This window comes from Rhizobium leucaenae USDA 9039 (genome assembly GCF_000426285.1).
In the GTDB taxonomy this organism is placed as follows: Bacteria; Pseudomonadota; Alphaproteobacteria; order Rhizobiales; family Rhizobiaceae; genus Rhizobium; species Rhizobium leucaenae.
This window is the reverse complement of sequence record NZ_AUFB01000026.1, coordinates 1-53,665: the sequence shown is the minus strand read 5'-3', so window position 1 is coordinate 53,665 and position 53,665 is coordinate 1. Positions and strand designations below refer to the sequence as shown.

At 57.2% G+C, this 53,665-nt stretch carries 47 protein-coding genes and 5 pseudogenes; 36 read left to right on the top strand and 16 right to left on the bottom strand.

Annotated elements, in window-relative coordinates; genetic code table 11:
* From K290_RS0127240 to K290_RS0127215, 7 genes and pseudogenes are all read right to left on the bottom strand, one after another.
* A partial coding sequence (locus K290_RS0127240; protein ID WP_028750436.1) for a transposase occupies positions 1-243 on the bottom strand: 243 nt, incomplete at its 3' end.
* Positions 244-860: 617 nt separating this feature from the next.
* A pseudogene (locus K290_RS38495) lies at positions 861-1,229 on the bottom strand (ISL3 family transposase); the annotation flags it as partial.
* A 192-nt stretch (positions 1,230-1,421) separates the two neighbouring features.
* The gene (locus tag K290_RS0127235; protein ID WP_028754785.1) at positions 1,422-2,147 is read right to left on the bottom strand and encodes an amino acid ABC transporter ATP-binding protein; all 726 of its coding nucleotides are present in this window, start codon (positions 2,145-2,147) and stop codon (positions 1,422-1,424) included.
* A complete protein-coding gene (locus K290_RS0127230) occupies positions 2,125-2,784 on the bottom strand; it encodes an amino acid ABC transporter permease (protein WP_028754784.1) in 660 nt (219 codons plus the stop codon). Before K290_RS0127230 ends, K290_RS0127235 begins: the two co-directional genes overlap by 23 nt.
* Positions 2,781-3,452 (bottom strand): amino acid ABC transporter permease, encoded by a 672-nt coding sequence (locus K290_RS0127225; RefSeq protein WP_028754783.1) that lies wholly within the window; start codon positions 3,450-3,452, stop codon positions 2,781-2,783. The genes K290_RS0127230 and K290_RS0127225 overlap by 4 nt, the downstream gene beginning before the upstream one ends.
* A gap of 76 nt (positions 3,453-3,528) precedes the next feature.
* Positions 3,529-4,314 (bottom strand): transporter substrate-binding domain-containing protein, encoded by a 786-nt coding sequence (locus K290_RS0127220; RefSeq protein ID WP_028754782.1) that lies wholly within the window; start codon positions 4,312-4,314, stop codon positions 3,529-3,531.
* 6 nt (positions 4,315-4,320) lie between these two features.
* Entirely contained in the window at positions 4,321-5,031 is a 711-nt protein-coding gene (locus K290_RS0127215; protein WP_028754781.1) for a GntR family transcriptional regulator, read from the bottom strand.
* Positions 5,032-5,208: 177 nt separating this feature from the next.
* Here K290_RS0127215 and K290_RS0127210 point away from each other — a divergent pair.
* The 4 genes and pseudogenes from K290_RS0127210 to K290_RS0127190 form a co-directional block, all read left to right on the top strand.
* Positions 5,209-5,544: pseudogene (locus tag K290_RS0127210) on the top strand (4Fe-4S dicluster domain-containing protein); the annotation flags it as partial.
* Between the two features lie 526 nt (positions 5,545-6,070).
* A complete protein-coding gene (locus K290_RS0127200; RefSeq protein WP_028754779.1) occupies positions 6,071-6,739 on the top strand; it encodes a hypothetical protein in 669 nt (222 codons plus the stop codon).
* Positions 6,740-6,753: 14 nt separating this feature from the next.
* The gene (locus K290_RS0127195) at positions 6,754-7,359 is read left to right on the top strand and encodes an RES family NAD+ phosphorylase (protein ID WP_037136388.1); all 606 of its coding nucleotides are present in this window, start codon (positions 6,754-6,756) and stop codon (positions 7,357-7,359) included.
* Between the two features lie 189 nt (positions 7,360-7,548).
* Positions 7,549-8,253: an IS6 family transposase gene (locus K290_RS0127190; RefSeq protein ID WP_028754777.1), complete on the top strand. Its 705-nt coding sequence runs from the start codon at positions 7,549-7,551 to the stop codon at positions 8,251-8,253.
* Positions 8,254-8,457: 204 nt separating this feature from the next.
* Here the strand turns inward: K290_RS0127190 and K290_RS0127185 are convergent, their stop codons facing one another.
* Entirely contained in the window at positions 8,458-8,850 is a 393-nt protein-coding gene (locus tag K290_RS0127185) for an ester cyclase (protein ID WP_028754776.1), read from the bottom strand.
* Positions 8,851-10,162: 1,312 nt separating this feature from the next.
* Here K290_RS0127185 and K290_RS0127175 point away from each other — a divergent pair.
* From K290_RS0127175 to K290_RS35110, 8 genes are all read left to right on the top strand, one after another.
* Complete coding sequence (locus tag K290_RS0127175) at positions 10,163-10,582, top strand: NUDIX hydrolase (RefSeq protein ID WP_425337612.1); 420 nt, start codon at positions 10,163-10,165, stop codon at positions 10,580-10,582.
* 555 nt (positions 10,583-11,137) lie between these two features.
* Positions 11,138-12,556: a sensor histidine kinase gene (locus K290_RS0127165; RefSeq protein ID WP_028754773.1), complete on the top strand. Its 1,419-nt coding sequence runs from the start codon at positions 11,138-11,140 to the stop codon at positions 12,554-12,556.
* Positions 12,553-13,002 (top strand): response regulator, encoded by a 450-nt coding sequence (locus tag K290_RS35115; RefSeq protein ID WP_037136383.1) that lies wholly within the window; start codon positions 12,553-12,555, stop codon positions 13,000-13,002. Before K290_RS0127165 ends, K290_RS35115 begins: the two co-directional genes overlap by 4 nt.
* Before the next feature lie 160 nt (positions 13,003-13,162).
* Entirely contained in the window at positions 13,163-13,363 is a 201-nt protein-coding gene (locus tag K290_RS0127155) for a hypothetical protein (protein ID WP_028754772.1), read from the top strand.
* A 36-nt stretch (positions 13,364-13,399) separates the two neighbouring features.
* A complete protein-coding gene (locus K290_RS0127150) occupies positions 13,400-13,804 on the top strand; it encodes a hypothetical protein (RefSeq protein ID WP_245276688.1) in 405 nt (134 codons plus the stop codon).
* 117 nt (positions 13,805-13,921) lie between these two features.
* Positions 13,922-14,431 (top strand): DEAD/DEAH box helicase family protein, encoded by a 510-nt coding sequence (locus K290_RS0127145; RefSeq protein ID WP_028754770.1) that lies wholly within the window; start codon positions 13,922-13,924, stop codon positions 14,429-14,431.
* 305 nt (positions 14,432-14,736) lie between these two features.
* Positions 14,737-15,132, top strand: coding sequence for a DUF1016 N-terminal domain-containing protein (locus tag K290_RS38490; RefSeq protein ID WP_245276687.1), 396 nt, complete (start codon positions 14,737-14,739; stop codon positions 15,130-15,132).
* 33 nt (positions 15,133-15,165) lie between these two features.
* Positions 15,166-16,041 (top strand): PDDEXK nuclease domain-containing protein, encoded by an 876-nt coding sequence (locus tag K290_RS35110; protein ID WP_245276686.1) that lies wholly within the window; start codon positions 15,166-15,168, stop codon positions 16,039-16,041.
* A 378-nt stretch (positions 16,042-16,419) separates the two neighbouring features.
* On the opposite strand, the gene K290_RS0127135 is transcribed toward K290_RS35110, so the two are convergent.
* On the bottom strand, positions 16,420-17,376 hold the full coding sequence (locus tag K290_RS0127135; protein ID WP_028754769.1) for an HD-GYP domain-containing protein: 957 nt from the start codon (positions 17,374-17,376) through the stop codon (positions 16,420-16,422).
* 249 nt (positions 17,377-17,625) lie between these two features.
* On the bottom strand, positions 17,626-18,519 hold the full coding sequence (locus K290_RS0127130; RefSeq protein WP_028754768.1) for an NAD(P)/FAD-dependent oxidoreductase: 894 nt from the start codon (positions 18,517-18,519) through the stop codon (positions 17,626-17,628).
* 219 nt (positions 18,520-18,738) lie between these two features.
* Here K290_RS0127130 and K290_RS0127125 point away from each other — a divergent pair, with 219 nt between their 5' ends.
* A complete protein-coding gene (locus K290_RS0127125; protein WP_028754767.1) occupies positions 18,739-19,386 on the top strand; it encodes a TetR/AcrR family transcriptional regulator in 648 nt (215 codons plus the stop codon).
* A 96-nt stretch (positions 19,387-19,482) separates the two neighbouring features.
* Here K290_RS0127125 and tnpC read toward each other — a convergent pair.
* Positions 19,483-20,624, bottom strand: a pseudogene (gene tnpC / locus K290_RS35105) (IS66 family transposase); the annotation flags it as partial.
* Here tnpC and K290_RS35100 point away from each other — a divergent pair.
* The 7 genes from K290_RS35100 to K290_RS0127085 all read left to right on the top strand — a co-directional run bounded on the left by K290_RS35100 (position 20,517) and on the right by K290_RS0127085 (position 26,317).
* Positions 20,517-21,737: an MFS transporter gene (locus K290_RS35100; protein ID WP_425337611.1), complete on the top strand. Its 1,221-nt coding sequence runs from the start codon at positions 20,517-20,519 to the stop codon at positions 21,735-21,737. The pseudogene tnpC and the gene K290_RS35100 overlap by 108 nt on opposite strands.
* 436 nt (positions 21,738-22,173) lie before the next feature.
* Positions 22,174-22,431, top strand: coding sequence for a type II toxin-antitoxin system VapB family antitoxin (locus tag K290_RS0127110; RefSeq protein WP_028754766.1), 258 nt, complete (start codon positions 22,174-22,176; stop codon positions 22,429-22,431).
* On the top strand, positions 22,428-22,829 hold the full coding sequence (locus tag K290_RS0127105) for a type II toxin-antitoxin system VapC family toxin (protein WP_028754765.1): 402 nt from the start codon (positions 22,428-22,430) through the stop codon (positions 22,827-22,829). The genes K290_RS0127110 and K290_RS0127105 overlap by 4 nt, the downstream gene beginning before the upstream one ends.
* A gap of 31 nt (positions 22,830-22,860) precedes the next feature.
* Positions 22,861-23,148: a DUF7673 family protein gene (locus K290_RS0127100; protein ID WP_028754764.1), complete on the top strand. Its 288-nt coding sequence runs from the start codon at positions 22,861-22,863 to the stop codon at positions 23,146-23,148.
* Positions 23,148-24,299 (top strand): site-specific integrase, encoded by a 1,152-nt coding sequence (locus tag K290_RS0127095; protein WP_028754763.1) that lies wholly within the window; start codon positions 23,148-23,150, stop codon positions 24,297-24,299. The genes K290_RS0127100 and K290_RS0127095 overlap by 1 nt, the downstream gene beginning before the upstream one ends.
* 76 nt (positions 24,300-24,375) lie before the next feature.
* Complete coding sequence (locus K290_RS0127090) at positions 24,376-25,542, top strand: ATP-binding protein (protein ID WP_037136379.1); 1,167 nt, start codon at positions 24,376-24,378, stop codon at positions 25,540-25,542.
* A 571-nt stretch (positions 25,543-26,113) separates the two neighbouring features.
* A complete protein-coding gene (locus K290_RS0127085; RefSeq protein WP_028754761.1) occupies positions 26,114-26,317 on the top strand; it encodes a cold-shock protein in 204 nt (67 codons plus the stop codon).
* Positions 26,318-26,513: 196 nt separating this feature from the next.
* Here the strand turns inward: K290_RS0127085 and K290_RS0127080 are convergent, their stop codons facing one another.
* Positions 26,514-28,847: a PBP1A family penicillin-binding protein gene (locus K290_RS0127080; protein WP_037136375.1), complete on the bottom strand. Its 2,334-nt coding sequence runs from the start codon at positions 28,845-28,847 to the stop codon at positions 26,514-26,516.
* 860 nt (positions 28,848-29,707) lie between these two features.
* On the opposite strand from K290_RS0127080, the pseudogene K290_RS0127075 reads away from it, so the two are divergent.
* From K290_RS0127075 to K290_RS35095, 9 genes and pseudogenes are all read left to right on the top strand, one after another.
* A pseudogene (locus tag K290_RS0127075) lies at positions 29,708-30,064 on the top strand (plasmid partitioning protein RepA); the annotation flags it as partial.
* A gap of 308 nt (positions 30,065-30,372) precedes the next feature.
* Positions 30,373-30,642 (top strand): type 2 periplasmic-binding domain-containing protein, encoded by a 270-nt coding sequence (locus K290_RS38780; RefSeq protein ID WP_028754758.1) that lies wholly within the window; start codon positions 30,373-30,375, stop codon positions 30,640-30,642.
* A 215-nt stretch (positions 30,643-30,857) separates the two neighbouring features.
* Positions 30,858-31,781: an ArsR/SmtB family transcription factor gene (locus K290_RS0127065; protein WP_028754757.1), complete on the top strand. Its 924-nt coding sequence runs from the start codon at positions 30,858-30,860 to the stop codon at positions 31,779-31,781.
* 207 nt (positions 31,782-31,988) lie between these two features.
* Complete coding sequence (gene arfA / locus K290_RS0127060) at positions 31,989-33,497, top strand: arabinosylfuranosidase ArfA (RefSeq protein WP_028754756.1); 1,509 nt, start codon at positions 31,989-31,991, stop codon at positions 33,495-33,497.
* Between the two features lie 197 nt (positions 33,498-33,694).
* On the top strand, positions 33,695-35,596 hold the full coding sequence (locus tag K290_RS0127055; protein ID WP_028754755.1) for an ABC transporter substrate-binding protein: 1,902 nt from the start codon (positions 33,695-33,697) through the stop codon (positions 35,594-35,596).
* A gap of 110 nt (positions 35,597-35,706) precedes the next feature.
* The gene (locus tag K290_RS0127050) at positions 35,707-36,711 is read left to right on the top strand and encodes an ABC transporter permease (RefSeq protein ID WP_028754754.1); all 1,005 of its coding nucleotides are present in this window, start codon (positions 35,707-35,709) and stop codon (positions 36,709-36,711) included.
* Between the two features lie 3 nt (positions 36,712-36,714).
* Entirely contained in the window at positions 36,715-37,572 is an 858-nt protein-coding gene (locus tag K290_RS0127045; protein WP_028754753.1) for an ABC transporter permease, read from the top strand.
* Positions 37,573-37,574: 2 nt separating this feature from the next.
* Positions 37,575-38,564 (top strand): ABC transporter ATP-binding protein, encoded by a 990-nt coding sequence (locus K290_RS0127040; protein ID WP_028754752.1) that lies wholly within the window; start codon positions 37,575-37,577, stop codon positions 38,562-38,564.
* Positions 38,561-39,427 (top strand): ABC transporter ATP-binding protein, encoded by an 867-nt coding sequence (locus K290_RS35095; RefSeq protein ID WP_051264231.1) that lies wholly within the window; start codon positions 38,561-38,563, stop codon positions 39,425-39,427. The genes K290_RS0127040 and K290_RS35095 overlap by 4 nt, the downstream gene beginning before the upstream one ends.
* Before the next feature lie 60 nt (positions 39,428-39,487).
* On the opposite strand, the gene K290_RS37480 is transcribed toward K290_RS35095, so the two are convergent.
* Positions 39,488-39,688, bottom strand: a complete 201-nt coding sequence (locus tag K290_RS37480) for a hypothetical protein (protein ID WP_154668677.1) — start codon at positions 39,686-39,688, stop codon at positions 39,488-39,490.
* A 237-nt stretch (positions 39,689-39,925) separates the two neighbouring features.
* On the opposite strand from K290_RS37480, the gene K290_RS0127025 reads away from it, so the two are divergent.
* The gene (locus K290_RS0127025) at positions 39,926-40,963 is read left to right on the top strand and encodes an IS110 family RNA-guided transposase (protein WP_037136373.1); all 1,038 of its coding nucleotides are present in this window, start codon (positions 39,926-39,928) and stop codon (positions 40,961-40,963) included.
* Between the two features lie 569 nt (positions 40,964-41,532).
* Positions 41,533-41,781 carry a hypothetical protein gene (locus K290_RS38995; RefSeq protein ID WP_154668676.1) on the top strand — a complete coding sequence of 83 codons (249 nt, stop codon included), beginning with the start codon at positions 41,533-41,535 and terminating at the stop codon, positions 41,779-41,781.
* A 293-nt stretch (positions 41,782-42,074) separates the two neighbouring features.
* Here the strand turns inward: K290_RS38995 and K290_RS0127015 are convergent, their stop codons facing one another.
* Positions 42,075-43,043: a 3'-5' exonuclease gene (locus K290_RS0127015; protein WP_028754749.1), complete on the bottom strand. Its 969-nt coding sequence runs from the start codon at positions 43,041-43,043 to the stop codon at positions 42,075-42,077.
* Between the two features lie 857 nt (positions 43,044-43,900).
* Between K290_RS0127015 and K290_RS0127010 the strand changes: the two genes are divergently transcribed.
* Positions 43,901-44,152, top strand: a complete 252-nt coding sequence (locus K290_RS0127010; protein WP_154668675.1) for a hypothetical protein — start codon at positions 43,901-43,903, stop codon at positions 44,150-44,152.
* 11 nt (positions 44,153-44,163) lie between these two features.
* Positions 44,164-45,542, top strand: a pseudogene (locus K290_RS35085) (MFS transporter).
* Positions 45,543-45,936: 394 nt separating this feature from the next.
* Here K290_RS35085 and traA read toward each other — a convergent pair.
* On the bottom strand, positions 45,937-50,547 hold the full coding sequence (traA, locus tag K290_RS0127000) for a Ti-type conjugative transfer relaxase TraA (protein WP_028754747.1): 4,611 nt from the start codon (positions 50,545-50,547) through the stop codon (positions 45,937-45,939).
* A 131-nt stretch (positions 50,548-50,678) separates the two neighbouring features.
* On the opposite strand from traA, the gene K290_RS0126995 reads away from it, so the two are divergent.
* From K290_RS0126995 to traG, 3 genes are read left to right on the top strand one after another with little or no spacing between them, the layout of a single operon-like run.
* The gene (locus K290_RS0126995; protein ID WP_037136368.1) at positions 50,679-50,960 is read left to right on the top strand and encodes a TraC family protein; all 282 of its coding nucleotides are present in this window, start codon (positions 50,679-50,681) and stop codon (positions 50,958-50,960) included.
* Positions 50,950-51,189, top strand: coding sequence for a conjugal transfer protein TraD (locus K290_RS0126990; protein WP_028754745.1), 240 nt, complete (start codon positions 50,950-50,952; stop codon positions 51,187-51,189). The genes K290_RS0126995 and K290_RS0126990 overlap by 11 nt, the downstream gene beginning before the upstream one ends.
* Positions 51,180-53,093 (top strand): Ti-type conjugative transfer system protein TraG, encoded by a 1,914-nt coding sequence (gene traG / locus K290_RS0126985; protein ID WP_028754744.1) that lies wholly within the window; start codon positions 51,180-51,182, stop codon positions 53,091-53,093. Before K290_RS0126990 ends, traG begins: the two co-directional genes overlap by 10 nt.
* Here traG and K290_RS37470 read toward each other — a convergent pair.
* A partial coding sequence (locus tag K290_RS37470; protein WP_154668674.1) for an oligosaccharide flippase family protein occupies positions 53,033-53,665 on the bottom strand: 633 nt, incomplete at its 5' end. The genes traG and K290_RS37470 overlap by 61 nt on opposite strands.

Below are 53,665 nucleotides of genomic sequence, written 5' to 3'. Positions count from 1 at the left end.
GCCGGTGCGCAGCTTTGGAATCCGAAGTTCGACGGTGCCAGCTCGGGTCTCCCAGTCGCGGTCGCGATAGCCGTTACGCTGAGCAAGTCGAAAGTCATTCTTCTCGCCGTAGGCCGCACCGGTCTTCGTGCCAACCTCTAGCTCCATCAACTTCTCGGCGGCAAAGCCAATCATCTCGCGCAGCAAATCCGCATCAGCGCTCTTCTCAACAAGCGAGCGGAGGTCCATCATGTCATTGGTCATCGGTGGTCTTTCCATCAGGTTGTGCTTGAACAACCCAACCCTACCGGAAAAAGCCGATGACCACCGCTATCCTGCTACACCACTTCTCGGGACGTCATCCTCGGGTAACCGGAAAAAGAAGATCGGCGGATGCTGACCTGCAGTAGGCATGAAAACGCACCTGGTTCTGAAGAGCAAAAGCGGCAGCCAAACGACGCCGAGAGATGCAGGCCCGCTTGAATGTTCCTGAGGCAATGATGGCATGCAAGCCTACGTCCGTGGCTGTAAATGCTGCACTTTGCGCAATTGTGGAAACCAACACCACCACAGAGCTGACGCTCCGATCATTGCCTGCGCGGACGAGTACGACAGATTAATTTCCGGCGAATAGTCACGAGCAAAGAAGATGAATATCGATTGGCAACCACATCGAAGTGTACGGATAACCGGCGCCGGCAAACGAAGCCCGCTTCGCAATTGCAGGTGATGGCACCAGTTTTAGCCTCTTCCGTCGTGACGGTTCGGCAAGCGTTTGGTCGCTCTGGTCGTCAGATCAAGGCCATTGCGCGGACCTATCGCTACCGGGAAATTTTAATTTCCGATCTTCTCCCCCTTTAAAAATCGTGGGGGCAGTTGAAGCGCTCTCCGGGCCGTCCGCCGGTGCTATGACCCAGCAGGCCGACTATTTCGGCGACCCTCCTTGTCCGGCGTGCGTAAGGCTAGGCAATCGCCGGGATCGGGTCGGTGAATGTTTGCCGCTTGCACTGCCGACACCTGCAACGTCAGCGGCTTAACTGGAGCTTTACTGTCACTTCGTTGCCCCGGATCGGCAGGTCCTGGAGACTGCGGTACGACCAGCGGTGCCGACTTGCGCTCCAATGTCCGCGATCAGGGCATATGCCCGACGATGGTCCGCAAGCAGACACAAGCCAATCACCCTCGCCGTCGGACACTACGCTTTGCACCTTAATTCCCGAACCGGGCGACCATCTCGATTTCGTTGGCATGCCCGCCCTTAGCAGCGGGAATGCCAACGATTTGTTAGCCACACAAAGTGAGGAAGACCCCGATTAGATGCAAAACGACACGGCCTCGGGCCGCCTTTTGTTAGTCCGAACGCGCGCTTCCCCAGAGTTGCGAGGCTCCTTCAGCCAATTGCTGCAGGCGCTTACCCTGGCTTTCCGAAAAACAGCCTGGTCTCAATTCCATCCAAGGAACTGCTTCAGCTCCGAAGTTTGCGGATTGGCGAAGACCTCTCCCGGAGGGCCGATCTCATGCACCTTGCCTTGATGCATAAAAACGACGCGCGAACAGACGTCGCGAGCGAATTTCATCTCGTGCGTCACCATCAGCAGCGTCATGCCTTCCGATGCCAGTTCGCGTACGACCGAAAGCACTTCCGCCACGAGTTCCGGATCGAGCGCGGACGTGATCTCATCGCACAGCAGCGCGATCGGCTGCATGGCAAGCGCGCGTGCGATCGCCACACGCTGTTGCTGACCGCCCGAAAGCTCGTCCGGATAGGCGTCGAACTTGTGCGCCAGCCCGACACGCTCCAGCATCTTGCGGGCCAAGCTTTCCGCCTCGGGCTTCGGCGTCTTTTTCACCACCATCTGCGACAGCATGACATTGCCGCCCACGGTCTGATGCGGAAACAGATTGAACTGCTGGAAAATCATCCCGACTTTCAGCCGCAGGGCCTTGAGATGAAGGTCGTCGTCCAGCAGTTGCGACCCGGCGACGGCGATCGAACCGGCCGAGATGGTCTCTAGCCCGTTGATGCAGCGAAGCAGCGTCGATTTTCCGGAACCGCTCTTGCCGATGATCGCAATGACTTCCCCGGGTTCGACATCGAGGTTGATGCCTTTTAGAACCTCGTTCGCACCGTAGCTCTTGCAGACTTCAGTGATTTCGATGAGCGACATTAAGCTTCCTTTCGAGAATCTGGCTGCTCTTCGATAAGGGCCAGCACAGGGCGAAATAGATAAGGGCTACAAGCCCGTAGACCACGAAAGGTTGGAATGTGGCGTTGGTGACCACCGTGCCGGCCTTTGACAGTTCCACGAAACCGATGATGGAGGTGACCGCGGTGCCCTTGATCACCTGCACGATGAAGCCGACCGTCGGCGGCACGGCGACACGCATGGCCTGCGGCAGGATGACATAACGCATCTGCTGCAAGCGGCCCAAGGCCAGGCTTGCGGAAGCCTCCCACTGGCCTTTCGCAACGGACTCGACACAGCCGCGCCAGATCTCCGTCAGGAACGCTGCCGTCCATAATACCAGCGTCAGGCCCGCCGCCAGCCAGGCCGGGACATCGATGCCGAACAGGCCAAGCCCGAAGAAGGCGATGAAGAGCTGCATCAGCAGCGGCGTGCCCTGAAACAGCTCGACGTAATATTTCGAAAGTCTCCGGAGCCATTTTTTTCGAGAAATGCGCGCGAACAGCAGCAGCAGCCCGACGATGCCTCCGCCGATAAAGGAGACGAGCGAAAGCAGCACCGTCCAGCGGGCGGCAAGCAGGAGATTTCTCAAAATATCCCAGGTGGTAAATTCGATCATCTCATTCCCCCGCGCGGAAAGATGAAGCCGCCGACCATCGCGAGCGCCTGCCGGAGGAGGATTGCGAGCAGGAGATAGATAATGGTGGAGACCATGTAGGCTTCGAAGGCGCGGAAGGTGCGCGACTGGATGAAGTTGGCGGCAAATGTCAGATCCTCGGCGGCGATCTGCGAGACGACAGAAGATCCTAGCATGACGATGACGACCTGGGACGAAAGCGCCGGCCAGATGCGCTGTAAGGACGGCACCAGCACCACATGCTGGAATGTTTCGAAACGGGTCATCGCCAGGCTTGCGCCCGCCTCGAATTGCCCCTTCGGCGTCGCCTGAATGCCGGCGCGGATGATCTCGCAGCCATAGGCGCCGAGATTGACCACCATGGCGATGTTGGCTGCCGTCAGTTCCGACAATTGGAGCCCCAATGACGGCAGGCCGAAAAAGATGAAAAAGAGCTGGATAAGGAAAGGCGTATTGCGGATGAGCTCCACATAGGCGGCAACCGGCGGCCGCAACCACTTCGGCCCAAGGGCGCGGGCCCAGGCGCAGAATATGCCAAAGGCAATGCCGAAAATTCCGCCTATGGCGATCAGCTCGAGGGTGACGAGAACACCCTTGACGATCTGCGGGGAATAGTCGAGCAGCCATCCGAAATCGAATTTGTAATTCACCCGATTGCTTCCTTTCGATGGCGAAAGCGGCGCACCGACCCGTCCATTAAGCCGGTGCGCGGTTTCGGAAGATTTCTCAGAGGTCCTTCGGCAGGTCGGTTTTCAGCCATTTCTGAGCGATGGCATTGAGTGAGCCATCCGTCTTGGCGGTCGCCAGAATGCCGTTCAGCTTTTCGAGAAGCGCCGGCTGTTCCTTGTTGAGCCCGATATAGCAGGGCGAGTTCTTGATAAGGAACTTGAGTTCCGGCCGCTTCGGCGGGTTCTTGGCCAGGATGGCCGCCGCGACGACGTTGCCCGTTGCCACGACGTCGACCTGGCCGGAAAGGAAGGCGGAAATCGTGCCGTTATTGTCCTCGTAGCGCTTGATGGTCGCGTCGGCCGGCGCGATCTTGGTCAGTTCCAGATCCTCGACCGCACCGCGCGTTACGCCGACCGTCTTGCCGGACAGTTCCTCTGCTTTCGTGACAGCCACGGAGTTCGGTGCGAAGACGCCATTGAAGAAAGGCGCATAGGCGGCGGAGAAATCGATGACCTTCTCGCGATCCGGGTTTTTGCCAAGGCTCGAGATGACGAGATCGACCTTGTTCGTCTGGAGATAGGGAACGCGATTGGCGCTGGTCACGGGCACCAGCTCTACCTTCACGCCGAGCTTGCTGCCGATAAGGTTGGCGACATCGATGTCATAACCCTGCGGCGCCATATCGGTGCCGACGCTGCCGAACGGCGGAAAATCCTGCGGGACGGCGATGCGGATAGTGCCGCGACCGGTAATGTCGCCCAAGGCATCGGCAAAGGAGGCAGGGGCGAAGCCAAGCGTCGCCGAGACGGCGACAATGGCAAGGAAAGAGCGTCTGGAAAACATGCTGATTTACTCCTTGGGTTCAGAGGATAAGGGAGGCAGTGAAAGCGAATTTCGCAGGTCCGAAAGCGGGTCCGGCCTATGGGTGAGATCGAGCCCCGTTTCGACTTCATCGAGGTGGCGGATCGCAAGTTCGGCGGCGGCGTTGAAGTCTCCCTCCTGCAGCGCCTCGAAAATGCGGCAATGTCCGTCATGAGATTCCTGCGCATGAAAGTCGGACTGGTAGAGCATCGAGATGAGGATCGTTCTCGCCGTCAGGTCGCGCAGCGTTTCGACGATGATTTCGTTTCCCGCGATCTCGGCGATGCGGATGTGGAAATCGCCCATCAGACAGGTCAGGCGCTGGCGGTCGCCCTTCGCGATCGCAAGTTTCTCCTCCTGCAGATGACGGGCCAGTATTTCCAGATCCTGCTCGCTGACCGTGGAGAGATTGCGCAGCAGCCCGAACTCGATGATGCGCCGGGCCTCGTAGACCTTCATCGATTCTTCTGCCGAAGGCTCCACCACGAACCAGCCGCGACGTGGGCTGACCGTAACGATGCCTCGCGTTTCGAGGCGCATCATCGACTCGCGGATGCGGGTGCGAGACACATCGAATAGTGTGGCCAGTTGGCTTTCACCAAGCCGTGTGCCGGGGCGAATACGCGCCGACAAAATGCCGGAGACAATGGACGCTTCGATGTTGATCTGCGTCGGCTGTTGTGCATTTCTATCTTGCATACAAAGCTGACACGCAGCTTTCATGCCAGTTTGAAATCGCACGGAAGGGCACGGTGCGAACGTCTCGAATGCTCAAAAATGCGCAGGTCATTCGGCGGATTTAATAAGAGCCGCTCAAAATATGATCATCCGTTTCTGCTAACTCCCAAAAGGTGCGCCAGCTTGCCAATCCGCCTGTTGGGATATCCCAAGCCGGACGGGATCCTGACCTTCGACCGGCTACCGTCGGTGTTTCTCTCGAACATCAACCATGAGGAAGATCAGCCGGAACATCTGCAGGTCAGGGACATGGGCCGGCAGAAGCGCTCCGAACATAACAGCTATGCTGGCCCGTCGACTCGTTACTGTCCGGCCGGCGTATATGAATGGGTTGAGAAGGATGGCGAGGACGTCTTCGTCACCGACGCCCAGAACTGCGTGCACTTCAAGAACTGCGACAGTAAGGACTCCAACCAGAACATCAACTGGGTGCCGCCGCGGGGCCGAGAAGGACCGGCATATCCGAATATGTGATCGACTTGAATTGAGATCGAAACTCGCGGAGGAGCTGAGGATGGGGCAGTCGAATTCGGACGGGAAGCACATAGCTTTCCATGTTCTGGAAGAGTTTTCTCTACAGGGTCCGCAGCGATTGGCCAACAATACGAGCGGGCCGGCTGTGTACAAATGGCGCTGGCGCATTCGTGTCCAGTGGCGCCTCAATAGAGGGGAGCCTTGAACCAGGCCACGCGAAGGGCGGTCGGCCGCGCAGCCCGAGTCAGAATGCCGCTTCCTGATCTCAGTCGACTGGAGCGCTGTGTGCCTTCAAAGATGCTGCGTTGCAGTTGAGGGGATTGGAACCCGCGGCACCAAGCTGCCAAACCTAAGTTATTGAGACTTCAATAGTTATTTGCAGAAACCGCATTATGCGGTATGTCATTTCATAACATCAATATCCGGCGTCCGCTATCCTTCGCACCTATGATTCAAGTTCGATGGAATTTGGCTGACGAAGTTGACGAACTTGACGAGATACTCCATATTCTATGCGGAGGTGCCTATGGCTATGACCGATAAGAAAGGTGGTTCCCGCAAGCGCACCGAGCGTCGCGGCAATCTAATTACCGGATATGCTGGTAAATGGGAGCCACTCTTTGAGAAAAAAGCAGCGGCCCGCGCGACCGCTGCGCGAGTGCTTTCTGGCGTTTCCGAAGGTGTCATACGCGCCAAGAACACAGGCGGCACCGTTCGTGTGACATATGTCATTCGATCCTCGGACGAAGAACCCGAAATCGAGATCGAGGAGATCACACCACAAAAGGACGCTCTGGATATAGCCCTCGCGGCCGCAAAGCAGCGCGGGAGCGAGCGTGTCGCTGAGATCCTTAAGCGGCCCGAGATGTTGTCCGCAGACGAGTTTGCCGATGAGATCGGCTCCACACGCGAGACGGTGAACAAAAAGCGCAAGCGTCACGAGGTTCTCGGGCTCGAAGGAGCGAAGCGAGGCGTGCGGTTTCCAAAATGGCAAATTGGGGATGACGGCCAACTACTTGGTGGCCTGGCGCAACTATTTGAGGCTTTGAACGGGCACCCTTGGGCGGTGTACCGGTTCCTTTTGCAGGAAAGCGGTAGCCTTGGCGGTCGAACAGGTCTCGAAATGCTGCGCGCCGGCAGGATCGAAGATGCAGTGGGAGCAGCACGCTCGATTGGCAAAGGTGATTTCTCCTGAGCATCTCATCGAATTTGCTTCCGCCAACCGACTTTGGTTCGCGCGAACTGGTGATTCATGTACTGACCTCTGTGGCATCGTGGTACCGGCTCTACCAAAGCCGGTATCCCGATCCGCTTGGCTACGGCTTCGGATCGAGTCGCTTCAGTGATCCTGAAATTGCCCTAACTCCTCCTGATCGTTTCGGCGTCGTTTATTTCGGCAGCAGCATCAAGGTCTGCTTCGCCGAAGCGATCTTGCGCGAGCGCGCGATCGGATCAAAGGGCACCTTCCCTATCGGCATGGGGGAACTTCTGGAGGTGTCCTGCGCCTCTGTCGCGACCATTGAACCTGTTCGGCTCGCGGACCTGCGCTCGGACGGTATGCTGCGGATGCGGATTCCAACTGATGCTGCCCGTGCCGCTTCGCACGAACTCGGGCAGCAATGGTCAAGAGCACTCTGGCTTCACGACGAGAAACCCGATGGGATCATCTACGATTCTCGCTTGAATGGCGAAACCAATATCGTCCTGTTCGATCGCGCGCTTACAAAACTAAGAGTAACGGCTGCCGGACCGCTTCTGGATTTTCGAAAGGAAGTGGCGCAAATCTTGGATGACTTCGCGATAGCGATCGTCTGATCGACCGTGCGCTTCAACGTTGTAGTGTCTTGAGCTCTTCGCACTCGACTCCCGCCGCACGAATTTTGGGAGCATGACGATTTGTGGGGCGGTCATTCGGCGCGAGCGGTTTCTCTGTGACCGTGATTGTCGTTCGGGCGATGTCACGGTAACGAACTTGTGAGGATCGGCTGCGATAGAGGCATTTGCATGAGCACCTCGCCAGTCAGCTACAAGCGTCATCGCTTCCCGCCCCAGATCATCGCCCACTCGGTCTGGCTCTACTTTCGGTTTCCGCTGAGCCTACGTCTTGTCGAGGAATTGCTGCTGGAGCGCGGCATTGCTGTCTCCTATGAGACGATCCGCCGGTGGGGAGAGAAATTCGGCCCGGATTATGCGCGCCGCGTTCGCCGCAAGAAGCCCAGCGGGAACGATGTGTGGCATCTGGACGAGGTCGTCATCATCATCGCCGGCAGGAAACACTGGCTATGGCGGGCGGTCGATCAAGACGGGTATGTGCTTGACGAAATCGTTCAGAACCGCCGTAACACCAAGGCCGCCAAGCAATTGCTGGCCCGTCTTCTGAAGAAGCAGGGTATCGCACCGAAGCGGATGATCACTGACAAATTGCGCTCCTATGGAGCAGCCCGGCGACAGGTCATGCCGCACATCGAACACCGACCCCAAAAAGGTCTGAACGACCGGGCCGAGAACTCTCATGTGCTGCTGCGAAAACGCGAGCGGATGATGCAAGGCTTCCGATCGCCGGAAGGCCTTCAGCGCTTCGTCTTTGTCTTCTCCGCTGTCCGCAGCCTCTTCGTCCCGCCCAGCTCACAACGCTCCGCATTCCAAAACCGCGTTCACCGCATCCAGGCGATCGCAGAGTGGAAAGCTGCGGCGGGAGCTATGGCCTGAGATCAATCCCGAAGGCCGAACGTCAAACGTGCATCCGAATTCAAGTTAAGGTGACATCGCCCCCTGAACCATGTCCTGAAACGATGCCGAAAAATGTTGATTGTGAAGCGTCGGTCGTCGACCACGATGAAACCCATGATTCCATCGGTGGCACCTGATGCCAAGGGCATCGTCCCTGGAAAGCCTAGTCGCAGTCGGTCTGGTTTACCTTAGGAAAAGCTGAGCCTCGATCGCGGCTTTGTCGAGCACCGACCATACCTGGACAATCTTGCCGCCCTTATATTCGTAAAAGACGTTTTCGCAGAACGACACGCGCTGGCCATTGACGGGAAGGCCGAGAAACTCACCGGTCGGGCTGATGTCAAATTCGAGGCGGCTCGCCACCGTATTGTAGTCGGAGACCAGGATGCGGATTTTGTAGTACAGGTCGGGGATATCACGAGCCTCTTTCTCCCTCGCCTGTTGATACGCATCAAGTCCGACGATCTCTCCGTTGTAGGCGACCTCGGTATCGACGTAGTTCGCCAGATTGTCCCAGTCCCGGCTATTGAGGCAATCGATATATTCTTGATACAATTCCGAAAGTGGGGCGGTCATCTCGTTCCTCCTTGGGCTTCAATTGATCTGCTCGTGGACCCTCAGGAGACAGCGCGCGCGAACTCCTCCGGTTGCTCCTGTGGCACGTTCTGTCCGGCGTTGACGACGCGATGTTCGTGAAACCGGACAAACATTTTTGCTGGTCCGACGTCCCTCCTGGCTTCAGGGGGTCCCGTCAATGGTTACAGCCGGTACGGTTATTTCAAGCTTTGGGCCAGCCGGACCTCGAACTCCTGCATTGCAATCTCACCGGCCTCAAGGCCGAAAGATGCTCGTGCGCCTTGTCAGGGCGAGCCTGATCGTAAGAAGTCATCGATCGCTCTCGAATCTTCTCGAGCGCCTCCAATTGCAGCATGCGTTCGGAACCCTGTTTGTTGGGTTTGAATAGGTGGCGTCACCGCGGCAGAGGCGTGGGGGGTCGGTCGTCAGGATGTTTCAGGTTGAGCAGCTCCGCCAGATCTTTCGCGACACTCTCGCTTAGTCCGGCGAGAACGACGCCCGAGTAGGTGACGACGTCCCTCGTTCTGGCATCTATAACGGACCAGGACTTTCCATCCTTCACTGCGCGATATTTTGAATCAACCATTTTCCACCCGCGAAAAGTGGTCCATTGCAACCATCAAATGAGAAGAAGGTTCCAAGGAATGGCTACTTAGGCCATGAGGTTTTGCTGAAATAATCGGGGCGGCGACTGATGAATGAATATGCGCCGCCTAGCCCCGGCGGAGGCGCGGCCTGTACGAGCAAGATTTTCGGGCTGGTTGGCTGTATTCACTGGGACATCATCTGACTGACGAACCGGTGATCTTTGATCGAGCTCGCATCAGGACGCAGTAACGATGCTGGAGCGCTTAACGCCCAACAACTATCAAAGGTGGACTTGGGTGGTGCGCAGCAGCTCACGTGCGGCACGGGGGGCGAACCGAGGAGGCGCATGCTTCAGCGTGTGGCATAGCTCCCGAAGAGACGGAGCGAGACAGGAATATGCGCGAAGAGCTGGGGTATCTCATAGCGAGAGAAGCCCAGCCGTGTCTGAACAAGTCGATGCGAACACGTTCCATGGGACCGATAATAAATCAGCAAAAGCTTGTTTAAAAGCCAGTTGGTCGAATCCTCCCAATCCTACAAGCCGCTTTTCCTTAACGTTACGGCCCGCGGGCACGGGCCATACGTTGGTTTAATGCTCAGCAAAATTTTGTTAGTATCAGGGTTCCAACGTCATGCTTGCGAACCGCGTCGAGGTGCAATGAACAAGAGCCAACCTCATCTTGCTCGGCTTGCTGCTCATACAGAAGCGTTGATGGCTGGCAATATGGCCGAGCAGGTCGGGGCGATTTGCTATCGCCCCGATGGCGCGGGCCATATCGAGGTCCTTTTGATCACCACCCGGGAAACGCAACGGTGGACGATCCCAAAGGGGTGGCCGATCAAGGGGCTGAAAGCACATGAAGCGGCCGAGCGAGAAGCCTGGGAAGAGGCCGGCATAAAAGGAAAGGTCAAAAAGAAGCCAATCGGCTATTTCACCTATTTGAAGGTTCTCGAAGCCGGAAAGTCCGTTCCCTCACTTGTGCAGGTCCACCTCCTGGCTGTTGAGAGCCAGGGCGACAATTTCCCCGAGCATGGGCAGCGGACGACGGAATGGATGCCGCTCCCCGAAGCAGCGCGACGCGTACGCGAGCCTGAGTTAAAAGGTCTGTTTACGCGCCTGCGCGATCTTGAGAGCGGCGACTGACTTGAAGATGGCCAGTGAAGGCAGGAATTACGGCACGGCGCCCGTCCTTGCCGGCTCAATTAACTGGACTGCACAAAACTTCCGATTATCATGCGGATGTGGGAGCTTGCGGCTAGCAGACGCATGATGCTGCCCCTCGGATGAGGAGGTGGAATTGGGCCTGTTCTCGGATTTCGCGCTTAATCTCGACGACGTCGAAACGCTCCGATCGATCATCACCGACGCATGTGACGAGCTGAAAATTCCCCATGATCACGCTGGCCTTGTTGCACGGGTGCTAGACCTACACGCGGAAGGGCGCTCGCGGCACGAGATCATCAAGATCCTGCGGACGGAGTTTTGCAAAAGCCGCATATAGGAACCGGCGCCGATACCGCGACAGCTAATCCTCTCCGGAAATATGCCGTCAGGACTCCATCTTCAGTTGGAGAACGGGCTGGGTGATAGGTCGTAGCCATGGCCCTCGTCATGCTTTCTCATTGATGTTGGAACCAAGCGCGCTCGGCTGGGTTTAGGAAAGTTAAATCTACGCCAATGACGGAAGCGAGGGGACGGATGGGCAAAATTGAGCTGGCGGGTGGCAATCCCATAGTCTCTCAGACTGATGTTTTTCCTGACGATTACCAAGACTTTTTTGAAAACGGAGCTGTTGCCCTGCATCTGATCGGCGCTGATGGCACGATCCTGCGCGCCAACCAAGCAGAACTGGATCTGCTCGGCTATGCCGCCGACGAATATATCGGTCGGCATATTTCCGAGTTTCATATAGACGCCGACACGATCAGCGAAATGCTTGCTCGCCTTAGGGCCGGCGAAAAGCTCGTCCGTTTCCCAGCCCGGATGCGAGCCAACGATGGATCAATCAAGCACGTCGAGACCACCTCCAGCGCCCAGTTCCGCAATGGCGAATTCATCAACACCCGTTGCTTCACGGTCGATGTTACAGAGATTGTCGATGTAAGACGCCAGCTGGCGCGCAAGGACGAAGAAATGCGCCAGGTGCTTGAAGCGCTTCCGGCCGCCGTCTACACGACGGACGCCCGCGGCAAGATCACATATTTCAACCATGCGGCAGCCGAATTAGCCGGCAGAGAGCCGATCGTCGGTGAGGACGAATGGTGTGTAACTTTTCGGCTGTTCACTGCCGATGGGCAGCCACTGCCGCATAAAGAATGCCCGATGGCAATCGCTCTTAGGGAAAATCGCCCCATTCGCGGCGTGGAGGCCATGGCTCAGCGGCCCGACGGCTCGATGTTTCCGTTCCTTCCCTTCCCAACACCGATGCGCAACGACGACGGCGAACTAACAGGGGCGGTAAACATGCTCGTGGACATCAGCGACCGCAAGTTGGCAAAGTCCAATCAGCGCGTCTTCCTCGACGAGCTCAACCATCGCGTCAAAAACAACATGATGATGCTCTGCGCTTTGCTCCGTTCGGCGGAGCGCGAGAGTGACAGCCGGGAGGCGCGCATTGTTCTGGGTGATGCAGCTCAGCGCGTTGGCGCCATGGCTGCCGCGCAGCACGCTCTTTATACCGAGCATGGCCGCTCCGAGGTGGATGCGAAGAATTTCGTAAACGCTGTGTGCGACAGCGCAAGACAAGCGTTTTCAGAAAATGTCGCTCTCCATATCGACGTCGACGCAGGAAGCTTGGCGAACGACGTTACTATGCCTCTCGCTCTCATTCTGAACGAACTCCTGACAAATGCGGCAAAGCACGGCTGTGACGAGGCAGGCAATTGCGAAATTTGGATTTCGCTCAAACAATTGGATGGCGACTTCCTGCTGACGGTGCGCGACAATGGCCCGGGCTTCAATTTCAAGGTCACGGGGCGGCGTTCGTCCGGAACCGGTCTCGTCGCTGGACTAGTTCGGCAACTACGGGGCTCGTTTTCGGTCGCTCCCGGTCCCGGTGCACGATGCACCGTTCGCTTCCCCGGCCAATTCCAACCGGAAAGCAATCTTGATTTATGAGCGCGCTCTACCCACCCGTCAAAAACTATGCTAGCTCCGCCCCCGGATCCTTCGAGGCCGCCAAACAGGTTGCGGGTGCGGAAAAGCCGACACGGATCCTTATCGTCGAAGACGAATATCTCATAGCACTGGAGATCGAACATCGTCTTCGCGATGCAGGCTTTGAAGTCACCGGCATCGCAGTGACGGCCGATGAGGCAATTTCCAAGGCAGAATCAGACCGCCCAGATCTTGCGATCATGGACATTCGACTGGCCGGCCGCAAAGACGGTGTCCAGGCCGCGATTGAATTGTTTACAAAGCTGGGCATCCGCTCGATTTTTGCTTCCGCGCACGCAGACGCCAAAACCCGCGAAAGAGGCTCGGCAGCCTCGCCAATCGGGTGGTTGCAGAAGCCCTACACCGCTGAGGCCTTGATCAAGCTGATCAAACGGCATCTGGGATAGACAGCATTGGCTGACCGATCATCATCTCCTAACGTTCGTTGCCCGTGGCGGACCTTTTGCAATCCGGAACACAGCCCGGCCGATTTTCGTATTGCAGTCGTCGAACGCTTGAACCTGGTCGTCTTCGCCCTACCCTTGCGCTCGGAAAGTGAGGGCAACGATGATCCCATTACAGATTCCACTGGGGCAAAACGCCTTGAAAGACGCTGACGTTGCCCTTTGTCAAAGGGTCTATGACCACGTCATCGCGGCAAAGCAGATCACGACTGATACCGAGCGCGAGGAGCTAGCCAGTCGGATCATCCAGTCCTTTCAGCATGGGGTGAAGGATGAGGACGCCTTAGTGCGGCTGCTGATCTGACTGCGCGTTCTAACGGGTAATAGTAGGAACTGAATATTGGCTCGACCTGCAACCGGGAAAGTTCGCTTTAAATTCTTCACCCAATGCCCAAGGGATGACGGCTGCGGCATTTTTGTATTGCAGATGCTGACGGGCAAACCGTACGATCAGATTGCCAGCATGATCGATTGGGAGGGTCAGTCTAAACATTACACAACGTGGAAAGAACTGCGCGGTGTCCTAAGCGAGTTGGGCTGGCAATCTGGGGGATTACGAGAGGCAAAGAGCTGGGCCGATGTTCAGGGAGTGGCGATAGTCCATGTCGAAGGAGACCACTTTATCCTTTACGATGCCGATAACGGCGTCTTCTATGATCCTGGTCAATCGGATGGCCCCGATCTGCACACTCGCCTCGTTCCTATGAGCTACCTTTCTGTGCAATCGCCGGGGAATGGTTCATAAAATCACGCAATGTGCACGCTTGTGGGTAACTGATGTTCCGCGGTGAAGCGGTCGATTGAGCGTTCCTCAGACAGAGTTCTCTTCTCGCCGGATTGAACGACATGATAAACGGCGCCCATGGGAATCAAGAACTATCTGATCGAAGGCGGTTCCGGCACTGGAAAAACGTCTGTCGCTACCGAACTGGAGCGGCGGGGTTACCATGTCGTCCATGGTGACCGGGTCTTGGCCTATGTCGGCGACCCCGAAACAGGCAAGGCACTGCCAGGACCACCCGAAGGCGAGGATCGCATCGTTTGGGAATACGCGCACTGGATTTGGCCCGTTGACAAGGTCCGGGCCATTGCTGCCGACACCAGCCATCCTGCAACCTTCTTCTGTGGCGGCTCGCGCAATTCCCATAAATTCCTGGACTTATTCGACAAGGTTTTTGTGCTCGACGTAGACGTTGAGACGTTGAACGGACGATTAGATGGGCGACCGAATGAGCCAGGTTTCGACCGGGCCGAGCGGCAGCTGGTACTGCGCTACCATCATACCCGCGAATATCTTCCCGTTGGCATAGATATCGACACAGCGGGTACGGTCCCAAGCGTCGTCGACAACATCCTCGCTCAACTCGCCTGAACCCCTGGACGCACCGTGAATGGGATGGGAAGCACTTAAATATTGCGGTAAGACGCTAGTCGCCTCAACGGCTCACTGGCGGCGCTGAGACTTCGTTGCCGAGGCGGCAATCATCGAAACTACCCAAAGCACCTTGGTCAAGGTGCGGGAGCGACGGCGCTTACCTTTGCATGCAGTTGATGGGATTCGAACCGGAATCCCATCTTCTGGGCGAAACTGTTGTGTTTCCAAGAATTTGTAAACCGCTCGGCTCGGCTGAAATGAAATGAAGCTTTTTGGGGCGGCAGCTGGTAAAGACTCACCATATGACGACCCTTATCCCTGCACCAGATGGTAGTTACGTATCCCTACTCGCAGAGCTCAAGGAAAGAATCCGAGCGGCTCGGCTCAAGGCGGCCGTTGCTGTCAACCAAGAACTGATCACGCTCTATTGGAGCATCGGCCGTGACATCCTCGCCCGCCAGGCGGCGGAAGGTTGGGGAGCCCGCGTGATTGATCGGCTGGCAGCAGACCTCGGGCGCGATTTTCCAGAAATGACTGGCCTTTCGCCTCGAAACCTCAAATATATACGTGCCTTTGCTGAGGCATTCCCAAACGAGGAAATCGTGCAACAGCTTGTTGCACATTTGCCCTGGGGCCATAACGTCAAGCTCATCGAGATGCTGAAGGATTCTGAAGAGCGTCTCTGGTACGCGCGCTAGGCAGTAGAACACGGATGGAGCCGCAACGTCCTCGTGCATCAAATCGAAAGCGGACTTCATCGTCGGCAGGGAAAGGCTCTGACCAATTTCGCTCGAACACTGCCCGCACCACAGTCTGAACTCGCCCAGGAACTGATCAAAGACCCGTACAGTTTTGATTTTCTCGCTCTCGGCCCCGCGATGTCGGAGCGCGAACTGGAGCAAGGATTGCTCGAGCACCTACGCTCTCTGATCCTTGAGCTCGGTAAAGGCTTTGCGTTCGTCGGCAGCCAGCATCCCCTCGAGATTGGTGGCCAGGACTACTATCTGGACCTTCTGTTCTATCACTTGCGGTTGCGCTGCTTCGTCGTCGTCGAGTTGAAGATCGAGGACTTTAAGCCCGAATTTGCCGGTAAGATGAACTTCTATCTCTCCGCAGTCGATGACCTGCTCCGTCACGAGTCCGACGCTCCGAGCATAGGTATCATCCTATGCAAGGGGAAGAATGAGTTGATTGTCGAATACGCGCTTCGAGATTCAACGAAGCCGATGGGTGTTGCCGAATACCGGCTCTCTGCCGCCCTTCCCGAGCCCTTGCAGACAGAGCTGCCGACAGAAGCGGAATTTGCACGCGAATTCCCGTTGATGGCGCTTGTGAAGCTACGCATGGAGGTTGAGCGCGAAATACGATTGCTTGTGGCGGATCAGGCGGATGCCGAGCGCCCGCTGGCTCTTGGACCAATGCTGGCGGAGTTGCACCGTCTTGGCATGATTCCCCAAACGGCAGATCGGTTTCGGAGTGCCCTGCAGATCATGAACCGCGCTGCCCACGGATTGGATGTTGCCCCTGCCGATGCATCCGAAGCAACCGAAATTGCGACAGCATTCCTTGCCGAGCTCCGAGCGATCCGCGATAGACAGTTATCGTGAAGTAGAACACCCACGCCAAGCAGATTCCAAGGATGGAACGTGTAATGCACTGCCCCTTGCTCTTGAAGGGAATCGAACCGCCGTTTTCGTGTCGCGTCCCACATTATCAATGACTTAGGCGTCAGATCTGGCATAGTCTGATTTATGGAACTTGCGAATCCGCTTTCAAACGCATTGATCAACGACAGCAAACCGTCGTTATGTCCAAGATTTCGAATGAACCCATAGGGGTTGCCTTCGAAATCGTGCTGATCCAATCGCATCGTTGTTCCTTTCATTTTTACAATGGTCGCCGATAGCGGCCGTGATCCCTACGACGGGGGTGCAATTACTTCGCATAACCAACGTGGCGGTGGCGTGAACAGCCCTTCGCTTTGGTCAATGCAGCGTTCCATTGATGACCATCTTCGAGACGAACGCCGACAGGAGCTTCTGATCGAAATCTCCGGCAGAGTTCATCAACATATTGATGGCTTCAGCCTGTGAGAATGCCGGCTTGTAGGGGCGGATGGTTGTAAGCGCTTCATAGACGTCACAGATGGCAGCAACGCGTGCAACGTAAGGGATCTTCCTGCCTGAAAGGCCATCGGGATAGCCACCGCCGTCGTATCGCTCATGGTGGAAACGGACGATATCGAGCACTTCAGTTGGCGCGGAGCCTGCTTTCGCCACCATCTCGTAACCCTTTTGAGGATGAGCGCGCACAAGGTCCATCTCCTCGGCGGTGAGTTTCCCTGGTTTGTTTAGAATTTCATCAGGAATGACTATCTTTCCGAGATCGTGTACGAGACCGCCGAGGCCGAGAACCCGCACATCATCTTCCTTATGGCCGAGACCGCGCCCGAATGCGATCATTAAGGCGCTGACCGCAAGCGAGTGAAGAAAAGTGATCTCGTCCTTCTCCTTCAGCTTGGCGACAGCAATCAGCGCGCCGGCGTTGTCGAGCGTCTCCAACATGATGCGCTCAACCGCTGTGCTTGCCGCCTCCCCTGCGAAACAACCGTTCACGCGGGCATCCTCCAGCACATGACGAAGATGCGGTTCGACATCCTGAATGGATTGCCGCGCGCGGCTGATCTCAACGTGCGAAAAGATGCTCAACAACTGCGCCTCGGACCTTGCCGGACCGTTGCCTTGTGACACTTCTGCAACATCTATGCCCTTGGCAATGTCGATGACGACGCTTCTTAGATGTCCTCTAGCAAGCCTTCTGACATCATCTCCCGTTGAGACTAGAAAAGGCTTGAATAGCACAGCATCAAGCTGAGTCGCGAACTCCATGTCGTTGATGAACATGCCGACCCGGAGCTGACTCACTTGAATGCGCTTGAGCATTTATGATGCTTCCTGAAGTCTTGCTTTATCGTAAGCGGTGTTCTCTTCGCACGTTGACGAAGCGCGGTGGGGCGTAACGATACCAACCCGCTGGGAGGTGATGGCAAGCGAGCGCCAAAAAGCGGTCATACCGGGGCGGACCGCGAAGGCGGCACGAACCGCAGCCGCTAATGGCGCTGATCAACGAGCGCGCTGGCCACGCCGCCCAGCGTCGCAAGATCGATTGCCTCCGGGACGGAATCTGTGCTCTTAAATGAGCATCGACTGCTGAGCGAAGATACCCGCCATCGCGCCTTGCCATGTCGCCGTAGTGACCGAGGGGATGCCAGGGTTGGAAAGGTCACCGGCGGCGTAGATGCCAGGCATGCTGGTTTCACGGCGCTCGTCGGTTTTGAGGGCGATGCCGGTTGGCGTATTGACCGTGGCCAGGCCCAGTGCGTCATGAAGGGTTGCGGACGGCTTATTGCGCGGATGCGCGAACAGGATATCGACCGCGACATCGGGGCCAGTATCCATCTTGATGATCGCCCCATGGCTCCCCTGACGTGCAATTTCGGTGATCCGACCATCAACGAGAGGTACTTGGCGGCCCGCTAGATCGGTCCTTATGTCGGCGGTGATGTCGTGACCATTGCCGAAGACGGTCAACCTGTCGGTCCAATCTTTAAACAGCCTGACCTGATTCATCGACTGCGGGCCAGACCAGACGAGGCCCCAATGCTGGTCAGCTACTTCGAAGCCGTCGCAATATGGGCATGGAATGACGGATGTGCCCCAGTTCTCGGCAAAACCCGGAACATTAGGCATCTGATCGACAACGCCATAGCTCAGTATGAGGCGGCGCGCGCTAAGTGTTTCACCATCGCCAGTAACAACAGAGAAATTGTCGATTGTACCGGAGACGCCGTCCGCGCGGGCATTGACCATCCTGATAGCAGGGTAGCGCGCGAGTTGCTGCCGCGCCACAGCCAGGATGTCGGACGGTGGCTTGTCGTCGTGGCCGAGCACACCGTGCGAGCGGCCAGCGAAGCGGTTGCGCTGAAGGCCGGTATCGAGAACGATGACATTGCGGCGGGCACGACCAAGCTGCAGAGCGGCGGCGAGGCCAGCAAAGCTGCCGCCGATGATGATGACGTGATTCATTGTAGTGGGCTCCGAGTTGCGGATAGAGGGGGCTGGATTGGATTTTGTGCTGGCCTCAGCCGGAGGGACGCCAATGGCCGACATTGCGGCCAGCTTCAGCAGTGTTCGTCGATGCATGGAGCCCTCGCGGCTTAGGTCGGCGCAATTCGACTTGCATGTTTCGGATACTGAATGGTATCGTAAATTCGAATAACGATACTGTCAAGGATCGCAATTGTCATGAGTGAAGATGTTCAGAACCGACGCGGTAGGCCTACCAACGAGGCGCTCGGTCAAACGATAGTAGATGCCGCGTGCGAACTGTTTGAGGAACTGGGATTTCATGGGGCGACGTTGGATCAGGTCGCTCAGCGCGCGAAGATTTCCAAGCTGAGCATTTACAAGCATTTCGAGAACAAGGAGGCGTTATTTGGTGCGGCCTTTGCGGCCCGCTGCCAGCAATTGGTGCCGCAGAAGCTTTTTGATGGCGTCGATGGTTCAGCAGAGGATCAGCTCATGGCGGCGGGATCGTCACTGCTTCGCACGCTTCTGCGCCCGGAGGTCCGCAATGTCGAAGCCATGGTAATGGCCGATACGCCAAACCAGAAGTCGTTGAGCAAGGTCCACTACGAAGCAGGTCCCGCCCATATCATTGCGCAAATCGAAGGACTGTTGCGTCAGTTGCATGCAAATGCACTTCTGAACGTGCCGGATTCGCTTGGGTCCGCCCGCTTGTTTGCAGCGCTCTTCAAGGGCTCCGATCTCCTGATTATCGCACGCTTCGACGAGGCGAGAGCAGCGGACGACAACGAGATCGAATCCTATTGTCGGTCCGCCGTCGCCATGTTCATTGCTGCGCACAGGGGCAGCGATGATGCGGCCGGGTAACCTGGAAGAGACCATGGAGGGGCCGCTCGCTTGAGATTTTGGCCACGTGCATTGACCCCGCGTAACATCGTTTTTCGCTTTGGGCCATCCGCAGACTTAGCTGTTTGCCCGCCGTAAACAGCTCCACGGCATCAGCACATCGATCTGACTCTGCTTGTGGCCGCTGACGATGGCGGTGAGCGTAGCAGTCAGATATGCAAACGGATCAACCGAATTGAGCTTGCAGGTCTCTATAAGCGAGGCGATCACCGCCCAGTTCTCTGCTCCCGCATCGTGGCCCGCAAAGAGAGCATTCTTACGGTTCAGAGCTATCGGGCGGATGGTTCGCTCGACGGTATTGTTGTCAATCTCTACGCGGCCGTCGGTTAGGAAGACACAGAGGCCCTCCCAGTATTTGGCGATATAGGCGAGTGCTTCGCCAAGCGGCGACTTGCCAGCGACGCGGGCACGATGATGCGTGAGCCAGCTCCGCATGTCGGCGACCAACGGCGCTGACCATGCCTGCCTCCGAGCGAGGCGAGCGTCGGGGTCGAGACCGCGCAGCTCTGCTTCGATGCGATAAAGCTCGCCGATCCGCTTCACGCCGTCCTCGGCAATGGGCGTTGACCAGTGCGCGTGATCTCGACCAGCTTTCGACGCGCGTGTGCCCAACAATAGGCAAGTTGGATGTCCAGCCCAACACGTTCCGGCGCGATCAGCCGATTATATCCGGAGTAGCCATCCACCTGAAGGGTGCCCGTGAATCCTTGCAATATCCGCTCGGCATGGAGACCGCCGCGACCGGGTGCATAGGTGAAGGCTACACCCGGCGGCGCACCTCCGCCCCACGGTCGGTCATCACGGGCCAGCGCCCAGAAGTATCCGGTCTTGGTTTTACGTGAACCGGGATCGAGCACTGGCGCACGGGTCTCGTCCATGAACAGCTTGGTCGACCGCTTCAGGTCGGCGATCAGAGCGTCGAAGACCGGACGAAGTTCGAATGCCGCCCGGCCGACCCAATCAGCGAGCGTGGACCGGTCGAGATCGATACCCTGTCGGCCCATGATCTGGGCCTGTCGGTAAAGCGGCAGGTGATCGGCATATTTGGACACCAGCACATGCGCGATGGCGGCCTCCGTCGGCAACCCGGCGTGGATCAATCTTGCAGGTGCTGGAGCCTGGGCAACGCCGTCGGTGCAGGAGCGGCAGGCATATTTGGGACGACGCGTGACGATAACGCGGAACTGCGCCGGGATGACATGATGCAGGCGCTGCTACCGGCGGTGTATCCGATTCTTCAAGGGAATTTCGACCTCACCTTCGCGCAGGTTGGCTTCCTCACCTTCGTCTATCAGGTCACCGCCTCGCTTCTGCAGCCCTTCATCGGCTCGTATACGGACAAGCGCCCGATGCCCTATTCGCTGCCGGTCGGCATGGCCTCGTCGATGGCCGGCATGCTGACGCTGGCCCTCGCACCGAACTACGCCATCCTCCTGGTCGGCGGCGTCCTTCTCGGCGTCGGCTCCTCGATCTTCCATCCGGAGACGTCCCGTATCGCACGTCTGGCATCTGGCGGATCGCACGGACTGGCGCAATCGCTGTTTCAGGTCGGCGGCAACTTCGGCACCGCACTCGGCCCGTTGGCCGCAGCCTTCATCGTCCTGCCGCGTGGACAGGGCGGCCTCGCCTGGTTCGCGCTCGCCGCCCTCGCCGGCATGATCATCCTGACCGCGCTCGGCCGCTGGTATCAACTGAATGGCCATGGCCGCCGGCTTTCGGGCAAGAGCAGCGCCCGACACGGGTCGCTCTCCCGTAGGCAAGTGTCGATGGCCATGAGCGTCCTGATTGCCCTGCTGTTTTCGAAATACATCTATCTCGCCAGCTTCACGAGCTACTACACATTCTATCTGATGGAGAAGTTCGGCCTGCAGACGCAGAGTGCCCAGATCTACCAGTTCGTGTTCTTCGGCGCCGTCGCGGCAGGCACCGTCGCTGGCGGCCCGATCGGTGACAGGCTCGGCCGCAAACTCGTCATCTGGGTTTCAATCCTCAGGGTCCTGCCGTTCACGTTGATCCTGCCGCATGTCGGCCTGATGCCGACGGCGATCCTCAGCGCGATCATCGGCTTTATCCTCGCTTCCGCCTTTCCGGCGATCGTCGTCTATGGGCAAGACCTGATGCCGGGCCGTGTCGGGATGGTATCGGGCCTGTTCTTCGGTTTCATATTTGGGATCGGCGGCATCGGGGCCGCGATGCTCGGCGGACTGGCCGACTGGAAGGGCATCGCCTTCGTCTTCGACCTGTGCTCGTTCTTGCCGGCGATCGGAATCCTGGCAGTGCTTCTTCCGAACGTTCGAGAACCCAAAACTTAGAGCATTGACGCCGACACTCCTAACCTCAAAACGCCAGCAGAAACGGCGCCACCGCAAACTTCCGGGCAGATCTCAGCAAGGCCTTACCGCTTTGACAGGCCTCTCCCCTCCTGAGTTCGTGAAATCATTAGGTCAAATTTTTATACCTGTTTTTCAGCTTACCGCTTCAATTGAAATCGGGAAGTAAAAGCGACAGCCGGCCCCATCAAACTACTAATTGGTAACTTGGCGAGATCATAAGACATTGAAATCATGGTAGATGTTTTGCTAACCGAACTCTATCTGAAAATTAGGGTTCCTCACTGCTGATGGTTCTGGGTTGAGGCCATCACTTCCGATAAGTAGTGCTTATCGGAAGTTAGCCATCTTAAGCAATATTCTTGCCATCAGCGCCCGAAATCGCTATGTTTTACTGAATTTCAAGCGAGGAAATCCCATGTCCGAACCGCAACTGTCCATCCGCAGCGCCAGGGCCAGGGATTTGGCGCATGCGCTGGCGCGGCGCACCGGCCAGCCGATCAACCGCCTGGTTGAACTCGCGCTCGAACGCTATGATCAGGAGCTGCGGGAAAAGCCAGCGCAAACGCCGGCCGATACCCTTTGGGAACTTATGGCTGAAGGCCGACGCTCCGTTCCCCCTGGCGCCACCTCTGCCCATGACGATTTCTATGACGAAAACGGCCTGCCGATATGATCGTCATCGATGCGTCCGTTATTGTGGCGACAGCGTTGAACGAGCCGGAAGCCGAAATATTCCATTCCCTTGTCACGCGTGAGGAAATACTCATTGGCTGGCCAACCCTTCTTGAGGCGCGCATGGTGCTGGCCGGCAGAAAATTTCCGAACGCTGCGGCAATTATCAACCAGCTTGTAGAACTGCCGAACGTGACGGCTGTCGCTTTTGGCGAACGGCATTACTACGCCGCCGAGAAAGCCTTTGACCAGTTTGGCAAAGGACGTCATCCGGCGAGCCTGAACATGGGGGATTGCTTCTCCTACGCGGTCGCTTGGATCGCCAAGGCGCCGCTGTTGTTCAAAGGTAACGATTTCGGCCAGACGGACCTGAAACTTCATCCGGCATCAGCCCGCTGACGGACGATCGCCAATCAAGCTCGAGAATGCCATGGAAGACCGCGTCAGATTTGCCCTCGAAAAACTCTTGAACGTCGCCCATGAAGACACCGGCCAAGGCCGGCGGGTCGCCAACTTCCTGCTCGCCTGGTGGAACACCGAGGTGCATGGCCGTTTCGATCCCACCGATCTTACCAATGTCGATCCGCACATCGGCGAGGACATGGCGACGATCTTCACCTTTCTCGCCCGCGAGGAAGATGTCGTCTACCCCTACGACTACCGTGACGAAATCGAAGCCATCATCGCGCGCTGGCGACCGCAGGCGGAGAGCGCCTGATGGCCGTGTCTCCAGCCCCGCTTACCACCGATGTCGCGCGCCGAGCCGAAGCGCTCGACACCATGGCCGCCATCCTGCCGATCGACCGCCGCGACAAGCTCGCCGAGCTTTTGACCGATCAGGACGTCGAGACGCTGCGCCATCTGGTCAACGAGGGCATGGGCAACAATACCCTACGGGCGCTGGCGTCCGATTTGGCCTATCTGGAAGCCTGGTCGCTCGCCGCGACCGGATCTCCCCTGCCCTGGCCGGCGCCGGAGGCGCTGCTGCTGAAATTCGTCGCCCATCACTTGTGGGACACGGCGAGACGCCACAGCGATCCCGATCACGGCATGCCGGTCGACGTTGATCGGATCCTGCGAGATGGTGGCTTCCTGCGGGCTGCCGGGCCGCATGCGCCGGACACCGTGCGCCGTCGGCTCGCCAACTGGTCGACCCTGACCAAGTGGCGCGGCTTCGACGGTGGCTTCGCCTCCCCTGCCCTGAAAGCCGCCATTCGCCTCGCGGTCCGCGCCGTGCCCCGGCCACGTCGTCGCAAGAGCGCCAAGCCGGTCACGTCAGACGTGCTGGCGAAACTCTTGGCGACCTGTGGCGGCGACAGCCTGCACGATCTGCGCGACCGGGCGATCCTGATGGTCGCCTTTGCCTCCGGCGGCCGCCGCCGCAGCGAAGTGGCCAGCCTGCGCAAGGAGCAGCTGACGGTCGAGGCGCCGGTCATCGCTGACGATATTCCCCTCCCCTGTCTGTCCATCCATCTCGGCCGCACCAAGAATTCCGGCGCCGGCCAGGACGAGGTCGTTTATCTCACCGGCCGGCCGGTCGAGGCACTGAATGCCTGGCTGGCAGCCGCCAAGATCGATCGCGGCAGCGTGTTCCGGGCGATCGATCGCTGGGGCAATGTTTCACGACGGGCGCTCGATCCGAAGGCAGTCAATGACATCGTCAAGAAAAGGGTTGCAGCGGCGGGGCTGGAGGTGGGCGAGTTCTCCGCGCATGGTCTGCGATCGGGTTATCTAACGGAAGCGGCCAATCGAGGCATTCCCCTTCTAGAAGCCATGGGGCAATCCCGACGTCGCTCCGTTCAGCAAGCATCCAGCTACTATAACGATGTGGAACGAAAGAACGGGCGCGCTGCGCGCTTGCTCATGTAGCGGCGGCATCCTGGTCTGCGGGGAGGCTTCCCAAATTGTCCTTGCAATTCTGGAATTGCACTCCATAAATGCGAGGATGATTAATCGTCGAATAGCATCCGACCTGAACGAACTGCTCGACACGAATCCAGCGGTCGCTCTCATCGGCCCGCGCCAGGTCGGTAAAACCACATTGGCGCTCTCCATAGCCGACCATCGTCCATCGATCTATCTCGATCTGGAATCAGATGCCGATCGCGCCAAGCTCACCGAGCCGGAACTCTATCTCGGCCAGCATAGCGACAAGCTCATCATCCTGGACGAGGTCCACCGGCTACCTGATCTTTTCCAGAACTTGCGCGGACTTATCGACCGCGGCCGTCGAAGCGGGAGAAAGGCTGGGCATTTCCTGCTGCTTGGTTCCGCATCCATCGACTTGCTGAAACAGTCGGGCGAGACGCTGGCTGGGCGCATCGCTTACCTCGAAATGGCGCCGGTCAACGGCATGGAAGTGCCAGCTGAACAGCTCAATACGCTCTGGCTACGAGGTGGTTTCCCGGATAGCCTGCTCGCTGCGAGTGATCGTACAAGCCAGCGCTGGCGACAAGATTTTATTCGCACATACCTGGAGCGAGATATTCCTTTGCTCGGCCCCCGTATTCCCGCCGAGACATTACGGCGCTTCTGGACCATGCTCGCACATCATCAGTCCGGACTTCTAAACGCCGCAGAATTTGCACGTGCACTTGGCGTCAACGGCAAGACAGTCGCCTCCTATCTCGACCTCCTGGTTGATCTGCTACTCGTCCGACGCCTGGAGCCTTGGCATGCAAACGTTGGAAAGCGTCTTGTAAAGTCACCACGGGTCTATGTTCGCGACAGTGGCATTACCCACGCCCTCTTGGGGCTGACCACTCAAGAGGATTTGCTCGGTCACCCGGTCGCAGGCGCAAGTTGGGCAAGTTTCGTGATCGAGACGTTGATTGCCGCGGCGCCGGCCGGAACACAGAGCAATTTCTATCGCACTTCCGCCGGTGCCGAAATCGATCTGCTTCTCACGCCGCCGGGCGGTCATCCCTGGGCAATCGAAATCAAGCGAAGCCTGACACCAAAACTCGAGAAGGGTTTCTATCTTGCGTGCGAGGATCTGAATCCGTCGCGACGCATCGTCGTCTACCCAGGACTGGAGACCTTTCCGCTGGGAAACAAAGCGGAAGCGATGCCTCTCGTCGCATTAGGAAGCTCTCTGTCTGAACTCACTTAGCCATCGATATATGCCGGCCGTCCTGACCGGGATCCGAACCGGCGTTTTTGGCATCAAGGCATGGGCAACGAGAGGGCATCCGGCCGAAGCGAACGCCGGAGCGCCTTCTCCGATAAAGATCGCTGCCCCATTCTTCCTAAGCGCATGCAATGTCGAGGACAGGCAAACGCTCTGGATGACTTTTCTACGTGGGCGTTAAACCACGCATGCAGAGGATGGGTTAACCCGCGACGCCTTTATCGTGACTTCCCTCTCCGCGAGCTCTTCGACAGCGAATCCAAGACCTGCAGCCGACATCCGGCGCTAGTTCGCATCATTCGATCGGCCGCACATCCGTTCCCGACACTGTCTGTCCGCCAAAATATTTACACCGGCCTAGTCTTTAACCTTGCTTCCGGCAGTTTGGCGGCAATGCCCAAGCCGCACCAGCAGAAGAAGAGGCACTGACATGATTTTCAAGCACTCGAACCCGAGGATCGCGCCGCCGAGCGCTGCAGCGGACCGGCTTGATCTGGCAATGGTTGACCGCTAGGTTGCCGCCGCGACCAACCGACACAACACGAGGAATATCATGCCGACCGGCAAGGTTAAGTTTTTCAACTCCGACAAAGGTTTTGGTTTCATTACGCCGGAATCCGGAGGAACTGACGTTTTCGTACATGTCTCCGCCCTGCAATATGGGGACGGGCTCAAAGAGGGGCAGTCCGTTTCCTACGATCTCGGTCAGGACCGTAAGACCGGCAAGTCCAAGGCGGAAAACGTCAGACCGCTCTAAGAAGACCAACAAGGAGCTACCGGAGCGGCCACATTCGCCAATTCGCTTCGGTGGTTGCCGTCCCTGGTGCAACAGTTTTCTGCGCTATCAGAGCGTTGATAGTGCGCGATCTTCTGTCCGGCCTCCGAATGTGACGCCTGCCACCGCCCCTAAATGGTCCCTTTCATGTTGAGAGACCTTGTCGCCAAAGCGAATATCACTTTTCGCAAAGCCGCCGTCCGCCGGCATAGGGCTGATAGGTGCAATCGGCGGGGCGGAAAGAGCGATAGGTGCGGGAGCAGGCAGCGATGTTGCAGACCTGCGTTGCTCCTGGGTTGTCGATCGCCGCTTCCGTCGATTGCGGTGGATTCGGCGCGGGCTCAGCCATCGCCTCCCGCATGAAGTCCCGCCAAATATGTGCCGGCAAGGCGCCGCCGGTGACACCGTTCATCGGCGTGCCGTCGTCATTGCCCACCCACACGCCAGCGACGAGCGGTTCCGTGAACCCAACGAACCAAGCGTCACGATTGTTCTGGCTGGTGCCGGTCTTGCCGGCGGCAAACGTGCCGGGGTCGGCTCCTCGTCCAGTGCCGCGTTCGACCACCAACTGCAGCAGGCCAATGAGATCGGACTGGTAGGGGGAAAGGTCGACACTCGGCTTTACTTGTGAGCCAACTCGAAACGTCTTTGCCTGCCCTGCTGCTTGAAGGTCCATGATGCCCCAGGGCTCGACAGGCGCTTTGCCGAGATGGACGGATGCATAGGCGCTGGTGAGATCCAGCAAGTTCACTTCGGATGTGCCGAGCGTCAGAGACGGCGTGTTGGCAAGCGGCGTCTTAATGCCGAGTTCGCGCGCGGCGGCAATCACCTTGTCGAGCCCGACCTCTTCGGCGAGCGCTACCGACGCGGCATTGAGCGACCGCGCAAAGGCCTCGGCAAGCGTCACCCAGCCATGATAGCCGCCGCCGGAATTTTCCGGCGACCAGCCGTCGATGTCGATCGGCGCGTCCAGAATCCGGTCGGACAGAGTGAATCCGGCCTTCAGCGCTGCGTAGTAGACGAACAGTTTGAAGGCGGAACCCGGTTGCCGCATCGCGGTGACGGCACGGTTGAACTGGCTTGCCTTGTAGTCGCGCCCGCCCACCATGGCAACGACCGCGCCATCGGGTCTCATCACAACCAAAGCGGCCTGCGATGCGCCGACTGACTTTCCTTCACCATCCAGGGCTTTTCTCACGACCTCTTCGGCGATCTGCTGGAGCCGCGGTACCAGCGTCGTCCGCACCGTGGTTGACCCCGGAGAGGCGCCGGCGATTTCGCTCGCCTGCGGCGAAATCCAGTCGGCAAACCAGCTGCCGGAGCGCGGTGTCGGCGTTGTCGGATGCGGTTTGGCGAAGCTCGCCTTGGCTTCCTCCGCCTCGCCTGCGGTAATTTTGCCGTTGGCCACCATCGCGTCAAGAACAACGGCAGTGCGCTGCCGCGCGCCTTCGAAATTGTCGATCGGATTCCATTGGCTCGGCGCCCGCAGCAATCCCGCCAGCATCGCCGATTCCGGTAGATTGAGAGCCTCGATATCTTTGTTGAAATAGATCCGCGCGGCCGCCGGCATGCCGGTAGCGCCGGCACCCAGATAGACGCTATTGAGGTAGCGGGTCAGGATTTCCTGCTTGCCGAGCTTCCACTCCAGCCAAACGGCTATGACAACCTCCTGGATTTTTCGTTTTATCGTCCGATCGGCATCGAGGTACTGCAGCTTGATGAGCTGCTGGGTAATCGTGCTGCCGCCCTCTACCACGGAGCCAGCTTCGAAGTTCCGCAGAAGCGCTCTTGCAATCCCTCGGGGATCGACGCCGAAATGATCCATGAAGCGTCGATCCTCAATCGAGAGGACAGCATCGATCAGATGCGGTGGAAACTGATCATATTGCGCATATGGCCCTTGATAAGGGCCTTGTCTCACCAATGGCGCTCCGTCCGCGGTTTCCAGCACCACGACGGGCTTCAACGTCCCATCCCGGATTTCACCCCAGGGCACGTCTTTCAGTGCCCACACCAGTACGCTTCCGACCACCACGCAGGCTAGAACCGCCAATCCAATGGAGATTTTCCACCAGCCGGTATTTGGCGAAGCATGTCGCCAATTTTCGAACTGCCTTATCCGCAGGCCACGAATATTGCTCACCGGTTTAGACAAAGCAGTTGCGAGCCATCTGCCAAAACTGCGGACTGTTGATAGGCTTTCCGGCCCGCTCAGCGTATTTAGTTTCGTTCTCAAGTACGAAGCGGCCGTTTTGGCCCTGGCTTTTGCGAAGATCGCGCTTACCCGCAAATCATGACCGAGTGCCCGCAGTAGATTGTGCGTCGCCTGCCTGCTTTGGCCAAAGGCTCCATCAGCCTGTCGCGCAGCATCGGCCGATGAACTGGACGCTGTATCAGACGAGGGTGCCGGCGCCGCAACTTTGTCGCCAGCGAACTCCGAATCCGGCAGGCGATTGGCACCCGTGCTCGGGTCGCTGGTACTTTGGGCTGAGGAATCGGGAGGGCTTGGCATCGGTTCCCGCTAAAAGGCTCTTTTCGCTAATGTAGGGCGAGCTTATAACGTCGCCATGTGGAATGCTTCCATCGCAAAACCGGCCCTCTAGTTGCCAACTTTCGACCTTGCCTCACGATCGATGGAATGACTGATTAAGTGACGCAACAACATTGCGGTTCCATCAGCAAGCGTCTTCCGATCATGATTCCAAACTAGCCTTACCAGCAACAGTAGGTATAAGCGGCCTACCCTGCCGACAAATGGCAACATTTGATTGATACGCCCATTTCAGGCTCCGAACCGCTACCGGGTGCTCATTGACACCGTTCTCTTGACGCGCCTCCTGGCCGCATACCCAAGCCTGGTTGGCAGCGATTCAGTCGGCTTATCCCGCTCGGTCCTTCTGTGCTGGTTGGGTGGAATTGCTGAGAGAGGGATGAAGATTATATGCCGAGGTGCTGTTGAGGAACTGCCCGTACCACCAACTGCGAACCAAGAGCCTAGCGTGTCGTCTGTTGGCACCACCCCCGCGACGATCAGGATACCTCGGTCGAATATCCGCTCAGGCGCAATAGCGACGCGTTGAGCCGTACCTGATCTTGGCTAAAATCCGTGGGACCGGCGCCATCCCGCATGCCTTCATTTGTTGAACAAGTGTCACCTCCTCGATCCCCATCTATTTTGACAGCCGTGCAGATCCTTATTTTCCGCTGGATAATCAATAATTTAAAGACAAGATCAGTCAATAAGAACGGGGTCGAAAGACACGTTAAGATATTGTTAACTAAAAGGAGTTTGCCGAAGAGGTAGAATCGCCAGTATTAATAACGCTTATTGCGCTGCCTCTGACCTAAAAGCGTTATTCTGGAATCGGCTGTATGAACATGGCAATCAACATTGAGGCATCTGATTTTGATCAGGAGATTCTCCAGCAGGGAGAGCTGATTTCTGACAATCTGAACATGCTTCGATTGGAGCAGTATCCACCAGACGCAGAAAAAGGTCTACGCGCGTTCTCGTTGGCCGAAGTCGCCGATTATCTCGGCGTCACGCAAAACCACATCAAGAAGCTTCATCTCGAAGGCAAAGGCCCGGTTCCTGCGACAACGTCGTCTGGCTGCCGAACCTATACAGCAGAGCAAATGCTCGAGTTGCGTCACTTCCTTGACAAGAATGGGCGGACCGACTTCAAGCGCTATGTTCCGCATCGCCGGGAGCATCTGCAAATCGTGAGTGAACCATCAATATCAGACGTTCAGAGAACAAACGTACAATTTGACGATGTAAACTCTTACGGCCTTTGAAGAGCCACGAATGAAAACGTCGACGTTCAGTCGTTGGCCAGTACTTCGGTCACAAACCGTGCTAGATCCGAGTCGCCTTCAGACGTGCCCAATTTGTCATGCGGCGAAGCCGCCGTCACATTACCAGTCGCTGACCTAGGCAGCTTGACAAAGGGTAGCTTCCCAGGAGTTCACCATGATTTCGGTGCAACTGAGGTATCGGCGATTGAGGTCTGCCCGGACGCCTTCGCGGCAGCGTCGTGGATCTCCCTCAAGGCGCGACGGGCGTTCTGAAATTGCCGCAGGTCTTCAGTGCTCCCGCCGCCATGGATGGGCGCGGCGTCGCCCTGCTCACGCCCCGCTATTTTCGCCGCGAGTTGGCCGAGGGCCGACTGGTTCAGCCTCTCGGCGAAACATGGGCAGCCGATTGGGCATTCTGGCCTACCTATCCAGAACGAAGCCGTCGCCTGCGTAAGATCAACGCCCTCAGTGCCTGGCTATTGGCCGAGGCAGACAAAGATGAAACCTGACGGCCGATAAGGTATGACGGGTTTTTTCCACACGCAAAGACGAAGGCCACGGCCGCTATGGCCGTGCAATTCGCGTCGCTGTGCATGCAATACGCCCATCATTTTTCGCCGGCAACGCAAATACTGATCGAGTGGATTGACTTCTACTCTGAATCCTAGGCTATATATCAAAATTGTAGTTATGAAACAAGTTTCGAGAATACCAGGGGAAGCAAATGGAACGGTCGTTCTTGACCATTGACGCCCATGAGAACGAAAACGCAATAAGGGCCCTCTCGGCACCGGTTCGCGTTCAACTTCTTAGGCTGCTTTGCTCGAAGGGGCCGATGAACGTCAACGATATGGCCCGATCGCTCGATTTGCCGCAGTCAACGGTAGCCACGGGTATTCAGATCTTGGAGGAGGCCGGGCTGGTGGAATCCCGCCTTGCGAAGGCACGCAAAGGCAGCCAGAAAATTTGCTCGGCAATCTACAGCGAGATTCTGATCAGTTTCGAGGATACCGCCGTCCAAAAAAAGGATGACGTTATTGAAGTGGTAATGCCCGTTGGACTCTACACGAGCTGCGACATCCATGCGCCTTGCGGTCTCTGCTCGACCGAGAGCGTGATCGGCCTGCTCGACGTTCCAGACTATTTCCTCGATCCCCAACGCATGCAGGCTGGCCTCGTCTGGTTTGGCAGAGGGTACGTGGAATACAAATTCCCCAACAACGCAAAAGTGTTGAACAAGGATGTGCGCGCGATCGAATTTGCGATGGAATTGTCCTCGGAAGTGCCGGGGACCAATCCAGACTGGCCTTCTGACATCACCCTGTGGGTCAACGGGATGGCAATCGGCACATGGACTTCGCCAGGAGATTACGGCGACAAGCGCGGCGCCTTCACGCCCGATTGGTGGAAGCTCGAGGGCTCACAATATGGCAAGCTGAAGACCTGGCGCATCTCCACCCGCGGCACCTTGATCGATGGAGTCTCGACCTCCAATGTTACCGTCAGCGACCTTGCCCTTGCGCAGCACTCTTCCATTCGCCTTCGCGTCGGTATCGCAGACAATGCGGGCCATACCGGTGGCGTGAATATTTTTGGTCGCGGCTTTGGAAATTACGGCCAAGACATCGTCATGAGATTATATGTCTAATGACCATATCGTAATTTCTGATTAGTAAAAGCATTTTTTCTTTCTCAGTGAGCTTGCATCTATTTTCATAGCTGCCTGAAAATACATAATTATTTTGCTGCTTCAGTTGCCTCTGCACAAAGTCATAGCGCGATTGACAGCATCCTTTGTTGCTATCAAGATGGACAAACGAAAACAAGAAATCTGATACATACATCGGAGGGTCCGTTGAAGGCAAATGTTATTGTCCATCGCGATTTTCGTGTCGCCAGCATCGACTCCAGGCTCTACAGCTCGTTCCTCGAGCACCTCGGTAGGGCGATTTACGGCGGCATTTATGAACCTGAACACCCGACTGCCGATGAAAACGGCTTTCGGCGCGATGTGATCGATCTGGTCCGTGAGCTGAATTCACCCTATTGCCGCTATCCCGGAGGCAATTTCGTTTCCGCCTACAACTGGGAAGATGGTGTTGGCCCGCGCTCGGAGCGCCCGGTCCGCCTCGACCTTGCTTGGCGCACCCGCGAAAGCAATCAGATCGGTGTGAATGAATTCGTCGATTGGTGTAAGAAAGCGAACACCAAGCCAATGCTTGCCGTCAATCTCGGCTCTCGCGGCCTCGATGCTGCCCGGAATTTTCTTGAATATTGCAATCATCCCGCCGGCACCTATTGGTCGGACCTGCGGCGCAAGCACGGCTGGACAAACCCCCATGACGTCAAATTATGGTGCCTCGGCAACGAGATGGACGGTCCTTGGCAAGTCGGCCACAAGTCGGCTTATGAATATGGGCGTCTGGCAGACGAGACGGCGAAAGCTATGCGCGGTTTCGACAAGTCCCTGGAACTCGTCGTCTGCGGTTCTTCTCATTCGGACATGAAAACCTATCCCGATTGGGAGGCAGAGGTTCTCGAACAGTGCTACGACAGCGCCGACCACATCTCTCTTCACATGTATTTCGCCAATCGCGAAAAAAATACGCTCAACTATCTCGCCCGCACGACGAAGCTTGACCGGTACATCACGACGATCGGCGGCGTGATCGACTACGTCAAGGCGAAGAAGCGATCAAAGAAGACGATCGGCATTTCCTTTGACGAATGGAATGTTTGGTATCATTCCAATCAGCAAGACAAGGAGATCTTGGCGAGAGATGAATGGCCAGATGCGCCACACCTGCTAGAAGACGTCTACAATTTCGAAGACGTGCTGCAGGTTGGCGGCATTCTCAACACCTTCATCCGCCGTTCGGATCGTGTGCGCATCGCTTGCATCGCCCAGCTCGTCAACGTCATTGCCCCGATCATGACGGAGGATGGCGGCCCGGCCTGGCGCCAGACGATCTATTATCCCTTGTATTTCGCCTCCAAATATGGCCGTGGATCGGCGCTGCAACTGATCACCGATGGTCCGACCTATGATTGCGACGAGGCGAATGACGTTCCCTATCTCGATGCGTCGGCCGTTCTTTCCGACGACGGCAAGACCCTGACCTTCTTCGCTGTCAATCGCCACACAGAGCGCGCGCTCGATTTCGATGCCCGGCTGGAGGGCTTCGCAAATGCCCGCATTATCGAGCAGGTGGAGATGACCAATGGCGATCTGCAGGCTGTCAATACGGCCACGCGGCCGGAAACGGTCATCCCGATCAGTGTCGAAACTGCAAAAATCGAGGATGGCAGGCTGCGGGCGGCGCTGAAGCCGCTGTCCTACAGTGTCATCCGGCTGTCGGTGTGATGACCATTTGCCAGCAGGGCTATCGGTCCTGACGGAAGCATATCCGGCTCGTTGCGAGGAGGCAACCGAGCCGGAGGAATGGTTCGCAGGAGCCCGGACCTGACTTGCTCAGTCCTGACGCGGCTGCGAACCGACAACTTGCGACGTGGTAGGCGTCCCTGCGGCCGCTCTACCGTCGCTCTCAAAGGGAGGAGATCATGCAACATTGGAAGAAGCTTGCATTCGGCGTCGCCCTGGCCACACTCGGCCTGATGGCGGCGGCCAAGGCCGATGACTATACCTCGTTGCCGCGCAAGGAGACGCTCATCGTCGAAAATCCGGAAGGGACGATCAAGAACCCCGGCTGGTTCAACATCTGGGTCAATGGCGGCGGCGGCGTTTCGACCGGCTTGCAGCAACTGACGATGGATACGCTGTGGTATATCGACCCCGAGCAAGGACTTGGCGGCTCGACCTGGGACAATTCTCTTGCCGCGGACAAACCGCAATATAATGCAGACTTCACCGAAATGACCGTGAAGCTGCGCAAGGGGCTTTATTGGAGCGACGGGGTGGAATTCACCGCCGACGACGTGGTCTATACCGTCAAAACGCAGATGGACCATCCCGGCATGGTCTGGAGCGCCGCCTTCTCCGTGCAGGTGGCAAGCGTTGAGGCAACCGATCCCTATACCGTCGTCTTCAAGCTCAAGAAGCCGAATTCCCGTTTTCACGCGCTCTTCACGGTTCGCTGGAACGGCGCTTGGATCATGCCGAAGCATGTTTTCGAGAAGGTGGCCGATCCGGTCAGATACGACTTCGCCAATCCCATCTCGCTCGGTGCTTACAAGTTAAAGGCCTACGACCCTCAGGGTAAATGGTATACCTGGGAAAAGCGCGACGATTGGCAGCGTACCTCGCTTGCCCGCTTCGGCGAGCCGGCGCCGAAGTACGTCACCTATGTTGACCCAGGTCCGCCCGATAAACGCACTATTGCTCAGATCGAGCACAATCTTGATATCATCCATGACAACACGCCTGAGGGCATGTTCACGCTCAAGGAGAAATCCAAGACCGTCGATAGCTGGTTCCCGGGTTTCCCCTTTGCTCATCCCGACCCGACTCTTCCTGCCGTGATCTTCAACACGCAGGACCCCACCTTCCAGAATCCGGATGTGCGCTGGGCGCTTGCGCTGCTTATCGACATCAAGGCCGTGGATATGGCGAGCTATCGCGGCGCTGCCACTCTTTCGGCCCTCGGTGTTCCACCGACCGCTATCGCCATGAAGGATTACCAGGCGCCACTGCAGGACTGGCTCAAGACCTTCGAGATCGATACCGGCAAGCGCAAGATCAAACCGTATGACCCGACGGTCGGCCAGCAGATCGCCGATATTCTGCGTAAGCAGCCGAAATTCAAGGACCAGATACCGACCGATCCGGCAGCCATCAACACCGCGTTCGGTTACGGCTGGTGGAAGCCCGATCCCCAGGCGGCAGCCGAGCTTCTGGAAAAGGCGGGCTTCAAGAAGACTGGCGGTAAGTGGATGACGCCGGATGGCCAGCCCTTCAAGATCCGCATGAGTGTTGAAGGCGACACCCGTTCCGTCTTCACCCGCGCCGGAACGCTGATCGCACAGCAATGGGCCGCCTTTGGCATCGATTCCAAGGCCGTTCCGTCCACGAGCCTGTGGCAGACGTCACTCCAACCGGGTGACTTCCAGGTGGCGATCGCCTGGAGCGTCGAAACCTGGGGCGGCGATCCCGATCTCTCCTTCTTCCTCGATAGCTGGCATTCGGAATTCGTCGCCAAGAAGGGTGAAAACCAACCGCCGCGCAACTGGCAGCGCTGGTCCAATCCTGAGCTTGACAAGATCATCGAGAGCATTCGCAAGGTCAGTGCCGACGATCCCAAGGGCATCGAACTCGGCAACGACTATCTGAAACTGGTAGCCCGCGAAATGCCGACCATTCCGCTGATGTCCTATAACGTCTTCACGTCGATGGATACCACCTACTGGAAAGGCTATCCGACGATTGCCGATCCCTATACCGATCCGGTCCCCAATTGGGCGAACTCCCGGCTGATGATGGTCAAGCTGAGGCCGGCGCAACCATAAATCCTCCCGACCCTGACGCGGTATCTGCCGCGTCAGGTACCTGTCGCCGGACACTAAGCAGGTCCGGCGAACTTTCTTGGGCGAGTGCAAGCAGCAAGGAGAACCGCGGTATGGCGTCTTATCCTGTTTTCTTATTAAGGCGGTTCGGCCAGTTCCTGCTCGTGGTCTTCATCGGCATTTCCGCGACATTCTTCGTGACGCATCTCACACCGATCGATCCCGTTGAGGAAAGCATCGGCTCGATTCAGCAGATGGGCCAGTCAGATCCGCGTGCCGTCGAGTTAATGCGGCAGTCACTTCGGGCACTCTACGGTCTCGACGGATCGATATGGCTGCAATACGTGCATTTCTGGGGCCGTCTTGCGACCGGCGATCTCGGGCCCTCGCTCTCCGCCTTCCCGACGCCGGTCTCGACCATCATCCTGCGCTCCCTGCCCTGGACGATTGGGCTCATGACGGTCTCGACGCTGACTACATTCATCCTCGGCAATATAGTCGGGGCGCTGGCTGGCTATTATCGGAAAAACATGGCGGTCAAGGCCGTGAGCCTCATCTTCATCGCAATGCAGCCGATCCCCTACTATATCTTCGCTTTCGTGCTGATCATCCTCTTCGGCTATCTATGGCCGATCCTGCCGATCAACGGCGGTTATGAGATGAACACAAATCTCAACCTGTCCCTCGCTCTGGTCCTCGACATTCTGAAGCATTCGATCCTGCCGGCCCTTTCGCTGATCCTGGTCGGCACCGGCAGTTGGCTGATCGGCATGCGCGCTCTGGTCTCCAACATCATCACCGAGGATTACGTGGTCTTTGCCGAGCTCGGCGGCGTACAGAAAAGGCGCATTCTCCGCTCCTATATCGCGCGCAATGCCATGGTGCCGCAATTCACCGGCCTTGCGATGTCGCTCGGCGCCATCTTCAACGGTACGGTGATCACGGAGATCGTCTTCGGCTATCCCGGCATCGGCAACCTGCTGATTTCGGCGGTGCATGCCGGTGATTATAGCCTCGTACTCGGCCTCAGCGCATTGTCGATCGTCGGTGTCGCGGCGGCCGTCTTCATCATCGATGTCCTCAGCCCGCTTATCGATCCGCGCATCAAGGTGGAATAGAGCATGTTTACGATCATCCGCGACCTCGCGCGGCAAAACGTGGAGTTCTTGAGCGGCCTGCTGCTTTTCGCCGTCATCGTCAGTTTGATTGTCTTATCCTATTTCTCGCCATATGGGGCAACGGACATCTATCTCCTGCCGCCCGATATGCCGCCCGATAGCGAATACTGGCTCGGGACGACCTCACGCGGCCAGGACGTTTTTTGGCAGCTTGCCACCGCGCTCCGCAACACCCTCTATTTCGGCATCGGCGTCGCCTTCCTCTCTCGCATCATATCACTGCTGGTCGGACTTATCGCCGGCTATGCCGGCGGTGCTGTCGACAGGGTGCTGATGGCGATCAACGACAGCATCATGGTGATCCCGCAGTTTCCATTGCTGATCCTGTTCTACTTCGTGCTGAAGGACAGCATGACCTGGAGTGTTCTCATCGTGATCATGGCCTCACTCGGCTGGTCCTATGACGCAAGGCTCATTCGCTCGGTCGCAATCAGCCTCAAGACGAGGGCATTTACGACCCAGAGCGTCTATTCGGGCATGAGCATGCGAAAAATCCTTGTCGAGGAGCACCTTCCCTATGTGCTTCCGATCGTCTTCGCTACGACAATGAACAACATGATTTGGTCGATCGGCATGGAAATCACGCTGTCTGTGCTCGGCTTTACCGACATCGAGACGCCGACCATGGGCATGATGATTTACTGGGCCAATGCCCATTCGGCGCTGATCGCCGGAACCTGGTGGTGGGTGGCTGCACCGGTTGCCGCCATTGTGCTTCTCTTCCTCGCGCTGTTCCTGCTTTCCATGTCGATGAACGAATACAACGATCCACGCAGCCGGCTTAATCGGATGGGAGGTTAGCCATGGATGCCTTGGTCGAAATCGAGAATCTGAAAGCCTATTACCGCGCCTTCCTCTATGGTGTTGACCGTGAGGTGCGCGCCGTCGACGATATCAGCCTGACGATCGGTCGCGGCGAGATCTACGGTGTTGCCGGTGAATCGAGCAGCGGCAAGACGACGTTGATCAAGACCATCGCTGGTGCCATCCGGCCGCCGCTCAGGGTCGTGTCAGGTAAGGTGACGTTCCATTTTGCTGGCGGGACGCAAGATATTTATGCCATGAAACCAGAGCAGCGCATGGCACTCCGCTGGCTGCATTTATCCTATATCATGCAGGGCTCGATGAATGTGCTCAATCCGGTGCGTCGCATCCGTCATTCCTTTACGGATTTCGCGCTCCGGCATATGAAACTCGGTAGGGATCAGTTCTTCGAGAAAGTCGCCACTCATCTGCAGCGGCTGAAACTTGATCCGCATCTGCTCGACGCCTATCCCCACGAGCTCTCTGGCGGCATGCGCCAGCGCATGACCATTGCACTTGCCACGATATTGACTCCGGAATTCATCATCGCTGACGAGCCGACGACCGCGCTTGACGTCATCGTCCAGCGCGATGTTCTTTCAATGATCCGTGAAATCCAGCACGAGATGGGCTCGTCCTTCTTATTCGTCACACATGATATGGGTGTGCACGCGACGGTCTCCGACCGCATTGGAATCATTTACGCCGGACGTTTGGTCGAGGAAGCGCCAACTCGAAAGCTCTTCGATATGCCGCTCCATCCGTATACGCAGCATCTTGTTGCAAGCCTCCCGCGTATCGGCGATGTCCAGACGCGTCCGTCGCTGGAGGGACGTCCTCCCAGTCTCGCCACACCGCCGGAGGGTTGTCGGTTTCACCCACGCTGTCCGAAGCGGATGGATATCTGCATGCAAAAAGTTCCGCCGCTAATTACCGTCGAGCCCGGCCGGCGCGTGGCTTGTTTTGCCGTTACGGGAGATCAGGTTTGAGCGCTCTTCTCACCCTCTCACATGTCACGAAGATCTTCCGGCAGGGTGGTATCCTCGGCCGGCGCCAGATCACGGCCGTCAAAGACGTCAGTTTCGAGCTCGGCCAAGAGCCGGAAATCCTATCGATCGTCGGAGAATCAGGCTCGGGAAAATCAACGATCGCGTCAATGATCCTCGGACAGACAACGCCCACCGAAGGAGAGCTTGATTTCCGCGGAAAAGCTGTCTCCGTCCACGGCGCGTCCGAGCGCCGGGCCTTCATGAAAGAAGTGCAGCCAGTTCTGCAGAATCCATTCGAAGCGTTCAATCCACTGAAGCGGGTCGACCGCTATCTCTTCGAAACCGCCCGCAACTTTTCCGCAGGTTCAAAGCGGCCGGATCGGCAAGAAGTCGAGCGGATAGCGGATGCAGCCTTGGCGCATGTCGGCCTTAGTCTCGCGGAGGTGAAAGGCCGTTTCCCGCACGAACTGTCCGGCGGTCAACTTCAGCGCACGGCCATTGCCCGCGCTCTCATACCTCAGCCGCGCCTTCTCGTCGCTGATGAGCCCGTTTCCATGGTGGACGCGTCGCTGCGCATGTCGATCGTCAATTTGTTCGGTCAATTGAAACGCGAGCTGGGGCTTTCGATTATCTACATTACGCATGATCTGGCGACGGCCTACTATATCAGCGATAAGATCATCATCATGCGCAAAGGCGAAATCGTCGAGCAGGGCCAAGCGCGCGCAGTCCTCGATAATCCCCAGCATCCTTATTCCCGCGCACTGAAAGACGCGGTCCTATCTGCCGACTTCGCAGCGATCCCTCAAAGCGGCAATGCGGGTATCGATACTGTCATCAGAAAAATCTCGCCGTTACCATGAGCGGCAATGTTGGACGGAGTTCGTGTCTCCGTTCGGGCGCTCGATGCGCGTTGAATCGCTTCAGCTTTCATCTTCCCAGTCTTCAATTTCGCCCTGGATATCGGCAATAACCTCTGCGAGAGGCTGGCTGTATCCGTCGAGTATGTACGCAAAGTCATGGTCAAGGTCGGCGTGGGCGTTTACGATGCGCGCAGCCACCCGCGGCCGCATTGTCCTGCTTTTCCCGAGGGCCTTAGGAAGAATGCCGCAGTTTTCCGTCATCCGTGCGTCACGTCTCACCGCTTGGATGGAGCATATAACGCTCACCGGCGAATATCGATGGCCGCCGTTAAGGTAGTATATTGCCCCTCACCGCAAACGCCCCCTGGTGCGACATCATCGACAATCCAACCATTGCCGACACTATCCTCGACCAGGCCTCCTCTCCGACTTCCCTTAAGGCCTAGATTCTTATTAATGTTTAATCAGCCGACGTTATGTGGCTCCGTGATTCAACATATGGAGCTTATTTTGAAACACACAGTTGTCATTGGTCTGGATCTGGCCAAAAACGTATTTCAAGTGCATGGAGCCGATGCCGGCGGGAGGAAGACGTTCAACAAAAAGCTGCGCCGGGAGGAGGTAATCGGGTTCTTTAAGACACTTTCGCCTTGTATCGTTGCCATGGAAGCCGGAAGCGCCTGCCATTTTTGGGCGCGCGAGATTGGCGCGCTGGGCCACCAAACGATGATCCTTCCCGGGCAGTACGTCAAACCCTTCGTCAAGCGAGACAAAACGGATGCCTTGGACGCGCAGGCGATTGCTGTGGCGGCTACGCAGGCGGATATACCGACCGTGCCCGTGAAATCGGTTGAGCAGCAAGCATTGACCGTCCTCATTAAGACACGAGCTCTCTTTATCCGACAAAGAACCAAGGCATTCCAGGCTCTACGTGGTCACCTCGCCGAATTCGGCATCATAACGGGAACTGGAACTGCGAAGGTTGAACGATTGGCGACAGATCTGCGCGATGGCGCGATGCCGGGGATACCACCAGCGGTACAGGACGCCATTCTGGCCATCTACGAGGAGATCGAAGCGCTCGATATCAAAATCGCTCGCTTCGAGAAAGAGCTTGCATTGCTTTCTAAACAGGAAGACGACACACGCCGACTCTTGGCCATACCAGGGATCGGGCCTATTACAGCATCCACGATAAAAGCGTACGTACCGGATGCGACCATATTCAAATCCAGTCGGCAATTCGCTTCATGGCTGGGCCTGACTCCCAGAGCACACAATAGCGGTGGGAAAAGCCGACCTGGACCTATCTCAAAGCGCGGAAATCCGGTTTTAAGGGCGTTGTTGTTTGTCTCGGGCATGACACTCGTCCGGCAAGCGAAGGCGAAGGCGCACACCGTAGATACATGGCTTGCGAGGCTAGCCGAACGGCGACCCTATAAGGTTGCCGCTGTCGCGGCTGCGAATAAGATAGCCAGGGTGGTATGGGCCTTGTTGAACAAGGGCGACACGTTCCGAACACCGGCGCAGGCTTAAGCACCAGTTTCGCGGCGCGTAAGATAGGATAGCCTAGTTTCAGACAACGCCCACAAGAGACAGTACAGGCCGTACATGAAGCTGTGCAAAGAAGGCACGGGATAGTTAAAGGCCGTTCTGTCAGCGCGTCATCGAATGGCGTGCATTCACCGCAACGCCGTCAGTTTTCCTGCACGCGGTGCCTAAAAAACAGCAAAATCTTGATGCTCCGCGGGGTCGCCCTTTCAGGGCGGCCCATCAATGTTCTGCGAGCTACTCTAACTCAATCTTCCTCGTAATCCTTTACTTGGACCATGATCGGGTGTGGCAAATTGGGAGACGACGATAAAGTCCTTGCGATCGGTGCTTGGAACTTCGGCATAACGGTTATCGAGGCTCCAAACCCTTGACGAGGATTTATATCTGCGGCATTGGCTAAACGTTCACCCATCGGAAAGTTCATGCAATGACCTCACGGCTGGCAGCAGGTTGGACAGTTGGCGGCGCGAGGGACTCTTTGTCCGCCTTTTCGGGCTTTTCAGGTACCGGACTCACGTCCTTGGGACGCCGCTGCTCGGGGTGTCGCATTCGTGCCGTTGGTGCTCATCGTCTTCTCCATCAAACTTGGCGCCCGCCTGAAAGAACAAGCGGGGAGGATCATCAGCAGGACCCGCGTCGGCACTATTGGCGTCTTCGAGAGAGTGAGCCACCACGAGCAGCGCGACGAGTACCTCTCGCGTACCCACCCCGCTTCATTCGCTGAAGCGATGATTTCTTCCAGGGCGTCTTTGGCCGCCGCCGCCAATTCATCGAGCGATGGTGCCAGTTCTGGGCTGTGATGGAAATCGCACGATCGGCTCATCATTCTGTCGAGATAGCCCGTGGTACATCGGTCGGTCCCACCGATGCGTTACGGATTTTGGACAATCATAAGAACCAACAGGAGCAATTCAGACAAAGAACCTAAAATAGTGGTTCGTCAGCGCCACATCCATTGCGACAAGGTCCACGCGTTACCTACAGTTCTTTTTCAGAACCGTGAGCCGCATGCGATATCGTCGCGGGCGGGGGACATTTACCCTGCCTCCCCGACGAGAGCATCGCTCCAGGCAAGATAGATAGCACTCCTCCGTCATGCCTTAAAGCGATCGAATGCGGTGAGCCGTTGTGTTGGCGGGTCTGCCTCATTCCAGCGATAAATCTCCGAGCGAAGATAGCGCAGCTCATCATCAAGAGCATCTTCGGCAATCTCGATCCACCAGGATTTCGGTCCGCCGTCGCTGCCGTCCGCCCAACGATAACCGCGTGCTTTGAGATGATCCTTCATGTCGAAGGGGCTATTTTCCGCAAAGATCCGAACGCGCAATCGCGCACTGGCTTCATAGAGCTCGGCAAATGGAGTACTCAACGTCCCCCTTGCCTGCGCAAGAACTTCAAAGAGGGCAAAGCAATCATCGACAGCACGGTGGCCCTCGTGAAAATAGCCGGCCTGGCCAATCAGATAGCCAAGCTTGGTGCCTTCAAAACCACGCGAAGTCCAATCGATCTCCGAGACCGAGCAGGCCCAGGCCTTTCCGGAAAAGATCGGCGAGAAGGCTTCACAGAAAGGGCGATCAAAGCCGGCGTTGTGGGCGATAATGATGTCGGCCGGTATGATCAGTGTACGAAGCTGCGCCATGTCGATCATTTGCCCGGACACCATTTCATCGGTGATGCCCGTTAACCGCGTGATATCTGCAGGTATCGGATTCATCGGCTGTTGCAGCCCACCATAAACGCCGACGACATCGCCGATGTTGCCAGCCGTGTCGAACGTGAAGGCGATGGCGCCGATCTCGATAATCTCGTCCTTCCGATGATCGAGGCCAGTAGTCTCGGTATCGAGGATGACGCCTTGCAAGGGAAATCCCGGACGCGCGATCGCAGCAATGTCACGCGTGCAAAGTTTTTTGAGAATACGATATTTGCCCGTCGCCAGAAGGTGGTGGACCATTTCGTCTTCGGTTAATGCCGTCGCCGGCCGGCGCTTCGTCGCCGACGAGCCAAGTGCCCTGCGCGGAGCGATCTCGTTTGAAGCGAATAGGTCGAACTGCTGCGGCATTCGGTTTCCCAGGCTTGTTGTTAGAAACGGCATTCGAACCACCTTCTAGATTCTCCAAAGGCATTCAAACGTTCGTTCCCACATAGTGTCATGGCAGGCGCATGGTCACGGTGAGCTCATTTCGCACCAGCGCCCTCTCCCAGGTAAGGACGTTGAGTCGTGCCTGGATGCCGTCGGGGCCTTTTTCCCATCGTGGCAGCCATCTGGGAAGCATGTTCTTGCGCATTTGCAGCAAATATCCGAACGACTGAGACCGACGGCATAGCCCGCAAGGTTGCGAAGTCTATGCAGGAGTCTTGGGCTCTCGCCATTCACAGTTGCTTGAATCGCATTCAGCAGGAAAGCTATCGCCTTCTGGCGATCTCCCAAAACGACGGCACGCTCGATCAAGTTGCCCCAGAGGCCATCCCCGCCGGTAAGGGCTTCGCTCTCGTGGGGGTGGTCTTGATAATCTGTAGCCAGCATCATGAACCATATCCAGAATACCTCCCTGTGCTCTGGCGTACCCTTCCGCCGGGTAGTCCAGGGCTACCCACCTCCTCCAGCCGCCACCCATCCAGGCCATCCGCTGGCTGCACATCAGGCATTTTTTTCTGCCTAAACGAGTGTTGTGCAGACAGACCTAAAAGGGCAATTTTGACGCGAGGAACAGTCCACCCGCGTACGCTGCATGCATCGGAGGAAACAGGCAAGGCTACAGCCATTTTTTCATACTCGGCCCTACTCACATTCAAGAGCAGGAGCAAAGTGGTAAAACTGCCGGTTGAAAAGCTTCGTGGCTCCTCGTCGTGAAAAAGCTATTCACGAACCAGAACACTCCCGCCTAGCCCGCCACTAATACGGCCTCTGGCGGCGGAATGATGATGAAAGGCCCGGTCCGGGGGCTACGGCCCGACGTCGAAATCACGGTCCTCGACGCCATTCCGACGATCTATCTGCACGTCTCTCGGCGCACGACAAGTTCGATCCTCGTGCCGGACATCGCATCGACAATGAGCGGAGCGGAGCCGCTCAGCCAAGCAGGCGGGAAAAGCAGTCTGCCGTCGCGAATGAGGACTGCGACGAAGCACGATCTGAGCGCACCCAACCAGTCCACCCAGGAAAAATAAGGAGGAACGTTATGTCAATATTGGACAAACCAGCGGCGATTTCGATCGAAACCGCGCAGGAGGAAACGTCAGCGGCGTTCAAACGACGCTTTATGCTGAGAATGATCATTGTTCTTACCGGCGGCATGTTCTTGGATGGCTACATCCTCGGAATCGTCGGCCCGGTGTCCGGCAAAATGACCGCAGATCTCGCCATTTCGCCATTCTGGGAGGGCCTTATCGCAGCAGGCGCATTATTCGGCATCCTGATTGGCTCTCCACTTGGGGGCTGGGCTGGCGACAAGTATGGCCGCAAACCGCTATTCATGATGGACATGGCGCTGTTCCTATTGTCCTCGATCATGCAGCTCTTCGTCGGCGCCGTGCAACTTTTTGTTGACTCGCCCGGGCAATTGTTCGTGGTGCGCCTGCTGATGGGCATTGCGATCGGCGCCGAGTATTCCGTCGGCTGGCCATTGATGTCTGAATTCGCGCCTGCCGGCTGCGTGGACGGCTTATGGGCCTGACCCTCATAGCCTGGTACGCCGGATTCATGATCGCCTTCATCGTGGGCTATTTGCTGAACGAGTATACAGACCTCGGCTGGCGGCTCATCCTCGGCACAAGCACCCTGATCTCGGTGGCCTTGTTCCTCGGCCGGCTCGGCATGCCTGAATCCCCACGCTGGCTTTGGAACCAGGGGCGTACCGAACAGGCCCGCGCCATAGCCAACCGATATATGGAGAGCTCTGCGGACGCGGCCGATATGGAGCATGAGGGTAGTCACCAGAAGGGCAGCTTCAGAATGCTGTTCTCCGGCCGGTATTGGAGAGCCACCCTGTTCGTATCGGGATTCTGGTTCTGCGCCGTTACGCCGTACTTCGCGATTGCCACATTCGCCGACAGCGTGCTGCAGAAATACGGCCTCGGCGGCGGGCTGGCAGGCGGGGTCGCGCTCTCCGCCGTGGCGTTGGCCGGAAGCGTGACCACGGTCCTGCTGATCGAAAAGTTCGGCCGTCGCACGCTGACCGCGCCGCCACAATGGGTGGCCACCGTGCTGCTTACGGTTCTAGGTCTGTGGGCGGGCGCCCCAGCGATGGTCGTGCTGGCCCTGTTCGTCACTTTCTCCTTCTTCAATGCAGGATACGGCACGCTGACCAGCATCTACCCGGGCGAGGTCTTCCCGACCGAAATCCGCGGAATCGGCACGGGCTTTGCAGCTGCCGTCAGCCGCGTCGGGGCCGGCCTCGGCACTTTCCTGCTGCCATGGTCCATGGCCAATCTAGGCACCTCGGTGACCATGCTGATTGCTGCTGCCATCGCCGGCGTCGGAGCTGCCCTATCGCAATGGCTGGCGCCCGAGACGAAGGGCAAGAGCCTCAGCGAGACGGCTGCCGGCTTCTCGCACTAAAGCTTCGCGACTTTGCGGAAACATCGAGGTCGGAAAGACGCGTTGAAACAAGAGCTAGAGCAAAGGGCCGTTCCCCTTGAACACACTTTGCTCTAATTTTTCGCCGGTCTCGCAATTGCCTTACCGCGGCTCAAGAAATGCGATCTTTAACGAACCGCGTAGGCGTACTTTGCCTTGACGCCGATGGTTTTCGAGCGCGCACGTCGTCGGCTCGGCCTTGCATAAGCCGGATTGTTCCTGATGGGTGTGCTCTGGCTTTGGCGTTCACTCACCGCATCACGGTCGGCGGCTGACGCTGGAATTTTCGACCGAAGGCAGGTGCATCTCAGTCGCACTGGTGCACTCATTTGACGAAAAGGAAGATCGTCGTTTCTGCCGCCATAGTTCGCGACCCCTAGTTCCCGATCTCATGTGTTTCATTGATCGAGCGTTTATTACGCTCTTCGACAATCTTCTGACTGCCGATCCGAACCGCCCGCTGCAACACCCTCAGAGATTCACGCATAACCTCGAATTCTTGGCGCTGTGTGGCGGATATAAAGTTGGCGGCACGCTCATCGCCACGCTCAATCACGTTTCGGCCGAAACGGGCATCGAGCGCTTTGCTGATTACGGCAAACTCCGCGCGAACTTGTGGGTCCAACGCGTGGACCGCGGCATCTAAATCCTGACTGCGCAGCGTTGTAGCTTTGGTCAATCTTGACAGTTCGTCCTGTGCGGATTGCGACAATCCCGGGATGGCGATAGCCATGCGCCGACGCTCTTCTGTGATGGCTTGCCTCTCCCGATCGAATGCCGCAGCGTAAGAAGACGCAAACGCCTTGATGTGGACATCGACCTTAGCAATTGCTTGCAGCGCATCCTTCCGCTCACGACCGGGTGCAAGCAGGCGGTCGATCGTTCTGCCGGAACCGCGGAGCGCGCCATACGCAGTTGGATCGCTGCGAACGGCGGTTGCAATGCGCTTGGCAGATATACCTTTGAGAATGAGGTCCTCGATTGTCTCAACCGCACTTGCAGGATCACGCCAGACGTGCGTCATACTCTCGGCAAGTCGTGCACGTTGCCGCTGATGATCGGACCTGGCCAACGCACGGTGCCTAGCCTCCTCTTCAACGGGCGTCCTAAATTCGGAGACGGCGGACAGCATTGGAAGCACAATTTTGTCGTCAGAAACAATGGCGGTGGCGAAGACCTGCGAAGGGTTACGCCGCTCACCCTGATGCACTTCGGCAAAATGCCTTGCGAGTTCAAATAGCTTTACGAGCTCCCCGCGTTGTTCTGATGTGAGGTTCGGGGGCATGCGCTCGATCATGCTGCGCTCGGCGACGATATCGGGCTTCGACGTGAAAGCGCTCCGACCGAAGCGCGCCGTCAGGGCCTCGCCGAGTTGATTGAGCTCCCGCATCACCGCCGAATTTTCGGCGGCCAGAGAAAATGCGGATTTATAAGCATCCTCACCGCCTTTCATACGCCCCGCGTCGATTTCGGATAGCAGAACAAGCGCGTTTTCGGAGAGTGCCGGAACAGACACGGACATTGCGGAACGTCGAATCTGCTCGCGTCTTTCGAAATAACCAGCATCCACCCGGAACGCTTCAGCATGAGCTCTTGCCAAAGGAATCAAATTTGCAACAGCAGCCATAGCCTCGTGGAGTTCGTGTCGCGGCATTCCGCCGTGTGCCGGATCCTCTGATCCGCGCAGTCGCCCCAGTTGATCCGGCACACGAGCGAGAGCCTCTATAATTCGTCTCGGCTCTCCATCATTTGCCAAAATTTTTCGATTTAGCACGATGAGGGCCTGATCCGGATCGCGATAGATTGCGTTGAGCGCGCTCCACAAACTGGCTTCCCGCTCCTTCCACTCTCGAGATGCCATCTGAGCTAGGCGCGCGTCCTCCTCCAGGCTCTGAGGAAATGTCATCGTCGGCGCCATCAGATAGCGCGGAACGCCCACCACGTTCTTACGTGCCGCCGGCTGTGACATCCTCCTATCCTCGTCGTAGGATATGCGCCGTTCCCTTTCAATTGCCAACCCTAATGCAACGCTGGCGCGCCTCCAAAGCTCATCTAATCTTTCCTTCCTCCCGACAAGCCTTGCCCATTGTCTGGATAACGCCTCCTCGACCTCAGCGGAAGCTTCGGCAAGGCGGACAATGCCCCGGCGGCGCGCAAAATCATCGATGTGACGCAGGTAGCTAGCTTCGTTCTGGTAATCAAGCGTCACCGTCTTTGCGCCCGAGCGCGACAGGCGTTCGACCAGTGGCTCGAACAACTCCGGCCTATGGCTTTGCGACCCAGCAAATTCACTGCTCGACCCGGCATGTTCAAGCCGCTGCGCCGTCCACACGTTGCGCTCGACCAGCCGGTCCTCAAAGCGTGTTTCGCCGGTCTCGGTGTCGATACCAGGCACCTTTACCATTACTCGCTCGATGCCGTCTTTACGCAGACTCACGACATCACCGACGCGAACACCGCCCTTCTCCAACGCAGCAGGCAGACCAACGCCCCACACGCGATGCTTTTTTCCACCTTCGATGTTCACGTCAGCATAGGGAGTTAGATTGGCATCGGTATCGTCCCGAAACCTAGCCTGGCCGACAGCCACCAGCTCACCACTGAGTCCAGCGGCATGGTCAATACGCACCAGCTTTTCCCAATCCCTCCGCGGGACAAAATCCTCTTTCGCCGCATAAAGATCCGCCCGCTCGCGATGACGTGTCATTGCAACATAGGTTAGATGCCGGTCCATCGCGCCGGTCGCCAATACGAAAGTCCGATCGACGGTCGCGCCCTGTGACTTGTGAATTGTTGCCGCATAGCCGTAATCAATATTGCGATAGCTGTGCTCGCCAAAGACTACCTTGCGGCCGTTATCTAGGCGGACCGATAGCAGTGTGTGGGCATCCCGCCCGGTAATCGCCCTGACCGTCCCCAGCATACCGTTTTTCACGTGCTGTGGCCCGAGATGTCCAGCCCGTGGTTCGACGAAGCGCGCATTCTCGAGGAAGATGATGCGGTCTCCGACGGCGAATTCGCGCTTACCGCGCTCTGTCATGACGACATGCTGTTCGTGCAAGATCCCTCGTTCGACCATGACCGCGCGAACGGCCTCGTTGAGCCGCTTAACGTCCGCGTTTGTGTGGGCAAGAACGAGTAGTTCATCGCCGCGTACACGCACAGCACTATCTTCAGAATCGGTTGCGCCCAGAAGGTCAATCCTAGCTTTTGTCCAATCGACAACGATCCTTCCAATGGCTTCTTCCTTGCTATTTGTTTCGGTGATGTGGCCCTGCGCGGCATACAAATCGAGCGCTGCTTCCACCCGGCCGACCGCAAATAAGTAGGATGCATCACGTGCCCAATCCTCGTGCTGACGGCGCACGCCGGCAAGCTCAGCAAAGCCTATACGCTCCACAATGGCACGGAACGCAGCACCCGCCTGAATCGGCTGCAACTGCATTGCATCACCAACCAGAACCACCTTTGCGCCTGCGTCCTCTACGACCTTCAAAACACGCGCCATCTGACGCGACGAAACCAAGCCGGCCTCATCGATGACGAACACATCACCACGCCCAAGGCTGTCGCGATCAGCACCCCAGGAGACCTCCCAAGCGGCCAGTGTTCGCGAGCGAATTCCCGAATTTTTCTCCAATCCTTCCGCCGCCTTACCTGCAAGGGCTGCGCCAACGACCCGTCGGCCGTCTTTTTCCCAGGCTATACGCGCAGCTTCCAGAAGCGTTGACTTGCCGGTGCCAGCAAGACCGACAACGGCGGCAATACCGTTGTCCCGGACGATGTGTCGGATCGCGCCGATCTGTTCTCCATCCAGACGAAAGGCCAGTTGAGGATCGCGCGTTTCGACGAGTCTGATGGCGGCGGCGACGTGCTTCTCCGCAGCGGCGAACCCAACGCGCTTTGATAAAACTTCCGCCGACCGCGCCATCTCAAATTCGACTCGCAACATGTCTCGCGTCGTGAAAATAGCCGGTTCGGCCATCCTTCCTGTTTCGGGGTCGAGCTGTTGTGGCTTTAGTACCACAAGCTCATCAGACATTAGCAGCTTTGCATGGATATTCGCGAAGTGAGTGGAATCGTCGACATGACGATGCAGAGCCTTGGCGATATCGCTTTGGTCGAAAGTGGACCGTTCGTTACTGATTTGTTTTAAGAGAAGCTCCGGATCGGCAAGCAGCCTGTCGACCACCTCTTGTCGGCGCGCAAGCTCAGCCGGCGACAAAAACATTGCCGTGCCCTTCTTAATCAGGACAGCCTTCGCTATGCTAACACGTGTCTTAGCGATACCCCCCAATCCCCGCTCGGCATACGAGCGGCCATCAAGTTGTATATCATGGCCGGCAAGCGATAGGTGGCGATTGGCCGTTTCGGCCCATGCGATCTTCCACGCCTTTAGCGTCTTGCGGTCGCCACCCCATTTGCGACGAACAGTGTTTTCCACGGGACCGTCCGACCCGACCCCGCCCCGCGGCTGACCGTGCTCTCGGACCAGGACCATAGTCTTAGGCCCAAACCCGTCCTCGGTCAGTGGACGTAAGGTCATTATCAAGTGAATATGGGGGTTGCCCTGTCTCTCATGATAAACCCAGTCGACCACCATACCTTTATTGGTCAAATTATCGCGCACGAACTCGCGCACAAGCGCAATGTTCTCGGCCCGCGTAAGCTCTTCCGGTAGGGCGATTATCAGCTCGCGAGCAAGCTCCGCATTCACCCTTTTTTCAAAAGCTTCAACAGCATTCCACAAGACCTCGCTGGCGCTGGCGACCGTCCGCCCATCAATTGCTCCAAGCAGCCAATCCGGCGCCTGGTCAGGCAACGCCAACTCCTCGTGCACCAGATCCGATCGGCGACGCTTATAGGCAAACGCAACGCCGATCCGTTCGTCCACCATCTTCTTTCGGTGACGATAAGCGGCCGCGGAGACGACGCTGCGCCCCGCACCTCTGCTGATCATCTCCGCTCTGATGAACATAATTGCCATGATAGGTCTCAATCCTTTTCGCACTTCGCATTGGTAATCGGCGCAAAAATAACCTATTTTACTAATTTGTTCTAGTCAGTATAATGGCATTTCACAATGCGATTGTCACGTCCAGCAATGGGAAAAAAGCTATGAAATCATCCATATCTGATCTCGACGCACAGATCGAAACGCTTCTTGAACGAAAGAGAATTTTGATAGTTAAATCCGCCGAGCGCTTCTCGCGCGCCGCGATGAAGTTAGGCCTGGCGGAGATGGAGATTAGTGACGACGAGCTTGATCAGATCTTCAAAGAGATCGCCGCGCGATTTCGCAAAGATGCAAAAAAAGGGGATGCCAACCCAGGTGCTCAGACGCATCGGTCAGCGGATCGCGGGGCTGGAGCGGAGGCGCAACGTTCACATGACCGCTGAGCGCAAACAAGAAGCTCGGGAGAAGTTCCTGCTTGGCGGCATTGTCGTCAAAGCCGGGCTGCTGAGGGCCGATAGGGCTTTTCTTCTCGGCGGCTTGCTTGAGCTAGCGAAAGTTGTCCCGGGCTCAGTCGAACATCGGCGGCTGTGCGATGCCGGCGAACAGGCATTCAAGCCTCCTTCATTGGACAACCTCTCGCCACGCACTGACGAGAGCGCAAAATGGCGTTGAAGGGCAAATTACATCCGAGAATTCTGCTTGTTCTCGTGCCAGTCGCTGTCACCGCGACGACTGTCTACATCACTAGCTGGCGATGGCAGGAAATCGCTGCCGACCTGCCCGGCAAAGCAACCTATTGGTTTCTCCGGGCCGCGCCGATCCCGGCCCTCGCATTCGGGCCATTTGCGGGACTTTTAATCGTCTCGACATCGCCGTTGCATCGACGTCGACCCGTAGCAGTGGCGAGCCTTTTATGCTTGCTAACTGTGGCTGGGTTTTATGCGTTACGCGAATATAGCCGCCTTATCCCATGGGTGGAACACGGAATAGTTTCCTGGGAGGAGGCGCTCTCATATCTGGATATCAGCGCGGTTATCGGCGCGCTGGCCGGCTTCATGGCGACAGCAATTGCCGCCCGCATTTCCGTCGTGGTGCCCGAGCAAGTCAAACGCGCAAAGCACGGCATCTTCGGAAATGCCGACTGGCTCTCGATGGCGGCAGCCGCCAAGCTGTTCCCGCCGGATGGCGAGATTGTGGTCGGAGAGCGATATCGCGTCGACAAGGAAGTCATTCAGAAGCTGGCGTTCGATCCCGACGATTGGAGCACATGGGGTCAGGGTGGCAAGGCTCCATTGCTCACTTACAAGCAGGACTTCGATTCCACCCACATGCTGTTCTTTGCCGGTTCCGGCGGATTCAAGACCACAAGCAACGTAGTGCCGACCGCACTTCGCTATACTGGTCCGCTGATCTGCCTCGATCCCTCCACCGAAGTCACCCCCATTGTTATAGGGCATCGCGTCCACTCCCTTGGACGCGATGTTATGGTGCTTGACCCGACAAATCCGGTCGTAGGTTTCGACGTTCTCGATGGGATCGAGGCCTCGAAGCAGAAGGAGGAGGACATCGTTGGCATCGCCCACATGCTATTGTCGGACAGCGCGCGTTTTGACTCATCCACGGGATCGTATTTCCAGAGCCAAGCGCATAATTTTTTAACCGGGCTGCTCGCCCACGTGATGTTCTCACCCGAATATGCCGGGCGGCGCAACCTTCGCAGCCTGCGTCTGATCGTGTCCGAGCCTGAGCCTTCGGTGCTTGCTATGCTTCGCGACATCCAGGCGAACTCCAGGTCCGCCTTCATTCGCGAAACGCTGGGCGTGTTCACGAACATGACCGAGCAGACCTTCAGCGGTGTGTATTCGACCGCATCAAAGGATACACAGTGGCTCTCGCTTGAGAACTACGCCTCCCTCGTTTGCGGGAATACCTTTAGATCAAGCGACATTGTCAAAAGCAACACGGACGTATTCCTGAACATTCCCGCGCCCATCTTGCGATCTTATCCCGGTATTGGGCGGGTGATCATCGGTTCGTTGATCAACGCTATGATTCAAGCCGATGGCGCTTTCAAGCGCCGTGCCCTCTTCATGCTGGATGAGGTGGATTTGTTAGGCTACATGCGGGCGCTGGAGGAAGCGCGCGACCGCGGGCGCAAGTATGGCATTACCATGATGCTGATGTATCAATCTGTGGGCCAGCTAGAGCGACATTTCGGGAAGAATGGTGCGACCTCTTGGATCGACGGATGCGCATTCGCCTCCTATGCCGCCATCAAGGCGCTCGAAACCGCCCGCACTGTTTCGGCCCAGTGTGGAGAAATGACCATCGAGGTTCATGGGCGCTCGCGCAATGTCGGTTGGAGCAATAAACATGGCGCAGCACCGAGGTCGGAGAGCGTGAATTTTCAGCGGAGACAGTTGATCCTTCCGCACGAGATCATCCAGTCCATGCGAAAGGACGAACAGATCCTCGTTGTACAGGGGCACAGCCCAATCCGGTGCGGACGAGCGATCTACTTCCGCCGTAAGGATATGAATAAAGCCGCAAAAGCAAATCGTTTCGTGCGACCTTGAGCGTCAGCTGTGCAGGCGCCAATGCTCCAATCGAGCATTTCTGACCTCACCCACCACGTCGCAAGAGCCATGAAAGCAGATGCAATTACTGCGGGGGCCAAACCCCGGTATCCTGAAAGATGCGACAATCCCAGTCTGTTATGGAGAAATAGATTTCCGGCAAGACCGTAAGCCAAAGCGGGCACCGACATCCAGATAATGGCAGCCTGGGGAGAAATCTTCGGCAAGCACAACAGTACCGTGATGCAGGTCATCGCCACCGCGATACTATACTTCAATGAAGCCCGGTTCATATTCAAGGCGTTCATGGCAATTGGGTTAAACCACGAGATCGGGATCATCAAGGATGTGATGGCGACTGCCCGAATGATCGGCGCAACCCCGTTGTAGGTGTGCGGCAAGAGCAAAGCGACGATATCATCAGAGACGACAATCAGACCGCTGAACGCAGGCAATGAAACAAACGCAGCCGTTCGAATGATTGCGACGTAGACTTCCTGCTCCTTAACGAGGTCGCCCCGTACTTTTGTCATCAGCGGAAGCCATAGCGAAAATAGCGGGCCGATCAGCGG

What these genes read in the sequence shown, in the direction of transcription:
- K290_RS0127185 (WP_028754776.1), bottom strand. Translation starts at nt 8,850, where the DNA reads ATGACCGCCCCACTTTCGGAATTGTATCAAGAATATATCGATTGCCTC.
- K290_RS0127130 (WP_028754768.1), bottom strand. Translation starts at nt 18,519, where the DNA reads ATGAATCACGTCATCATCATCGGCGGCAGCTTTGCTGGCCTCGCCGCC.
- K290_RS0127135 (WP_028754769.1), bottom strand. Translation starts at nt 17,376, where the DNA reads ATGCTCAAGCGCATTCAAGTGAGTCAGCTCCGGGTCGGCATGTTCATC.
- traG (WP_028754744.1), top strand. Translation starts at nt 51,180, where the DNA reads ATGGCGTTGAAGGGCAAATTACATCCGAGAATTCTGCTTGTTCTCGTG.
- traA (WP_028754747.1), bottom strand. Translation starts at nt 50,547, where the DNA reads ATGGCAATTATGTTCATCAGAGCGGAGATGATCAGCAGAGGTGCGGGG.
- K290_RS0127085 (WP_028754761.1), top strand. Translation starts at nt 26,114, where the DNA reads ATGCCGACCGGCAAGGTTAAGTTTTTCAACTCCGACAAAGGTTTTGGT.
- K290_RS0126990 (WP_028754745.1), top strand. Translation starts at nt 50,950, where the DNA reads ATGACCGCTGAGCGCAAACAAGAAGCTCGGGAGAAGTTCCTGCTTGGC.
- K290_RS0127090 (WP_037136379.1), top strand. Translation starts at nt 24,376, where the DNA reads ATGATTAATCGTCGAATAGCATCCGACCTGAACGAACTGCTCGACACG.
- K290_RS0127165 (WP_028754773.1), top strand. Translation starts at nt 11,138, where the DNA reads ATGGGCAAAATTGAGCTGGCGGGTGGCAATCCCATAGTCTCTCAGACT.
- K290_RS0127230 (WP_028754784.1), bottom strand. Translation starts at nt 2,784, where the DNA reads ATGATCGAATTTACCACCTGGGATATTTTGAGAAATCTCCTGCTTGCC.
- K290_RS0126995 (WP_037136368.1), top strand. Translation starts at nt 50,679, where the DNA reads ATGAAATCATCCATATCTGATCTCGACGCACAGATCGAAACGCTTCTT.
- K290_RS0127110 (WP_028754766.1), top strand. Translation starts at nt 22,174, where the DNA reads ATGTCCGAACCGCAACTGTCCATCCGCAGCGCCAGGGCCAGGGATTTG.
- K290_RS0127145 (WP_028754770.1), top strand. Translation starts at nt 13,922, where the DNA reads ATGGGAATCAAGAACTATCTGATCGAAGGCGGTTCCGGCACTGGAAAA.
- K290_RS0127025 (WP_037136373.1), top strand. Translation starts at nt 39,926, where the DNA reads ATGGAGCTTATTTTGAAACACACAGTTGTCATTGGTCTGGATCTGGCC.
- K290_RS0127065 (WP_028754757.1), top strand. Translation starts at nt 30,858, where the DNA reads ATGGAACGGTCGTTCTTGACCATTGACGCCCATGAGAACGAAAACGCA.
- K290_RS0127040 (WP_028754752.1), top strand. Translation starts at nt 37,575, where the DNA reads ATGGATGCCTTGGTCGAAATCGAGAATCTGAAAGCCTATTACCGCGCC.
- K290_RS0127215 (WP_028754781.1), bottom strand. Translation starts at nt 5,031, where the DNA reads ATGCAAGATAGAAATGCACAACAGCCGACGCAGATCAACATCGAAGCG.
- K290_RS0127190 (WP_028754777.1), top strand. Translation starts at nt 7,549, where the DNA reads ATGAGCACCTCGCCAGTCAGCTACAAGCGTCATCGCTTCCCGCCCCAG.
- K290_RS0127175 (WP_425337612.1), top strand. Translation starts at nt 10,163, where the DNA reads ATGGCCGAGCAGGTCGGGGCGATTTGCTATCGCCCCGATGGCGCGGGC.
- K290_RS0127050 (WP_028754754.1), top strand. Translation starts at nt 35,707, where the DNA reads ATGGCGTCTTATCCTGTTTTCTTATTAAGGCGGTTCGGCCAGTTCCTG.
- K290_RS0127235 (WP_028754785.1), bottom strand. Translation starts at nt 2,147, where the DNA reads ATGTCGCTCATCGAAATCACTGAAGTCTGCAAGAGCTACGGTGCGAAC.
- K290_RS38490 (WP_245276687.1), top strand. Translation starts at nt 14,737, where the DNA reads ATGACGACCCTTATCCCTGCACCAGATGGTAGTTACGTATCCCTACTC.
- K290_RS0127220 (WP_028754782.1), bottom strand. Translation starts at nt 4,314, where the DNA reads ATGTTTTCCAGACGCTCTTTCCTTGCCATTGTCGCCGTCTCGGCGACG.
- K290_RS0127155 (WP_028754772.1), top strand. Translation starts at nt 13,163, where the DNA reads ATGATCCCATTACAGATTCCACTGGGGCAAAACGCCTTGAAAGACGCT.
- K290_RS0127125 (WP_028754767.1), top strand. Translation starts at nt 18,739, where the DNA reads ATGAGTGAAGATGTTCAGAACCGACGCGGTAGGCCTACCAACGAGGCG.
- K290_RS0127045 (WP_028754753.1), top strand. Translation starts at nt 36,715, where the DNA reads ATGTTTACGATCATCCGCGACCTCGCGCGGCAAAACGTGGAGTTCTTG.
- K290_RS0127100 (WP_028754764.1), top strand. Translation starts at nt 22,861, where the DNA reads ATGGAAGACCGCGTCAGATTTGCCCTCGAAAAACTCTTGAACGTCGCC.
- K290_RS0127015 (WP_028754749.1), bottom strand. Translation starts at nt 43,043, where the DNA reads ATGCCGCAGCAGTTCGACCTATTCGCTTCAAACGAGATCGCTCCGCGC.
- K290_RS0127105 (WP_028754765.1), top strand. Translation starts at nt 22,428, where the DNA reads ATGATCGTCATCGATGCGTCCGTTATTGTGGCGACAGCGTTGAACGAG.
- K290_RS0127080 (WP_037136375.1), bottom strand. Translation starts at nt 28,847, where the DNA reads ATGCCAAGCCCTCCCGATTCCTCAGCCCAAAGTACCAGCGACCCGAGC.
- K290_RS0127010 (WP_154668675.1), top strand. Translation starts at nt 43,901, where the DNA reads ATGATGATGAAAGGCCCGGTCCGGGGGCTACGGCCCGACGTCGAAATC.
- K290_RS0127095 (WP_028754763.1), top strand. Translation starts at nt 23,148, where the DNA reads ATGGCCGTGTCTCCAGCCCCGCTTACCACCGATGTCGCGCGCCGAGCC.
- K290_RS0127200 (WP_028754779.1), top strand. Translation starts at nt 6,071, where the DNA reads ATGGCTATGACCGATAAGAAAGGTGGTTCCCGCAAGCGCACCGAGCGT.
- K290_RS37480 (WP_154668677.1), bottom strand. Translation starts at nt 39,688, where the DNA reads ATGACGGAAAACTGCGGCATTCTTCCTAAGGCCCTCGGGAAAAGCAGG.
- K290_RS35115 (WP_037136383.1), top strand. Translation starts at nt 12,553, where the DNA reads ATGAGCGCGCTCTACCCACCCGTCAAAAACTATGCTAGCTCCGCCCCC.
- K290_RS0127055 (WP_028754755.1), top strand. Translation starts at nt 33,695, where the DNA reads ATGCAACATTGGAAGAAGCTTGCATTCGGCGTCGCCCTGGCCACACTC.